Here is a 48,839-nt window from a genome sequence, read left to right on the forward strand (position 1 = left end):
CCCCCCACCATCGACTGGGCTAAACGCCTGCAAATCAATGACTTGGAGCTTCAAACCACCTGTTACCCTAGGGTTAACACCAGGTGCCCTGCAGCGAAGAGACCGAACTATAGCACAGCTCTTTTATGACACGCAAGCGACCACGCCTACAATCCTGGCAAGGCCCGAGACGAAGGTGTCTCGCGCGACTCTTTTCACACTGAGTTCTTCATGATCGACTATCTGAACACCATCCGGCGGCGCGGCACCCACATGTTCCTGACCGTCGCCCGAATCATGCTTCCCGTCATGGCCATCGTCTATATCGCAGACCGTCTGGGCTGGGTACGGGCGGCCGGGGAAGCGCTGTCTCCTGTGATGGGAGTCCTGGGGCTACCGCCCGAGGTCGGGATCATCTGGGTCACCACCGCCATCACCAACATATATGGAGGCATGGCGTCGATGGCAGCGCTCTCGGAGGGCCTGAACCTGAACGTCGCCCAGGTCAGCGCGCTGGGGCTCATGATGCTGTTCGCCCACAACGTACCTACGGAGCAGTCCGTCGTCCGTCGCGCCGGGGCCAGCGCTACCGTCACGGGCATCCTGAGGTTTGGAACTGCCATCGTCTGCGGCGCCGGAGTCGCGTTGGCATGTCGCGCAATGGGCTGGCTGCAGCAGCCTGTGTCGCTGAGCTGGATGCGCCAGGAAGCCTCGCTCACTCAGGGCCCCCAGGGAGTCGGCGCCTGGCTGTTGTCTACGGCAGAGTCCATGGGGCTCATCCTGATCATCATCATTGCGCTCGTCGTGCTGCTGGACGTACTCGAGCGCCTCAAGATCACTCAGCTCGTGACGCGACTCCTGACCCCCATCCTGAAGATCTCGGGGCTGGAAGAACGCGCTGCCCCCCTGACAACGGTTGGGGTCCTGCTCGGGCTCGCCTACGGCGGAGCGCTCATCATCGAAGCGGCAGAACGCGAAAACTACAGTGCCAGGACACGGCTGCTAGCGCTTTCGTGGCTATCGTTATGCCACGCACTCATTGAAGACACACTGCTGATCCTGGCGCTGGGAGCGAACCTGTGGGTGATCCTGGTCGGCCGTGTGCTGGTGACCTTGCTGATCCTGGCCTCGATGGCGGCGCTCACCCAGCCGCACACCCGCTGGGGTCAGCGCCTGGCCCGCTCATGACGCCCGGAGCAGGGCTGAAAACCGCTTGCGAAACTTGACCATCTTGGGCGCGATGACGAACTGGCAATACCCCTGCTCGGGGTTCAGGCGGTAATACTGCTGATGGACGGTTTCAGCGGGCCAGAACGGCCCCGCTGCTTCGATCCGGGTGCAGATAGCGGCATCGAAATGCCGCTGCACCTCATCGCGCACTTCGACCGCCCGCTGACGTTGTCCATCATCCTGAAAAAAGATGACGGACGCATACTGCGGGCCCACGTCGTGGCCCTGCTGATCGGGGGTAGTGGGGTCGTGGGTGCCGAAAAAGACTTCGCACAAAGTACGATAAGACACTTGCTCGGGGTCGTACTGAATACGGACACACTCCACATGACCCGTATCCTGCCGGCAAACCTGCTCGTAGCTTGGGTGGTCAAGATGCCCGCCACAGTATCCCGCCTGCACGTCCTGCACGCCTTTCAACGCACGAAAGACAGGCTCCATGCACCAGAAGCAACCACCGCCAAAAATCGCGCTATCCATCATCGGCACCTCCTGTGTGGATGATACCGCGGCGGGGGCACTGTCATTTCATTGTGCCGGGAGCGACAGAATCCAGCGCGCGAGCAGCAATGCGTCGGCCTGCGACAGGCGCGTCTGTGCCGGCATGGGAATGGCCCCCCACTGCCCGCTGCTGCCCTGCCGCATCGCCTGCGCCAGAACTGGCGCAGCCGCAGGCTGCCTGCCAAAACGCTTCGCAATCGCCCGGAAAGGAGGTCCAACCCGGCGAGCATCGATCTCGTGACACGCCAGGCAGCGGTTTTGAGCAGCCAATGCACGGCCCTGCGCCAAGGAAGGCGGAGCCGGCAACTCAGACGCCCAGCTACAGCCCAGGCTACCCCCAAAGAGCACCCACACACCCAGAAATCTGACGAATCGGCTCGAAAATTCTTCACGCATGGCGACTCCTCGCACAAAGGTGGCCGCAGTATTATCCTTGATTCTTTTCCGGCCCTCCGTTGCCATGCTGACCTACCCCCACATTGACCCCATCGCACTGCAAATCGGCCCGCTGGCCATCCACTGGTACGGCCTCATGTACCTTGCGGGATTCGCCCTGGCGTGGCTGCTGGGGCGGTGGCGCATCAATCATCACCCTTGCGGCCTGACGCTCAATGACTTGGAAGACCTGATCTTCTATGGCGTGCTGGGGGTCGTGCTGGGCGGCCGCCTGGGCTACGTGCTGTTCTACCAGCCCACGCTATACCTGGCCCACCCACTCATGATTTTCCAGGTCTGGGACGGCGGCATGTCGTTTCACGGGGGACTGATCGGCGTGGTAATTGCCATGCTGTACTTCGGCCACCAACGCCAGCGAACTCTCCTGGAAGTGGGTGACTTTGCAGCCCCGCTCATCCCGCTGGGCCTGGCTGCAGGCCGCCTCGGGAACTTCATCAACGGGGAGCTGTGGGGTCGCCCGACCAGCCTGCCCTGGGGAATGGTGTTCCCTGGCGCCCACGACAACATCCCGCGCCACCCGTCGCAACTCTATGAAATGGGCCTGGAGGGCTTTGCGCTCTTTGCCATCCTCTGGTGGTTCGCGCGCAAGCCCCGGCCCATCGGCCAGATCAGTGCAGTCTTCCTGATGGGGTACGGCACGTTCAGGTTCCTGGTGGAATTCACCCGCGAGCCGGATTATTTCCTGGGGTTCATCTTCGACGGCTTGACCATGGGGCAACTGCTGTCGATCCCCATGATCATCATTGGGGTGTGGCTGTTTTTCTGGGCAGCAAAAAGACCGTCCCCTGAAGCGAAACACTGACACGCTCGCGCCCACCTTCCAGGGGAACGGCCACGCTGCCGGCAGAAGCCGCCATGGCCATCATGCGTGGTGAAGGTGACACCGGCGATCGGCCCGAACCATTGAGATCCAGTGTCTTGAGGCGATAGCCTTCAAAGCCCAGCGCCTTCGTCAACGCCTGGGCCCGCTGCTGAAATGCGGCGACGGCCTGCCCCAGCAGTTTCTGTTCTTCAGCCGAACGCCGGGCTTCGGACACCGAAAACGACAGGCCAGCGACGGGCATGTGGCTCGCGAGATCCGCAGCAAGCTGCGACGCCGCCGGGAAATCTTTGGATTGCAGCAGGATTTCGGCATGCCCGCGCCATTCGGACACCTTGCCATCGCGGTCCGTCGCGGGCCAAATCCGGTAGGCCCCGCTATGCGCCTCGATGCCAGCGTGCCCGCGCGCCAGCTTCATGGTGGCCTGCAGCCGCTCGTTGAGCGACTTGGACACTTGCTGTTGGGATGCTCCCACGGCTTCAGCAGCCAGGGTGATCTGAACCTCGTCCTGAGCGACGTCGGCGCTGGCTTCTGCGGACAAAGTGGCGACCGGGGGCGGCTCCGGCGACACGGATTGCGCCGAGACATTGGGCATCCAGAGAGCCACGGAGGCCGCAAAGGCCCAGCCCAGGAATCGATGAGAGAGCGCGTGATTGACCATGGAAGCTCCTGAAAGCAATGGAGAGCGAGGGCATGACCGCCCAGAAGACAAAGGCCCGTCGTTGTGATACGACGGGCCTTCAGAAAATGCCCCGCCTGTGCCGTTGAGGCCGGCATCCCGGAACCGGAGGTTCACGGTGGTCGCCATCAGCAGTGCTTCGGGCTATCCAAGTAAAGGTAGCACACCCACCCAACAATCCAGCAACCTATGCCAAATAGCATTGGTTCAAGGAATGTATGGCCAAGTCACGAACACGGCAGGGACTTATCGAGCCCGGCGCAGAGAAGCATCCGGGCAATGTTCCTAATCAGCAGCACCCAACACAGTGTCGAGCATGCCGTTGATAGAGTCGATTTTACCCTTGAAATCACCCAATGCAATATGACTCAAAGGACCATCGGGCGCTCGCATGGTGAGGAGTTCGTTGGCAATCTGGATGGCTGCCATGACGGCAATGCGCTCATTGCTGACGACCTTGCCTGCACCCTTGATGGCCAGCATGCGTTGATCGACATGCCGCACAGCCGCCAGCAGCGCAGCCTTTTCGTCAAGCGGACAGGCCAGCGAATAATCACGCCCTAGAATGGCGACATCGACTCTTTCCATGGGTCAGTTCTCCGCGCCGGGCAGGCGTTCGAGGATCAGTTCAATCTGTTGTTGGGCACCGGCCGCCGCCTGACGCAGCCGCCCGCGTTCGGCGTCGACGTGTTCGAGGCGGCGCTGCAGACTATCGGCCCGCGCCTGCTGCTCGTGCACCTGCTGCTGCAACGAATTGCGGGCTTCGAGGGATTCGTCTCGTGCAGCCTGCAGTTCCTGTTCGTGGCGAGCCATGCGTTCGGACATCTGGGTGAATTCGGATTGCTCACGCTGATGCTGGTCCTTGAGGCCCGAATACTCTTGTTCGAGCTGCCGGATGCGCGCCTGCAGCGCGCGGCGCTCGGACTGGAGATCGCCAGCAAGCTGCACAATCTGCTGAATGCGCTGCGACAACGCGTCTAGGTCTTGGAGCATGCGATCAAACCTTCGAGATTGCGGGCGCCAGGCGCCTCGAAAAGGAGTTCATCATAGTCTCTTCAATCGGGGCTCTGCTTGACCGCGTGCACCTGTGCGACCACACGGAGCGCTGCCGATGAATCGTCGTGGTGAGCGTTGCCGCGCGGACCCCGATGCCGCAGATAGCGATTTTCGCGGCTGCGGCGAAACAGCAGGGCCGATAGCTCGTTGAGCGCCAGAGTATAGACTTCACGCTTGAATTCGATGACGGCTTCAAGCGGTACCCAATATGCGTTCCAGCGCCAGGCGTCGAACTCGGGCAAATCGGTAGCCCGCAGTGTCACATCGCTGTCGCGCCCGACCATGCGCAACAAGAACCAGATCTGTTTCTGTCCGCGATAATGACCGCGCAGTTCGCGGCGCACATAGTGTTCGGGTACGTCATAGCGCAGCCATTCTCGCGTCCGTCCCAGGATGCGCACGTGCTCAGGGAGCAGGCCGACTTCTTCGTGAAGCTCACGGTACATTGCCTGCACGGGAGTTTCGCCGTGCTTGATGCCGCCCTGAGGAAACTGCCAGGCATGTTCCCGAATACGTTTACCCCAGAAAACCTCGTTTTTCTGGTTGACGAGAATGATCCCGACATTGGGACGGTAGCCTTCGCGATCCAACATGGGGCCACCTCGGTTGTGAATTCAATACAATTACCGTCGATTATACGTATCAACCGGAATCCCTACCATGTACGCCAGCAAGTACCACTTGAACACCCTGAAGGAAGCTCCTGCAGAGGCAGAAGTCGTCAGCCACCAGCTGATGACGCGGGCCGGCATGATCCGAAAAATCGCAGGCGGGATCTACACCTACATGCCCATGGGGCTGAAAGTCCTGCGCAAGATCGAGGCCATCGTGCGCGAGGAAATGAACCGTGCAGGCGCCATCGAACTGCTCATGCCGGTGGTGCAACCCGCCGAGCTGTGGCAGGAATCCGGGCGGTGGGAAAAATACGGCGCCGAGCTGCTGCGCATCAAGGACCGCCACCAGCGGGACTTCGTGCTTCAGCCTACCTCGGAAGAAGTGATCACCGACATCGTACGTAACGAAATCCACAGCTGGCGCCAGCTCCCGCTGAATTTCTACCACATCCAGACAAAGTTCCGCGACGAACGGCGGCCACGCTTCGGCCTGATGCGTGGGCGCGAGTTCACCATGAAGGACGCGTATTCGTTCGACCGGGACGAGGCAGGGGCCCTGGCCAGCTACGACATCATGTATGACGCCTACCAGCGCATCTTCACGCGCCTGGGGCTCACCTTCCGCGCCGTTGCGGCGGACACCGGCTCCATCGGCGGCTCGCGCAGCCACGAGTTCCAGGTCATCGCCGACACGGGAGAAGACTTGATCGTCTACAACCCTGACACGGACTACGCCGCCAACATTGAACTGGCTGACGCGCCCTGCCTCATCGCGCAACGCGAACCTGCCCGCGAAGCACTGACACGTCAGGCCACTCCCGACTGCCCCAAATGCGAGCTGGTTGCTCAGCACCTCGGCACAGACCTGACCCGCACCGTAAAAGCCGTCGTCCTCGCGACAGACCCCGCCAAAGGCCCGGCCCACCTCTGGTTGCTGCTGATTCGCGGCGACCACGAAACCAACGAGATCAAAATCAGCAAGCTGCCGGGATTCGAAGCGGGCTCCCGCCTGGCGACGGAGGCCGAGATCGACTCCGTGTTCCACTGCACCCCGGGCTACCTGGGACCCGTGGGTCTGGCCGCCGGCACGATCACGGTCATTGCCGACCGTACGGTGGCGCACATGGGGGATTTCATCTGCGGGGCAAATGAGCCCGGGTACCACCTGAGCGGAGTCAACTGGGGCCGTGACCTGCCCGAGCCCACCCTGGTCACCGATCTGCGCAACGTCGTCGAAGGCGACCCGACCCCAGAGGGCGGGCACCTCGCCATCCAGCGCGGCATCGAGGTCGGGCACGTGTTTTTTCTGGGCGACAAATACTCACGGGCGCTCAACGCCACCTTCCTCGAAACAGATGGCAAGCCAGCGGTATTGCAAATGGGCTGCTATGGCATTGGCATCAGCCGGATCTCAGCCGCCGCCATCGAACAGAGCCACGACGGGCGTGGCATGATCTGGCCGCGCGCCATCGCTCCGTTCGAGGTCGTGCTGTGCCCCATCGGTTTTGCCAAAAGTGAAACAGTACGCAACGCCGCTGAAGCCTTATATCAGGATCTGCAGACACAAGGGGTGGATGTCATCTTGGACGACCGCGACACGCGTCCTGGCATCATGTTCGCCGATTGGGAACTGATCGGTGTGCCCCTTCGCGTGACCATCGGAGAACGCGGCCTGAAAGAAGGTATCGTCGAAATCCAGGCTCGGCGCGAATCCGAGGCCCGTAAAATTGCACCGAGCGACGCTGTCACAACGATTCTGGACACGCTAAAATCCCTGTAGGCTGCTGTGGTGCAGCATGCCGCTTGACCGTCGGGCCCCTGCAACTGTCACACCGCCTCACTAAAAAATGATTTCTGCGTTTACACAGCCGCCCGGCGTATTGTCGATTCGCGTATATTACGAGGACACCGATACCGGTGGAGTCGTATATTACGCAAATTACCTGAAATTCTTCGAACGTGCCCGTACCGAATGGCTACGCGCGCTCGGGGTCGACCAACACGAGCTGGCAGCACGGGAACAACTGATGTTTGTGGTCAGACACGCGGACATTGCTTACCGGCAACCAGCCCGCCTCGACGACCTGATCGACATCCATACCACCGTGGAAGAACTGGGTGCCTCGACGCTGCGGTTTCACCAGCAGGCGCGGCGCACTGAGACCCTGCTTGCAACCGCCGACATTCAAATCTGCACCGTGCACGCGGTCACGTTCAAACCCATCCGTCTATCCCCCTCACTCAGGGATCTTCTGCAAAAGGCCCTTCACTAACCATGCAAGCCTCTAGCGATCTATCGCTGTTGTCCCTCATTGGCCATGCCAGCTTCCCTGTCCAGGTCATCATGCTGCTGCTGTTTTCGGCATCCGTGCTGTCCTGGACATTCATTTTCAGCAAGCGCGCAGCACTGCGGCGCGCAGCCGAGCAGACACGCCGCTTCGAAGACGATTTCTGGGCCGGTGGCGACCTGACTGTCTTGCAGCAGGCCATCGCCAGCCGCCGCAACGAACACGGTGCACTGGCGCGCATCTTCGACGCGGGCATGACCGAATTCGTCAAGGCGCGCCGCTCCTCGAGCCGGGGCGACACGCTGCTGGACGCACCGCGACGCGCCATGAACGCTGCCCTGCAGCGCGAGATGGACGGCCTGGAATCGCACCTGAACTTTCTGGCTTCGACCGGGTCGGTCAGCCCTTACGTGGGCCTGCTGGGTACGGTCTGGGGCATCATGCACGCGTTCATGGGCCTGTCGACCATGCAGCAAGCCACCTTGGCCGCGGTAGCCCCCGGGATCGCCGAGGCCTTGATCGCCACGGCCATCGGGCTGTTCGCCGCCATTCCTGCCGTGCTCGCCTACAACCGCTACACCAGCCAGATCGACCGCCTGTCGATCCGATTCGAAAGCTTCGTGGAAGAATTCCTGAACATTCTTCAACGCCAGGTGCACTGACATGCATGCTCAAAGTGGTCGTGGCCGCAAGCAACGCCGGATGAACAACGACATCAACGTTGTCCCATACATCGACGTCATGCTGGTGCTGCTGGTGATCTTCATGGTGACCGCCCCCATGATCACACCGGGTCAGATCGAACTGCCTACCGTAGGCACCGCTTCACAAGTTCCTACCCAGCCTGTCGAGGTCCAGATCGATGCACAGGGAAATCTGTCAATGCGCGTTCGCGAGGGCGGCGCTTCATTTCGACCGGTCGACAAAGCCAACCTGCTCGCTGAGGTCCGTGCAGTAGCCACGCCGGATACGCCGGTGGTGATCTCGGCCGACGGCAAGGTCCCGTACGAATCTGTCATGCACGTCATGGACGAGCTGCGCAATGGCGGCGTGGGCAAGCTGGGACTGCTGGTCAATCAAACCGCAGCCAGCGGACATTAGGTCAGTCGGGTTCACGTCAAATGACTTGGTTCCACCGCTCAAATACGATTTCTGACGACTCGCGGCCAGACGAACAGGACGACAAGCACGGCCTGATGATCTCAGTCGCAGCGCACGGGCTGCTGATTCTGCTGATGGTGTTTGGCTTCTCGTCGGCTCCCAACAACCCTGGTCCCGTCCAGGTTGAACTCTGGGCCAAAGGATCCGTGGCCTCGGCGGCAGCACCAGAAGAACAGCCCGAAGAATCCAAGCCGACCCCCGAGCCCGAGCCCAAGCCGCAAACCCCACCCCCGCAACCGGACGACAGCGCACAGAAGGCGGCTGAACAGGCCGCGCAGGCTCAAGCGGCCAAGCAGGCCCAAGCGCTTGCCCAAGCTCAGGCCCAGGCGGCAGCCGCCGTCAAAGCGCAGGCCGATGCCGAAATCGCGCTCGCCAAGGAAAAGAAGGCCCGCGAAGACGCCCAGAAGGAAGCAGCGCAGGAGGCTGAAAAGGCCAAGGCAGAAGCCGCTGCTGCTGCGCAGGCCGCAAAAGAAAAGGCCGCCAAAGAGGCAGCCCAGGAAGCCGCACAGAAAGCCGCACAGGAAAAGGCCGCACAAGCGGCCGCAGCCGAGAAGGCCGCTGAACAAAAGGCAGCCGCGCAAAAGGCTGCAGACCAGAAAGCAGCGGCGAAAGCTGCCGCTGAAAAAGCTGCCAAAGAAAAAGCCGCCAAGGCAGAGGCTGCCAAAGAAGAGGCTGCCAAAGAAGCTGCAGCCAAGGCGGCCGCTGAAAAGGCCGCTAAAGAAAAGGCGGCCAAGGATGCCGAAGCCAAGCGCAACGCCCTGAGAGCCGCCATGCGCGGCGCCGCCATGGAAGCAGCCGGCATGCCCAACGGGACGGCCGACCACAACCAGCAAGGAGGCGGTGGCAACAACGGCTATGCCGCTTTGGTTCGTGCCTGTGTCCAGCCCAAGGTGATCTTCAGCTTGCCCCCGCGCAACGGCTCCAGCAACCCCACGGCACAATTCCGGACACAACTGAGTTCCAACGGCAAGGTGCAGGACGCTACACTGACTCATTCATCCGGCAATACAAGCTTCGACGATGCGGTGCGCAGAGGGATTCTCGCCTGCTCGCCGTTCCCGAAGCCGCCCAGCGGCAAATACCCGCCGCTGATCACCGTGAATTACTCCATGTACGACTAAGGAGATCGAAACATGACCGTATTGAATGCCTCCGGCTTTATCACGCGCCTGTGGCGGCACGTGGCGGCCGCCGGGCTGGGCCTGGCCCTGGTCGCCGCAGGCGCGACCAGCGCGCACGCCCAGCTGCAAGTCGACATCTCCGGTGTCGGTGCTACCCAATACCCGATTGCCGTCGCGGATTTCGCCGGGTTGAGCGGTGCGAATTCGCCCGGTGACGTGGTGCGGGCCGATCTGACCCGCTCGGGCCAGTTCCGCATGATCAACGCCACAGGCGCCAACCTGAACGTCCAGAGCCAGATCGACTACGGCAGCTGGCAATCGCGCGGCGCCAATTATCTGGCATACGGCACGGTCAGCCAGAACGGCAGCCAGTACTCGGTCAGCTACAAGCTGGTCGACAACGTCGGCAAATCCCAGATGGACGAAGCCACGTTCAGTGGCAACGCAGCCGAGCTCCGCCGGATCGCACACAAAATTGCCGATCGGATCTACGAAAAAATCACTGGCGTGCGTGGCGTTTTCTCGACTCGGATCGCTTACGTGTTGCAGACCGGCAACACGTATGAGTTACAAATTGCTGACGCCGACGGCCAAAATCCACAGGTGATGTTACGTTCTACGCACTCAATCATCTCGCCCGCGTGGTCGCCTGACGGCAGCAAACTTGCCTACGTGAGCTTCGAATCCGGAAAATCCGTCATCTATGTGCAGACGCTGGCGACCGGCCAACGCACACCCGTGTCCAACTACAAGGGCAACAATAGCGCGCCCGCCTGGTCGCCTGACGGCAGCCATCTGGCGATCGCGCTCTCAAGAGACGGCATCTCGCAGATATACACCATCAATTCCGCCGGCTCTGACTTACGCCGCGTCATGCGCTCACCCCTGATCGACACCGAACCGTACTACACACCCGACGGCCAATCGCTGGTATTTACCAGCGACCGCGGGGGCAGCCCGCAAATCTACAAAGTGCCCGTTGCAGGAGGGGAAGCACAGCGCCTGACGTTCTCTGGAAGTTACAATGTCTCACCTAGGGTATCGCCGGATGGACAACAACTGGTGTATGTTACACGCAGTAATGGTGCTTTCAGAATTGCCAGCCAAGCCTTGAACTCGGGTTCTGTACAGACTCTGACGGATGGCCCGGATGACGAGTCCCCCAGCTACGCTCCCAACGGGATGCAGGTGCTCTATAGCGCGGTCCAGAACGGACGCAGCGTGCTGGCGGTGACATCGATCGACGGACGAGTCCGGCAGACACTGTCGGTACTCAATGGCAAGGTCCGCGAACCAGCCTGGGGCCCGTTCACAAACTGATTTTTTCGTGTGACTCTTTCTTTTAAAGGACATTAAATGAGCTCGCGCATCACCAGGACTCTGACAGTAGCTGCCTTCGCCGCCTCCCTGGCAGCATGCAGCTCCGTGCCGTTGAACCAAAATGGCAACGGAGCTGCCGGTTCGACTTCGGCGTCCGCAGGGCAAGTCATGGATCCGTTCAATCCTCAAAGCCCGCTCGCGCAACAACGCTCGGTCTATTTCGATTTCGACAGCTATGTGGTTAAAGACCAGTACCGCCCGATGATCGAAATGCATGCGAACTATCTGACCAGCCATACCAGCCAGAAAGTCCGCATCGAAGGTAACACCGACGCTCGTGGCAGTGCGGAATACAATCTGGCACTGGGCCAACGCCGTTCCGACGCCGTGGCACGCATGATGACTCTGCTGGGCGTGAACGCCAATCAGATCGAAGCCATCAGCTACGGTAAAGAGCGTCCGAAAGCTACAGGTACCACCGAAGCCGACTACGCTGAAAACCGCCGCGCCGACATCGACTACCTGCGTTGATTCGCCGAAAGGCCGCAACAGCGCCGTAGCGGCCTACGCTACGGCGTTTTTTTATGGGATGAATCTATGCATGCACTCACCAACCGACTGAGTCTGATCTCCGCAGCCACGCTGCTGGCACTGACGGTGGCCTCACCCGCCGCGCACGCCTTTGCGGACGACGACGCCCGACAAGCCATTCTTGAGCTGCGCTCGCAGGTGACCCAGCTGAAGACTCAGAGCCAGCAAGGCCAGCTGCAGCTTGCAGATCAGGTCGAAATGATGCGGCAGGAGATCGCCACCCTGCGCGGCCGCGTCGAAGAACTGAACCAGCAAGTGACCAACCTGCAGCACGGCAACGGTACGGCTCAGCCGGCCAGTGGGGCACCGGGCCAGGCCAATGGTGCACCGGGACAGGCACAGCAATCAGGCACTCAAGGAGGCGATCCACAGGAGCAGGCAGCCTACAACGCCGCAGCGGATCTCTACCGCAGCGGGAAATACAAAGAGGCCGCCTCGGCTTTCTCCACGTTTGCCTCGTCTTACCCCAACAGCAACCTGTCGGGCGACGCACGCTTCTATCTAGGCAGCAGCCAATACGCCTCCAAGGATTTCAAGGGCTCAATCCACACCATGCAAGGGTTGGTCAAAGCGCATCCGGACGACCCCAAGGCTCCAGACGCTTTGCTGGTTCTAGCGGCCGATCAGATCGAGCTCAACGACTTGAAGGGCGCAAAGGCAAGCCTGCAGCGCATCACCAAGGAATACCCGAAGAGCGGCGCTGCCGAGACGGCCAAGAGCCGCCTGAAACTGCTCTGATGCCATCGCACCCCGACCTGCCGCACTCGCAGATCTCCCTCCCCGCAGGGGATCTGCATTACACCCAGGCCGGGCAAGGGCCTGCGATTTTGTTGATTCACGGGTCTCTGTGCGACTATCGTTATTGGCGCTGGCAGATACCTGCGCTGGCCGAGGAATCTCGCGTGCTGGCACCCAGCCTGCGAGGCTGCTGGCCGCAAGTCGGTCATCACCCTCAGCCCGGTTATGCCATCGAAAGCCACGCCCGAGACCTGCAGCAGCTGGTCCACGGCCTGAATCTCACGGCCGGCGTGCACGTCGTGGGCCATTCACGCGGCGCACAGGTCGCCATGGCCTTTGCACACCTCGCCCCAGGCTTGTGCCGTTCGCTTACCCTGGCCGACCCCGGCTTCCGCTTCGAGGACGAACCTGAGGTCGTCCCCTTTTATACCGACGCCGTGAAGCAACTGAGCAAGGGGACCACAGAAGCGGCACTCGAGACCTTCGTGGACGCGGTAAATGGCCAAGGAACCTGGCATCAGATGGTAAGCTGGTTCAAAGAAATGGTGCGGGACAACGCCATGACCTTGCTATCGCAGATCCACGAGGCCAATCTTCCGGTGACGCTCGCACAGGTGCGTCAGCTCCGTTGTCCACTGCTGCTCATGGGGGGTACCCAAAGTCCCGCCAAATACGGCACGCGCCAGGACCGGCTGCAGCAGCTCGTGCCTCACGCCCAGCGTGTGCGAATTGCGCTGTCCGCCCATGGGATGAATCTCTCGAATCCCAGAGCCTTCAACCGCGCGCTACTGAATTTTGTGCAGACCAGCACCGAGATGTCCGCCTTGCACTCCTGATCAGGATGATCGGTCGTTTTCAGTGGGCGGCGTGAGCAGCGGCGGGATCAGCCGACATGGCATTGGCTGGCTCGACCTTGCACGCCGCAGAGAACTCCTCACCCGTGCTCAGTGTGAACACCATGTTGGCCACATCACCGACTTTCAGGTCGGCTCTGGGGTGCTCCAGCATCAGGTGATATCCACCGGGCGCAAACTTCAGATCGCCACTCGCAGGCACCTTGAGGTCGTGCACCATGGACATGGAGCTCATGCCGCCCGATTCAGTCGTCTGATGCATCATGACCTGCCCATAATCAGCGGACTGGACGCTTTTGAGGGTGGCAGGCTCGGCGCCTGCGTTATGAATGACCAGAAAGCCGCCCGACGGGAGCGGCGCGGGAAGTTGCCTCACCCAACACGCCGACGCGCTGAGGGACTTGGCGACGGAGGCCGAGGTGGCTGCCGGCTCAGGCATCGCATGCATGTTGTGCGCTCCCGCAGCCGCGGCCGCACACATCCCGACCATCCCTACCCAGACACGGACCGCATCAACTCGCATTGGCTACTCCACCACCTTGTTGAGCCCGATGGCAAGCGCACGATGAAATTCGGCCAAGACCATTGGGCATAAGGGGCCAGTGTACTATGGACGTTTAGACTCCATGCGCCACCATGCCCCGGACCGCCGCCTCTCAAGCAGCACCCACCCCTTGTACGACGGTCGCCGAATTCAAGGACCTGCTCAAACAGCAACACCCGTTTGCGGCAGTGCTGGGAATTGAAATCCTGGAAATCGGTTACGGCACCGCCTTGCTCCGGCTGCCCCCCAACCCATCCAACCAGCGTCTGGGCGGTATCGTGGCAGGGCCCATGTTGATGGGCCTGGCCGACCTGGCACTTTATGGTGCCATCGTGGGAGCGACCGGGAACCCCGAGGCCGTCACGGCCAGCCTGACCATCAATTTTCTGCGCAAAGCCCCTGCAGGCGGTATCCTGGCGCACGCATCACTGCTGAAGACGGGGCGACTCACCGCCGGCGAGGTCCTCCTGACCCCAGACGCCGGCGGAAGCCCGGTGGCCCAAGTGATCAGCACCTGGGCCGTCCCTAAAAGCTGAGGCCCGCGCAGGTCAGCTCTTGGGCAGTTGCCCATCCACTCCTTCGAGGAAGTAGTTCATGTTGCGGACGTCGTTGTCGCTCAAGGTGGCGCCTTGGGCCAGGACCTCTTTGCCATCCTGATTGCGCAACGGCCCCTGGAAGATCTTGTAGCCGCCCGAAATGATGGCCTGCTTCTGTTTGTCGACCAGATCAACCACGTCTTTCGGAATAGCGGGCAGCATCGGAGACAGTTGTATCCAGTCGTGGGCCAGACCATACCAGTCATCGCGAGCCTTCCAGGTGCCAGCAAGGACCTGCTTGGCGGTCTCAACGTAGAAAGGCTCCCAGTTCAGCACGATGGAAGTGAGCTGGCTCTTGGGGCCGAACTTGCGCATGTCCGAATCGTAGCCAAAGGAGTAAACCCCTTTGCTTTCAGCCACTTGAATCACGGCCGGCGAGTCGGTGTGCTTGTTGAGAATATCCGCCCCCTGGTTGATCAGGGTTTCAGCTGCAAGCCGCTCTTTACCGGGGTCGAACCAGCTGTTGATGAACACGACCTTCACGCGCGCCTTGGGATTGACCTGGCGCAGACCGATCATGAACGCATTGACGCCGCGAATGACCTCAGGGATGGGGAACGGCGTGACATAGCCAATGATGTTGCTCTTGGTCATGTGCCCGGCAATCAGGCCAGTGAGGTAGCGGCCCTGCACGAAACGAGGCATGTAGGTGCCCACGTTGTGGGCCAGCTTGTACCCCGTGCACATTTCAAAAGCCGTATCGGGAAACTGCTGCGCCACCCGCATGGTGGGGTCCATGAACCCGAACGAGGTCGTGAAAATGAGCTTGTTCCCTTTAGCAGCGAGCTCCCGGATGACGCGTTCGGAGTCTGCGCCTTCTGCGACGTTTTCCACATAGGTGGTCTTGACGGCATCGCCCAAGGCCTTGACGATGGCCTTGCGCCCCAGATCGTGCTGGTACGTCCAACCAAAATCGCCGGTGGGACCCACGTAGACGAAACCAATCTTGAGCGGCTTGTCAGTCGCAGCCAGGCTGAGCCCGGGCCAGCTTCCGGCCCCTGCGACGGCGGAAGTCGCCGCCATGGCCTTGAGTAAATCCCTGCGCTTCTTGTCCATGTCTTACCCCTGAAAACGCTGCCTGTTGAAAACACAAAACACGATAGATAGGAAGCCGCATCTGAAGGCAACCCCAACCGCACTATTTCATAACCAGCCCGACCGCCGGTCAAGCCCGCCTGCTCACGCCGTCGGGTGAAAAGCCTTGCCCAGCGACACGGGCGTATTGAGCAACACCCGGGTGCGATCCATGGAAATGAATACAAGCGCCACGATGGTGATCAGATACGGCAACATGGCGAGGAAGTCGGGTGGGATACCCAGGCCCATGGATTGCCCCTGATATTGAAAAACAGTCAGGAATCCGAACAGATACGCCCCCACCAGCACCAACCCTGGGCGCCACGTGGCGAACACTACCAGCGCCAGCGCGATCCAGCCCCGCCCCGCGACCATGCCCTCTTGCCACAGTGGCGTGTACACCAAGGACAGATAGGCTCCGCCCAGACCTGCCAAAGCGCCCCCGGTCAGGATGGCGAGGTACCGCATGCGCACCACGGGATAGCCCAAGGCATGTGCGACTTCGGGGGATTCACCCACCGCCCGCAACTTGAGGCCCGACCGGCTGTGATACAGATACCCGTAACACACCAGCACCGCCAGCCACGACAGATACACCAACGGGTCATAGGAGAACAATGCTTTACCGACAAAGGGCAGATCGCTCAGGCCTGGCAAATGCCAACTGGGGATCCCAGACAGCGAGATCCCGGTGTAGCTCTTGCCGACGAAGGCGCTCAGGCCAGTCCCAAAAATAGTGAGCGCCAACCCTGTGGCCACCTGATTGGCAATCAGATGCTGAGTGATGAACGCAAAAAGCAGTGCCATGAGTGCCCCGGCCAGCAAGGCGGCCAGCAGGCCCAGCGCTGGGCTGCCGGTGGCCACGGCGGTAATGAAGCCCGCCACCGCCCCCATGAGCATCATGCCCTCGACTCCCAGGTTGAGAACCCCTGAGCGTTCCACCGCCAGTTCACCCAGGGCCGCCAAGGCCAGGGGTGTGCCTGCCTGCACGGTGGACACGATGGTAGAAACCAGAATCCCGTCTGCCATGTCAGCCCTCCGCAGCCGCGCCCATCGGCGCATGACGCACAAACCGCACCCGATAACGGATCAGCACGTCGGTGGCCAGCACCAGGAACAGCAACAAGCCCTGGAACACACCGGCCACTGCGCTAGGCAGATGCAGTGAAATCTGAACCTGATCACCCCCCACATAGAGCAACCCCACCAGCAGGCTGGCCAGCAACACGCCGACCGGCTCCAGTTGCCCAAGAAACGCCACGATGATGGCCGTGAAGCCATATCCCGGGGAAATGACGGGCTGCAGCTTGCCGATGGTCCCCGCCACTTCGAACAGCCCCGCCAACCCCGAAAGGGCCCCCCCCAGCAGCATGGTGACCCAGACCATGCGCGCGCGGCTATACCCAGCGTAGTTGGCCGCCTGTTCGGAAAAACCCGACACCCTGACCTGGAAACCGAAAAACATTCGATGCATGAGCAGCCATGCCAGGGGGACCACCAAGATGCTGGCTACCGTGGCCACGTTGAGCATCGTGCCCTGAACGATGGGCGTGAGGGTGGCGGGCGCATCGAACAGGACTGTCTGGGGAAAGTTATACCCATGAGGATCACGCCAGGGCCCGTGCACGAGATACTGCAGCAAATGCTGGGCCACATACACCAACAACAGGCTGGTGAGGATTTCGTTGGTGTTCAGACGCGTCTTGAGGAACGCCGGGATGGCCGCCCAGAGCGCACCACCCACGGCGCCCGCCAAGGTCATCAAAGGCAGCAGCCACCAGCCGCCATGGCCATAAAACAGCAAGGCCACGCCACCCCCACAGATGGCACCCACCGTGAACTGCCCCTCTGCACCGATATTCCATACCCCGGCGCGAAACCCGACTGCCAGCCCCATGCTGATCAAAAGCAGTGGCGCCACCTTGAGCAGCCAGGTACTGACGCCATACAGGCTGTTGATGGGGCTGATGAAAAATTCATACAAGGATTCGAGCGGATCACGTCCCAGCGCGGCGAACAGCACCGCCCCGAAGATCACCGTGAGCACCCCCGCCAGCAACGGCGAGGCCACCTGCATGAGGCGGGAGCGTTGAAGACGGGGTTCAAGCGAGATGCGCACGATTTTCCTTGGTGGTCACAGTGCCTGCTGCACCGGGCAGCCCGGCCATCCAGCGGCCAATTGCGTCACGGTCGGCTTCAGGCACCGCCACGATTTCCGACAACTGCCCTTCATACAGCACGGCGATCCGGTCGCAGATCTCGAACAGCTCGTGGAGATCTTCGGACACGAGCAGGATGCCGGTCTGGCCCGCCGCAGCCAGATCCATCAAGGCCTGACGGATGGCCGTGCTGGCACCCACGTCCACTCCCCAAGTCGGATTGGCCGCAATCAGAATTTTAGGAGTCTGGAGGATTTCGCGCCCCATCACGAATTTCTGCAGATTGCCGCCCGACAGGTTACGCGCCTCGGCGTCGATGCTGCTGGCCACCACGTGAAAATCGGTACAGATGTCACCCGCCATTTTTCGTACCGCGCCACCGAGAACGAACCCACGCCGCACCAAGCCCTTCTGGTAAGCGGTCAGGCAGGTGTTGTCGGACAGGGACATTTCGGGCACCGCCCCGCGCCCAAGGCGCTCGGCAGGCGCAAACCCCAGACCTCGTGCCCGGCGCCCTGCCGAGCCCAGATGGCCGATCGCCTGACCATCGAGGCGAAGCATGTCGGAGGACAAGCCCCCGCGTTCGCCTGACAAGGCCGCCAGGAGCTCTTGCTGCCCATTGCCGGCCACCCCCGCAATACCGACGATCTCGCCGTAGTTCACCGTCAGATTCAGATGCTCGAGCGTGGTGCCGAAAGGATCTGCCGAACGACAGCTCAGGTCGTTGATCTGCAAACAGGGGCGGCTGTGATCGGGCGCTGACTGGCGGCCCTTCAAGGTGGGTGGTTCGCTCCCCATCATCATGCGCGCCAGCCCATGGGCGCTTTCGGTACGCGGGTCGCAGCGGCCCACCAGCCGCGCCGTGCGCAGCACGGTGGCAGCCGTACATAGCGCGCGCACCTCTTCAAGCTTGTGGCTGATGTACAGAATGCTGCGGCCGTCCCGGGTGAATTGCGTCAAGGTCTCGAACAGCAGATCGACCTCGCCCGGGGTCAGAACCGAAGTGGGCTCGTCCATGATCAGCAACTGCGGCCCCTGCAGCAGGCAGCGGACAATCTCGACCCGCTGACGCTCGCCGACAGACAGACTATGCACGTGCTGGTTCGGCTGCACGGCCAGATGATATTCGTGCGAAATGGCCGCGATGCGCTCGGAGAGCTGCCGCAGACTACCCGTGTGCTGCAGACTGAGCGCAATGTTTTGCGCCACCGTCAGGGTCTCGAACAGCGAAAAATGCTGGAAGACCATCCCGATTCCGAGCCGCTGAGCTTCTGACGGGCTGGTGACACTGACCGGCTTGCCCTGCCAGTGGACAGTTCCTGCGTCGGGCCGGATGACCCCGTAGATGCACTTGACGAGCGTGCTCTTGCCGGCGCCGTTTTCGCCGAGGAGCGCGTGCCGCTCACCTGGCATGATCTGCAGATCGACGGAATCATTGGCCAAGGTGCCTGGATAGCGCTTGGTGATGCCGCGCAATTCAAGCAACGGCGCCACGGAAGGCGTGGCGTCTACGGCCTGATCCATCGGATGCTGCATGTGCCCTCCCGGGGTGCAAATCCTTCGCAGTATAAGAGCCGCGCGCCTAGACACACATCAGGACATTCACGGAGTGCTCATTTCTCAAAGACCATCATGCCAGCGAATCCCAGGAAAATCAGGCCCACCAGGCCACTGCCCGTTCGCGCAAGTCCCTGGCGCTTCCGAAAGAACGCCGCCAGCCGCGCTCCCCCGAAAATGAGCACTGAAAGATACAGGATGCTGAAAGTCTGCAGAATTGCCGCCAGGATGAAGAACGATACGGCGGGATACGCGTAGTGCGGGTCTACGAACTGCACAAAGAACGACAGCAGGAACAAGATGGCTTTGGGATTGAGCAGGCTCAGCAGCAGGGCCTTGCGAAATCGGCTGTCGGTGCCCACGCTGACCACATGCGATTGGGCCGGGCCCGGACGCCACGCCGAGCGCAGCAGATTGATCCCCAGATAGCACAGATACAGCGCACCCACCGTCTTGAGCGCCAGATACAGCACCGGCAGCAAACGCAAGACGGAAGCCGCGCCCGCGGCCGTGAGCGTCATCAGGACGGAGTCACCCAGAAAGACCCCAAGGGCCGCCTTATACCCCTCCCGGACCCCGCGACTTGCGCCGGTGGCCAGCACAAACAGCGAGTTGGGTCCCGGCAGCAGAATGATGAACACCACGCCAGCCACGTAGGTCCAGAGATTCAGTACGCCGTAATGCGCAAACATGGGGCCATCCCGCAACCGAGAAAGGCCCCATTTTAGGTTCTTTTGGCTCGATGCCGGGACTGCGATCCCGGCATCGTGCTCAGGCTGCCACCGCCTCGGGGCTTTCGACCGAACTGCGGATCAGATGGTCGAAAGCAGACAGCGCAGCCTTGGCACCCTCGCCCGCAGCGATGATGATCTGCTTGTACGGCACCGTGGTCGCATCCCCGGCCGCGAACACCCCCGGGATCGAGGTCTGGCCGCGGGCGTCGACGACGATTTCACCATGCTTGCTCAGCTCTACTACCCCCTTGAGCCACTCGGTGTTGGGCACCAGGCCAATCTGGATGAAGACCCCTTCGAGTTCGACGCCGTGCGATTCACCTGTCTTGCGGTCGATGTAATCCAGGCCTGCCACCCGCTTGCCATCGCCCCGAATCTCGGTGGTCTGTGCCGACGTCAGAACGCTGACGTTGGCCAGACTGTGCAGCTTGCGCTGCAGCACGTCATCGGCCCGCAAGCTGTCGCCGAATTCCAGCAGGGTGACATGACCGACCAGGCCGGCCAGGTCGATGGCGGCTTCGACACCCGAATTGCCTCCACCCACCACCGCCACGCGCTTGCCCTTGAAAAGCGGGCCATCGCAGTGGGGGCAGTACGCCACGCCGCGATTGCGGTATTCGTCTTCGCCCGGCACATTGATATGGCGCCAGCGCGCCCCGGTAGAAAGAACGACGGTACGCGCCTTCAGGGAAGCACCGCTGGCCAGTTCCACGGCAATGGACTTGCCGGGTACCAGGCGTGTCGCCCGCTGCAGGTTCATGACCTCGACTTCGTAGGCCTTGACGTGCTGCTCCAGCGCGACGCCGAATTTGGGGCCTTCGGTCTCAAGCACCGAGATATAGTTTTCGATCGCCATGGTGTCGAGCACCTGGCCACCAAAGCGCTCGGCCACCACGCCTGTGCGGATCCCCTTGCGAGCGGCATAGACGGCGGCGGCGGCGCCGGCAGGGCCACCGCCCACCACCAATACGTCGAACTCGTCGCGGGCATTGAGCGCGTCCACCTTGGCCTGATCATCGCCCACATCCAGCTTCGCCAGCAGTTCCTCGACCCCGGCACGTCCCTGGTGGAACAGTTCACCATTGAGGAACACCGCCGGCACGGAGAGAATCTCGCGGCGCGCAACCTCGTCCTGAAACAGGGCGCCGTCGATGGCCACGTGCTGAATGTGCGGGTTGAGGACCGCCATGGCATTGAGCGCCTGCACGACATCAGGGCAATTCTGGCAAGACAGGGAAAAATAGGTTTCGAAGCGATAATCGCCCGAAATGCTGCGAATCTGCTCAACCACAGCCTCGTCGACTTTGGGTGGGTGTCCGCCCACCTGCAACAGCGCGAGCACCAGCGAAGTGAACTCATGCCCCAGCGGAATACCGGCAAAACGCACGGCAATGTCCGTCCCGGGTCGTGCAATCGCAAACGAAGGCTTGCGTGCATCGCTGGCGGAATCGCCTACCACGGTCAGCTTGTCGGAGAGACTTGCGATCTCGTCGAGCAGCGCGCGCAGTTTCTGGGACTGGGCACCACTGTCCAGGCAGGCTCGCAGCTCGACGGGTTGCGTGACCCGCTCGAGATAGGTACCCAGTTGACCTTTCAAAGTTGCATCCAGCATCGTTTCACCTCTATCAAAAGACAGCACCACCCCATGCACTCGTGCCATCTGTCAGTGCGTTGTTCGTGTCCAGGGGAAGCATGCCACCCGCCTCAAGGCTGGATGGCGGGGCTGCCATCGGAGATCGGTCGCAGCCCGCTCGGTGCAGCCAGCAGCCGCACCGGATATCAAGCGATCAGATCTTGCCGACCAGGGCCAGGGACGGGGTCAGCGTTTCGGCGCCTTCGTTCCACTTGGCCGGGCAGACTTCGCCCGGGTGGGCTGCAATGTACTGAGCCGCCTTGACCTTGCGCAGCAGTTCGGACGCATCGCGGCCGATACCGTTGTCATGGATTTCGAGGACCTTGATTTCGCCCGCAGGATTGACCACGAAGGTACCGCGCAGCGCCAGGCCTTCTTCTTCGATCAGCACGTCGAAGTTGCGCGACAGCAGGTGCGTGGGGTCGCCCACCATCGGGTAATTCACCTTTTTGATGGCGTCGGACGTGTCGTGCCAGGCCTTGTGCGCGAAGTGCGTGTCAGTGGACACCGTGTAGACTTCGACGCCCAGTTTCTGGAATTCGGCGTAGTGATCGGCCAGGTCTTCGAGTTCGGTCGGGCACACGAATGTGAAGTCGGCGGGGTAGAACACGAACACGGCCCACTTGCCGGCGACCGTCTGTTCGGTCACATCGACAAACTTGCCATTGTGGTAAGCCGTGGCTTTGAAGGGCTTGATCGTGGTGTTGATCAGGGACATTGAAGCTCCTTTTTTTGAGTGTGATGCGTGGCGAAACTGCCAACGGAATCCAGTGTAGGGGCCCCATGAAAATAAGTAAAATTGATTGTCTCAATTCAACTAATTGATTATATCTATTGCGTTGAAAAGCAAGGCAAAGCCTGTCACCGACAGGTGCGGCCAAGTCTTCAGGCCGTGCGCTGGCGGCGAAACACCTGGGGGGTGTCTTTTTCGTGGCGCACGAAGAACCGGGTGAAGTACGCCGGGTCTTCGAAACCCAGGCCATAACCCACCTCGGCCACCGTCTTGTCGGTATAGAGGAGGTCCCGTCTGGCTTCGATGAACAGGCGCCGGTGGATCACCTGTTGGGGTGACAGACCGAGTTCCTGCACACAGGCCCGGCGCAGGCTGCGTTCGGCCATGGCCAGGACCGACGCATACCGAGCCACCGACCAGTGCTCCCGGAAATGGCTCTCGACCAGGCGCCGGAAGTCACGGCATACGGCGCGGATGCTGCGCGCCTGGGGATCGTCTTCGGGCTGCACACTGAAGTGCCGCAATCGGGCAAGTTCGGCAAACAGCAAAGTGACGTTACCGGCAATGGCTGTGATGCGGCCGACTCGCTCGTGGACGTACTCATCGACCGTCGAAGCAAACAAGTCGTGCAAGCGCGTGAGGCTGCGGGCATGCAGCGCGCCCGTGATGGCGAGCAAATGCCCCAGCGAGGTCTCGATGGCGGGATCTTCGGACAGCTTGAGGATGTCGGCCACGAAGCTCTCGGCCAGCGTCAGGACCAGGCCCTCTGCACCGGGCACCCACTGGAACCCGTGCACCATCGTGGGGGGAATACTGAGCAGCACGGGCGAATGCAGGGCCAGAGTACGGTCATCCAGCACCACCGTGCCATGGCCATCGGCCACCCAGATCATCTGATGCAGGTCATGGTGCCGATGTGGCCGGATATTCCAACCATAGAGCTGATTACGGGCGTAGAGCGACTCCAGATGCAAAAAGCGCAGCTCGGCGGCGGCATCGATCTGTCCATAAAGTGCGTAGAGCGGAATGGTGGTGCCAGGGCGGGCTTCGGTTTCCATGAATAGCATGTCCGAAAAGTGCAATCAATAGTCCTTTTTAACCCTTTCTGATTCTGGCTGCACCCCCGATCATGGAGCATTAGAGGTTCCAAATCCATAAAAAATCAGGCTATTTCGCGCACATGATATGCAAATGGCTTGTCAGGAGTCAGACATGGAAGCACCCCAATTAGATCCGAAAAATCCGATCCCAGGTATCCGCATTTTCAACCTGGAAGAATCGCATCGCGGCTACCGCATCAACCGCATGTGCAATTCACTCACCAGCGAAGCCAACCGCCAGGCCTACCGCACAGACGAAAAGTCCTACCTGGACCAATACGGCCTGACCAAGTCGGAAAAGGCGCTGGTCCTGGCGCGGGACTGGGCCGGCCTGAACGAGGCGGGCGGCAATATCTATTTTCTGCTCAAGCTGGGTTTCGTCACTGGCAACGGCCTCTACCGCATGGGCGCGCAGATGCGCGGCCAGAGTTTTGACGAATTTCTTGCCTCGCGTAACGCGAAGGGAGCCCGCTGACCATGGCCAAGATCATTGCCGGTATCGGCACCTCTCATGTTCCGTCCATCGGGGGTGCCTATGATCGCAAGGCTCAGAACGAGCCCGCCTGGAAACCACTTTTCGACGCTTACATCCCCGTACGCGAGTGGCTCACCGCACTCAAGCCGGACGTCGTGATCATGGTCTACAACGATCACGGGGCCGACTTTTTCTTCAACAAATACCCAACCTTTGCGCTGGGGTGCGCCGACCACTACGCCATTGCCGACGAAGGCATGGGGGTACGACCCCTGCCGCGCATCCAGGGCGATTTCGAGTTCTCCAGACACCTGGCCGAAGAGCTCGTCTATCACGAGTTTGACCTGACGATGTGCCAGGAGATGGCGGTGGAACACGGGTTCCTGGTGCCCATGCACCTGTGCTTCGATCCCGAACCAGACCGCTGGCCGGTGGCGGCCGTGCCCCTGGCAGTCAACGTGCTGCTGCACCCCCTGCCAACGGCTCGGCGCTGCTACCGCCTTGGGCAGGCCATCCGCAAGGCCGTGGAATCCGATCCGCGCGACCTGAGAGTGATCATCATCGGGACCGGCGGCATGTCGCACCAGCTGCAGGGCCCCAATTTCGGCAAGATGGATTCACGCTTCGACCAGGACTTCCTGGAACGCATCGAACACGACCCCATCAGCCTGACCCAAATGACGCACCAGCAGCTCATGGAGCAGGCAGGCGCCGAAGGCATCGAGCTCATCATGTGGCTCATCATGCGTGGCGCCCTGTCCGAAGCGCCGCGACGCGTCCACAAGCACTACTACGCCCCCATGACGACCGGCATGGGGCTGATCACCTTCGAAGAGCCTTGAACAAGGGCTCACGCGGCACCCGACATAAGACACAGCACACACAGGAGACTCCATACCATGCAATCCGAACGCACCCAGGTGGTGATCATCGGCGCCGGGCCCGCAGGCCTGGTCCTGGGCCAATTGCTGCAAAAACACGGTATCGCCAACATCATTCTTGAACGACGCGACCCCGATTACGTGCTGGGCCGCATCCGCGCCGGCGTACTGGAAACCCCCACCGTACAGGCGCTCAAAGAAGCCGGCGTGGGCGACAGGCCCGAGCAGGTGGGTTTGCACATGAATGGCTTCAATCTGCGCTGGGGCGAGGAGCGCTGCCACATCAACTTCAACAGCATCGGAAAGCATGCCCTGGTCTACGGACAGACCCGAGTGACGCGCGACCTGATGGAGGCCCGCACAGCCTCGGGCGGAACCACTCACTACGAGGCCGAAGACGTACAACCCCACGACTTCGACTCGGACGCCCCCTGGGTCACCTACAAGAGCAAGGATGGCCAGACACACCGCGTAGACTGCGATTTCATCGCAGGATGCGATGGGTTCCATGGTATTTCCAGGGCCTCCATCCCCGCTCACAAGAAGACGGAATACGAGACTTCATTTCCATTTGGCTGGTTGGGCATCCTGGCGGATGTGACGCCCGTCTCGGAAGAAGTGTCCTGGATCAACCACGCAGAAGGGTTCCTGATGTGCAGCCTGCGCTCACGCACGCGCAGCCGCTATTACCTTCAGGTCCCCAAAGACGAAGACATCCGTGAATGGAGCCCGGACCGATTCTGGACAGAATACGAGCGCCGCCTGCCCCGTGACCTGGCCGCCAAGCTGCAGACCGGCCCCGCGCTCGAGATGAGCATTACCCCGCTGCACAGCTACGTGTGCACACCCATGCGCTTCGGACGCCTGTTCCTGGTCGGAGACGCCGCACACATCGTGCCGCCCACGGGGGCCAAGGGCCTGAATCTGGCCGTCGGAGACGCACAGGAACTGGCCCACATCCTGCGCGATTACTACCAAGGCGCTCCCGAAGCCATTACTCAGTACTCGGACCTCGCTCTGGCTCGCATCTGGAAGGCCGTGCGCTTTTCATGGTGGATGACCAATCTCACGCATCGGCTGACCGGCAACCCGTTCGAACGGCAGATCCAGCTCGCCGAACTGGAATACACCCGCGGTTCCAAGGCTGCACAGACAGCCATCGCAGAAAACTTCTGTGGCTTGGACCACTGAAGACACCCCTCAAGGAGGAGACACATGAGAATCCCGACACCACTCGTCGCTGCATGCCTGAGCCTTGTGCTCGCAGGAACCGCCTCGGCGGCCCAGGATCTGAAAATCGGCATGATCCTGCCCATGACAGGGCCCTTTGCGGGCCATGGTCAAGAGCTCGAAAACGGCGCCAAACTGTACATGCAGCAACACGGCGACACCGTCGCCGGGCGCAAGATCCGACTCATCATCAAGGACGACACCGGCATTGCACCCGCCATCAGCAAGCGGCAGGCTCAGACCCTGCTGATCCAGGACAAAGTGGACATTCTGGCGGGCTTCGGCATGACCCCTTCAGCGTTCGCGGTGGCGCCCTTGGCTTCCGAGACCAAGACGGCCATGGTCGTCATGAATGCGGCCACGTCGTCCATCACTACGCAGTCACCCTACATCATCCGCACGTCCATGACGCTGCCACAGGTCACGGCGCCCATTGCGGCATGGGCCGCCAAGAACGGCATCCGTACCGTCTACAGCATTACTGCCGACTATGGCCCCGGACACGACGCAGAAACTCAATTCATCAAAACCTTCACTGCAGCAGGCGGCAAGATGATCGGGTCCGTGCGCACACCAACGCAAAATCCGGACTTTGCTCCGTTTCTGCAAAAGGCCAAGGACCTGCACCCCGACGCCGTATTCCTCTTCGTGCCGGCTGGTGAACAAGGTGTCGCCGCCGTGAAAGCCTATAAGGAACGCGGGCTGGACAAGGCGGGAATCAAGCTCATTGCCACTGGGGACATCGACAGCGAAGACGTCATCGGAGCCATCGGCGATGCGGCGCTGGGACTCATCACGTCCTTCCATTACTCCGACGCGCACGACTCGCCGGAAAACCATCAGTTCGTGACCGCCTATGCCAAGTCCTATCCGGGTCAGCGCCCGAACTTCTGGTCCGTGGGCGGCTACGACGGCATGCACGTCATCTATGAAGCGCTGAAGAAGACAGGTGGCAACGCTAACGGTGACGCCCTATTGGAAGCATCCAAAGGAATGAAATGGATGAGTCCACGAGGCCCTGTCGAAATCGATCCGCAGACACGCGACATCATCCAGAATGTCTACATTCGCCGCGTCGAGAAAATCGATGGCGTCCTGAAGAACGTGGAGTTCGACAAGATCGAAGCGGTCAAGGATCCCGGAAAGGCCTGATCAGGATGCGGGTCAGCCCCTTGGGTTGACCCGCTCAGGCATCACACCAAAGATTACTTGCTGCCCACGTTGCCGATGATGCCGCCAACGGCCGCACCACCCAGCGTACCCAATGTACTGCCGCCGGTGAGGACAGCTCCACCCACAGCACCCACGCCCGCGCCAATGGCGGTATTGCGCCCTTGGCGCGACATGCCGCTACAGGCGCTCAGGCTCAGCAGCGCCGCCGCAATGACGGCACCCCCTGCAATTTTCCTGATGGTACTCATTTTGAAACCCCTTTTGTCGTATTGCCGCCGCGTCACCGTGGCGTCAGCCAGAGGTTTGAATGTAACACCGCCCACCTATATCGCCGCCCTCGAATACACAAAGACATACGATTGCTCGGAAATTCGTCATATCTGCCCCAAGGAAAGAGATTTCCGAAACATGTTGCAAAACAATCGACAGAAAAACAAACCACACATCAAAAAGCCGCAGCGAACCGCACACAAGAGCAGATTCCAACCCCCGCCAGGCCACGGGTACGACCACCGATCCGGAGCCAGTGCTGGAATCGACCTTGCTCAGAGAGGCCTCAGGTCAATCAACGTATATTGATAATTGCAATCAAGCCATCATTACATTGATATGCAAGAAGCCCCACTCTGCCGATCACGGGAAAATGCCACTATTCAGCACGAACTCCAATAGCATGGCTCTTGCGGAATAAAAAAGGCCCCTCGAAAGAGGAGCCAAAAGCTCTGCTGCTCAAAACGGAGATTTCAAGCCCAGCTTATTTGCTGCCCTCATGCCCGATGATCCCACCGACAGCCGCGCCCCCCAGGGTCCCGATCGTGCTGCCACCGGTGAGTATCGCACCACCAGCCGCCCCAACACCTGCTCCAATGGCTGTGTTACGGCCTTGGCGTGACATCCCGCTGCATGCGCTCAATCCTACCAGCGCGATTATCACGACAGCCCCACTGGCCAATTTCTTGAATGTGCGCATAACAATACCCCCAATAAGAAAGTTGAATGGATTTCCATGGCGTGTGTTCAGCCATGAAAAACACGCGCCAAAATTACGGCGTCACTACCAGGTTGTTGTGGACATCCTTCACCCCTTCCACCGTGCGCGCAATCTCGCCGGCACGAATACGTTCTTTGTCCGTCTTTGCAAAGCCTGACAACTGAACGATCCCCCCTTGGATGGTTTTGACGCTGATGCCAGCAGCATCCGCCGCCCCTAATTCATCCGCTATCTTCGCCTTGACCTTGGTCGTGACCACCGAGCCATCTATGTACTGCCCCACCGATTCCTGGTGATTGGCCACGGAGCAACCCGCAAGCGTCAGCGTTCCTAAGCCGATCACAACTGCAAAAGCCATTTTTTGAACGGTCTGCATCAATTTTCTCCTTTCAGGTTCATGCCACGCAATCTCAGCACGTCATTTTCTCGTCAGTGGCGCCCTCGGCCAAATATCAGCGAGATCACGAACAGCACGATAAACACCACAAACAGAATCTTGGCAATCCCCGCAGCCAATCCGGCAATACCGAAAAAGCCAAGAAATCCGGCAATGAGTGCAATGATCAAAAACACAACGGCGTAGTGCAACATAGGCCCTCCATCATCATTTTCTTTTGTGACGGTCTTTTTTCACCTTAACACCAGCCATTGCCATTTCTGCCATCCAACCTGTAACAAAAATCAAAATACCCTGCCGTCACGAGCCGCTACCGAACGATGCCTTATTCATATCGGTCGGTATGCTGATTGTCAAACCAACTCACAACTGGAGAAAAAACCGGCCGTCTGACCAATACCCACGTATCGTCGTTTGCGCAATAATGAGTCAATCGGGGGCGTTCGCGTTGATGACCCCTGAACACAGGAGCTTCTCATGAACATGCGTCTGATCCATTCAAAATCTTCCCTGTCCATTCTCGCCAGTGGCGCGCTGATTGCAGGGTTGAGCCTGAGCTGTGGCGTTGCACAAGCCGCCCAGAGCAAGGTCATGCTCAGTGGCGCCCACGAAGTCCCGGCCGTCACGACCTCGGCCAAGGGTGAAGGCACCATCACCGTCAACAAGGACATGTCGGTCAGTGGCAGCGTCACCACCTCGGGCATCGATGCCACCATGGCGCATATTCACGAAGCAGCCGCCGGCAAAAACGGCCCTGTGATCATCCCGCTGGAAAAGAAAGGCAGCCACGAATGGGTGGTGCCGGCCCACGCCAAGCTCACGGACGCACAATACAAGGCCTACAAAGAAGGGGACCTGTACGTGAACGTGCATAGCGAGGCACACAAGGCCGGGGAAATCCGCGCACAGATCAAACCGTAAATGCACGTCGGAATTTGATCGGGCCCACTGCCCTGGCAGGGTGGGCCCGGATGGACTCTAGCGCGCGTAGGCGCTGCTTTCCGGATTGTCGATCGTCGAGTGTTGACGGTTGTCGTGCATGGCACGTACTGCCAGAAGCCCCAGCACGGCCACCACCACCATATACAAGGGGAACACATCGCCAATGCCCTTGTTCTTCATGAACAAGGCCACGTACTCTGCAGACCCGCCAAACAGCGAGTTGCCAATGGCGTACGTGAAACCCACACCCAGACCGCGCACGTGAGTCGGGAACATCTCGGCCTTCACAATCCCCGAAATCGAGGTGTAGAAGCTCAGGAAGAACATGGCAAGCAGAATGAGCATCCCCACCAGAAAAGGAGACTGTTGCGTGCCGATGGCGGCCAGCAGCGGCACCGGCAGCAGGATCATGGACACCGCGAAAATGGTCATAGAGTTCTTGCGGCCGATTTTGTCCGAGATCATGCCCACCAGCGGCTGCAGCAACATGAACACGAAGAGACAGACCGTCATGATCTCGGCCACCAGTCCCTTGTTCAGGCCGCCTGTATTGATCAGATACTTCTGCATGTAGGTCGTGAAGACGTAGAACGCGAGCGACCCGATGCAGGTAATGCCCAGCACTACCCAGAATGCGCGCGGATACTTGAGCACCTCGCGAAACTTGCCGGAACCTGCGTGCGTGCGGTCTCGTGCCGAAGTGGTCTCGTCCAGCCCGGCGCGCAGCCACAGCGATACAAGGGCCGCCACCGCGCCAACCACGAACGGCAGGCGCCACCACCCTGCGGCAATCTGCTCGCTGCCCCAGACGTGCGTCATGATCACGGCCAGAAGGCTGGCCAGGAGCTGTCCGCCAATCAGCGTCACGTACTGAAAGGACGAGAAAAATCCGCGCTGCCCGCGCCGGGCAATTTCCGACATATAGGTTGCGGTGGAACCGTACTCGCCCCCCACCGAGATCCCCTGGATGCAGCGCATGAGGATCAGCAAGGCCGGCGCCCAGGCACCGACGGTATCGGTCGTGGGCAACACGGCGACCCCCAGGGACCCCAGGCCCATCATCAGGATGGACACGACCATCGCACGTTTACGGCCATACCGGTCCGACATGCGCCCAAACACATATCCACCCACCGGCCGCATCAGGAAACCAATGAAAAACACGCCGGCCGCCTGCATGAAGGCCACGGTCTGACTCACGCCGGAAAAGAACGCGTGAGCAAAATACACGCTGAAGAAGGCGTAAGTGTAGAAATCGAACCATTCGACCAAATTGCCACTGGAAGCGGCAAAGATGGCCTTCACGATCTGCCCCGTAGTCAGGGATTCCAGGCGCTGGCGGTCTGGCTGCGCGTCCGTGCTGACGGCTGATGCAGCTGCATTCATAGATCAGGTCTCCTGCGAAATCGCCGCGCGCAGAAAAGCGCACAGTCGTCTCGTCGTGGTTGTGAGTGCCCCGGCGTGGCTGCCGGGCGTAAATGCGGCAGTCTGACCGAATCGAAGGCACGGCACATCCGGAGAACCCACGGGCTCAATCTCCGTAAAAATACGTAGATGCTCGGCGGGTCAGCCCAATTCCCTTGATCGTGATATCGTCTTTCCGGAACCATCTTCATGAAGACAACCTGGCCCCAAAGACTGCGTATCTTTCGCCACTGGCGCTGGGCGCTGGCGATCATCGCATGCCTGCCACTGATTCTGGCAGCAGGCCGATGGTCATGGGATCAGGAAGTGCAGGCTACCGAAGCACGCGTACGCCAGTCTTCGGAAGCCTATGTGCTGGCGCTGCGAGGCATCGTCGAACGCTACAGCGACCTGCCCTACGTGGCCGACCAGCAGCCGGAAGTCAAGGCGCTGCTGCTCACTCCAACTGCGCAACGCGCAAGCGCCGTCAATCATTACCTCGGGGACCTGCAACGGCGCACCGGTGCACAGGCCCTCTACGTCACGGACACGCACGGCCTCACCCTGGCCGCCAGCAATTGGAATACGAGCGATAGCTTCATAGACCATTCCTACCACCAGCGGCCCTACATTGAGGCCGCATTACGCGGGCAACGAGGGCTGTTCTACGGCGTGGGACTCACGACCGGCAAGCCCGGCCTGTTCATTGCAGAGCCTGTGCAAGACGATGGCCGCATCATTGGTGTCAGCGTAGTCAAGCTCGCGCTTACGCCCCTTGAGCAGGCATGGTCCGGTGACAGGGATCCCGTGGTTCTGCAGGACCACCGAGGCATCGTATTCCTGAGCTCAGTACCAGCATGGCTCTACCACAGCAGCAAGCCCATCGCACTGGCAGACGTCCAGGAGATGAACGCACAAGGCCAATACGGGGCGAAATCACATTTCAACCGCCTTCCTTGGGTGCTGACGCAGGAAAGCGACGTTCCGGGATTATCGCTGCGTACAAGGCTGGGAGGGCAGCGCAAGGACTTTCTGGCCATGCAAACGGCACTGCCCGAATTAGGCTGGACGCTGACTGTGACCGGCGATCTGAACAAGGCTGAACAAGCCCAGCAAAAAGCCCAGGTCATCACCGCGTTGTTCGCTGCGGTGCTGCTGTTGGCCATTCTCTACTGGCGCCAGCGCAAGCGCAGGCGCGCACTGCAGCAACAGGCTCTACTCGAGCAGGAACAGCGGGAACAGGAGCGGCAGCTGCAAGTCAGCGTGCGTCTGGCCAGCGTGGGCGAAATGGCGTCCACGTTGGCCCACGAACTCAACCAGCCGCTGATGGCCTTGTCCAATTTTGCCGTGGCGGCACGATCCATGATGGAACAGGACCGCACCGAACTTTTGGGTGCCGCGCTGGACGGCATTGTGGAGCAATCCACACGCGCCAGCGAAATCGTGGGCCGCGCGCGCGCCTTCATCAATCCCGCGCGGGCTCAGTATGGCCCTCAGGACATCCACGCCTGCATCGTCCACGTGCTCGACATGCTGCGCGCCGAACTGCAGCGCAACGAAATCCACATCCGCCTGAGGTTCGCGCCGGGCCTCGCTCCTGTACGCGGTGACCGGGTTCTGTTGGAGCAGGTGCTGGTCAACCTGATTCAGAACGCTGTACAGATCATGCAAAGTACGGAACCCGCACAACGGGAAATCACGCTGGCGACGCGGATGACAGACACTCTCGCGGAAATCCTGGTCGCCGATTGCGGCCCCGGCATTCCAAGCGCCAAGGCAGACCAGATCTTCACCCCGTTTTTCACAACCCGCAGCGACGGGCTGGGCTTGGGCTTGAATATTTGCCGTACCATCATCGAAGCGCATGGCGGCCAGCTCACCGCCCGCAACCGCCCCGAGGGCGGCGCTGCATTCATCTTTACCTTGCCGTTCGACACATGATGGAAACACCAATCACGCTCTACGTCGTGGATGACGATGAAGCACTGCGAAAATCATCCCTGATGCTGCTGTTCTCGCAAGGGCTGCCGGTTCAGGCCTTCGGCAGCGGGGAAGCTTTCCTGGCCGGCACCGACCTGCAAAAGCCCGGCTGTGTCATCCTGGATCTACGCATGGAAGGCATGAGCGGCCTCACGGTGTTTGACACCCTGCGCCAGGTCCACAGCCCGCTGGTGACGTTGTTTCTTTCGGGCCACGGCGACATCCCCACCGCGGTGGAAGCCATTCAGCAAGGGGCCTTCGACTGGGTGGTGAAGCCCGATACGCAAGCCCTGCTGCACAAGCTCCCCGCCGCCATCGCTGAAGCGCGTGCCCGCGCGGCGGCACAACAGCTATGGAGCGAACTGACTCCACGCGAGCGCGAAGTGGCGCGGCTGGTGGCATCCGGCCAGCCCAACAAGGAAATCGCCCGACTGGTCGACCCACCTTGCAGCCCGCGTTCGGTCGAGACCCATCGGGCCAGCGTATTTGCCAAGCTGCACATGGCCAATGCCAATGAGCTCGGCCGCTGGCTGGCCGGCAACGCGTGGATGGGCTAGCAGCGCAGAGACCACACCACAACCCAATACACTAAAGCCATGACATTCATCTACCTCGCAGGCCCCGACGTTTTCCGGCCTGACGCCGAAGCCTACGGCGAATCTCTGAAGACCGCCTGCCGGCTGCATGGCTTCGAAGGCCTGTATCCGCTGGACAATGCCGTCCCCGGCGGACTGTCGCAGCAAGACGCTGCAGCGTGGATCTGCCGGGCCAACCTTGGGCTCATCCAACGCGCAGACCTCGTCATGGCCAACCTCAACCCGTTCCGCGGAGCGGAACCGGATTCAGGCACGGTGTTCGAAGTGGGATATGCCATCGCCCTGGGCAAGCCTGTTTGGGGCTATGTGGACGACGCCCGCGCCATCGCACAGCGCGTAGCCCACACCACTCAAGCAGGCGGGCATCTGGTGGATGAACAAGGTCTTCTGGTGGAAGACTTCGGCCTTCCACTGAATCTGATGCTGGCCTGCAGCATTCACGTGGTGCGGGGAGGACCCGGCACTTGCCTCGCCGAACTGTCACGCGCCAACCTTTTTTCCAACCGATAGCGGGCGTAGGGGTTGCCGCCGTACGGTGGGATGACCAATCCACCCGAGAGGGTGCGACCAAGCTGAATCTGGATCTCCCAGGAGGCACTAGGATGGCATATCGCTCTGGAAATCGATGTCGGTGACACAGCCAAAGTCGCTCACATCGATGGCAAGCAAGGCTGTCGCGTGCCTCTGAATCAGGGCTCGCGCGCCGTCTTGCCCCCGCACAAGCAGCAATTCGTCTTTCAAGGCCACACTAAAGCCCACAGGATGACCCGGGCGCCCCTGATAAAAAGGTCTTGCAATCATCGCACCGGATTTCAGCGCACGGCAAACGGCCTGAACCGTTGACGTCTGCACAAAGGGCATATCGCCCAACGCAATCAGCCACCCCGTGGCTGGCGCGGTCGCCCCTACACCACAACGGATCGACCCCGACATGCCTTCGGATTGCTCGACACCCTGCAATAACGGCAAGTCATACGGGAAAATGGCCTGCCTGATAGCCTCCCGGTTCGGACCGGTCACGATCACAACCTCGTCCACACTATCCAGGTAGCACTCGCAGGTCGCGCATATGACACTGCGGCCATTCGGCAGCAGTTCCACCAACTTGAATCGCCTTCCCGACGGGTCGAAGCGCCGCCCTTCTCCTGCTGCCAGGATGAGCGCACTCACGTGTGGGCAATTTGTCGCCTCAGCCAGCATGACTCAGCTTGTCTTTGGCGCCAGTCACGCTGGCTGTTTCTGCCAGGATCACGCCATTTTTCAGTGCAATGATTTCCGCCATAATGCTGACGGCAATTTCCGGAGGCGTCTTGCTCCCTATGTATAGGCCTATCGGGCCGCGTAAGTGGGAAACAGTCTCGGCGGACTGATCGAGATATTCGATCATGCGAGTTCTGCGAGCTTCGTTATTCCGTCGAGAACCGATCGCCCCGACATAGAAGCAATCGGTATTCAAAGCTTCCAGCAGAGCCAGATCATCGAGCTTCGGATCGTGCGTCAAGGCGATCACGCAGGTACGCCGGTCTGGTTTGATCGCCACCACCGCATCGTCGGGCATGCTGGTCAGCAGCGTCGTATTGGGCACAGCCCAGTTCCGCGCATATCCCTCGCGGGGGTCGCACACGATGACTGAAAACCCACTGAACAAAGCCATGGTAGCCAGACATTCGGTCATCTGTCCTGCACCAATGATCAGCATGCGGTATTCCGGCCCGAACGTATTGACAATGGTGTCGGCGTCTTGCGTCAGGGCTGCCGGTATTTGCGCTTCAGCAAGGTGAATATGCCCGTCCCTAAGTCGCACCGTACGCGACATCAGCTTGCCGCCTTCCAGAGCATCAACCAATTGCCCCAGTGCGGAGCCATCCGGATTGTATTCAATGAGAAGCTCTAATGAACCCCCGCAAGGCAGGCCAAATCTGTGGGCCTCATCGGCAGTCACCCCGTACCTGATGAACTCCGGAGCGCGGTCGGGGATCAGCAAGCTACCACCAGGGGTTGCGTTACGGTATATCAGGTCATCTTCAATGCAACCGCCCGACACAGACCCCACGATCCTGCCATCTTCGCACAGGGCCATCACGGAACCGACTGGGCGCGGAGACGACCCCCATGTATGAACCACAGTGACAAACAAGGCGCGCTTATCGTTCAGGCGCCAATCGCGCAAAGCGCGCAACACCACAACGTCAAGATTCTCCATGTCACCTTCGCGCTATGAATCACATCAAATCTCTTATGCTGCGAGTACGGCCTTGACACGCTCAGTGGTGAACGGCACCGTACGGATGTGCTTGCCAGTGGCGTCGAAGATTGCGTTGGCAACGGCGGGGGCGATCACTGCACAGGTCGGCTCTCCCGCGCCCCAGGCGGGCTGGTCGGGTCGGTTGATGAGCACAATCTCGATCTTGGGCACGTCGGGAAACGTGAGGATGGGATAGCTGCCCCAGTCGAGGCTGGTCACGTGCGAACTGTCCCACTTGACCTCCTCAAGCAAGGTACGTGACAGCGTCTGGACGATGTTGCCCTCGACCTGCGCCTTGACGCCATCGGGATTGATCATGAGGCCGCAATCATGTGCCACCACGAAGCGCGTGACGCGCACCTCGCTGGTGGCACGGTTTATCTCGAGTTCGCATATTGCTGCGACATACGTTCGACTATTGTCGTAGAACACGTAAGCAAACCCGCGCCCCTTGAGCATGTCGCCGCCCGTGTCCTTTTGGGGCGACACTCGACTAAGCCAATTTGCCTGCTTGACGCAGGCCTGAATGCACTGCGCGCCGCGATCATCCTTCAGATGGTTGAGCCGGAAGGCAACCGGGTCTACACCCGCCGCCACTGCAAGCTCGTTCATGAAACACTCATTAGCGTAGGTATTCTGAAGGCGACCGGGACCACGCAACCAAGCGGGTCGAAAAGGGGTGGTTTCCAACCGGTGAATCGTGGCGAGCACATTCGGGAAGTCATAGGGAGGCTCGGCATCGTTCTCCATCGAACCTGCGTTCATGGTGTCGGCAGTCTGGTATCCCGCATCCCCATGCTCCAGACTGTCTGCCAGCAACGGCACATCGGCCATCCCGCCAATACGGGCAGGGAGCCAAGTGACGAAATTCCAGGCACGGACATGACCCGTATCGTCCAGCGTTCCTTCCAGATCGGCGACATAGGGCGGGGCCTTTGGGTCCCATCCATGTTCGTCAGCGCGCATCCATTGCACTCGTACCGGTTTGCCCAGTGCCTGCGACAGTAGAACGGCATCAGCCGTGGCGTCCTCATGGCCATTCCGCCCATAACAGCCCGCACCTTCGAGATAGACAATGTGCACTTGCTCGTTTTTGAAGCCGAGCATCTTGGCGATCTGGCGCTGCAACCAGTGCGTGCTTTGTGAGGCCGACCATATCTGCGCAAAATCTTTACTGACGTTTGCAACTGAGCAGGAAGGGCCGATCGAGCCATGCGTCTGTATGGGATATTCGTAAGTGGCTTTCAGCGATTTTGCCGCAGACTTAATGATGCCGGGAGCATCACCCACATTCTTCGCAGTGACGGTTTGTTTGATAGCTGTCTTTTTCACGTCTTCGTAGACCTGCGACATCGCAGGCAGACCAGCCCAATCAGACCATTTGCATTTGACTGCTTGAGAAGCCTTGATCGCGCCCCATTCGGTTTCTGCCACGACGCCAACGAAATTGCCCCTGACCACGGTCGTGATGAAACCAGGCATCTTGCGTGCGGCACTGTCATCCATCGACTCAAGCTTGGCTGCTATTGCCGCCGGACGGATGACGCGCGCATGCAACATCCCGGGCAGCTTGAAGTCCTGCATATAAGTGAACTCGCCAGTGACCTTGCCTGGAATGTCAACGCGTGCAACCGACTTGCCGACAATCTGATAAGCGTCCGGCCGCTTGACCTGCACCGTGTCGTCAAAGGCGACATCCAGCATGTTGTCCTGGGCGAGATCTTGGAACTTGAGGCGTTTTCCACCCCCCACAATCACGCCATTTTCAATTTTGAGTGCGTGTTCCGCCACGCCGATCTTTTTGGCGGCAAGACTCAGGATGGCGCGGCGTGCACACGCGGCTGCTTTACGCATTTGTGCGCCACCAGCCTGTATGCTGAGGCTGCCCCATGTTGGCCCCTGGTCGGGAGTGAGCTGCGTATCGCCCTGGACAATAGTGACGGAATTGAACGGTACATCGAGCTCATCCGCGACGATCTGTGCCAGAGCAGTCTCGATACCGGTGCCCAAGTCGACCTTGCCAGTGTAGGCGGTGACATTCCCGCTGCGATCAATCGCAAGCCAGGCGTCGACCATCTTGAAATTTTTCGGTTTCGCTACGCCTTGGGTGGCGGCCAGCGCTTGCGCAATGGGACCAGCAAAAGCGAAACCTACCGCTAGCCAGCTGCCGGTCTTGAGAAGCTGCCGGCGAGTAAGCGTGACGTTGAGAGGGTTGCCCATATCATGCCTCCTTGGCCGCGCGCATGACGGCATCGACGATGCGCACATGGGTGCCGCAACGGCATAGGTTATAGGCCAGGGCTTGGCGCACGTCGTCAGCCGTCGGGTTCGGATGTTTATCCAGGAACGCCTTGGCCGTCATGATCATGCCGTTGATGCAGTATCCACACTGCGCGGCCTGTGCGTCGATAAACGCTTGCTGGATTTTATCTGGGTGCTGGCTGGAACCGAGACCTTCGAGGGTGGTCACTGTCTTGCCAACGGCCACGGACACTGGCGTGATACAGGAGCGGACCGCGTTACCGTCCATGATGACGGTACAGGCCCCGCATTGCCCTAGGCCACAACCAAAACGTGGACCCTTGAGGTTGAGATCGTTGCGCAACACATAGAGCAGTGGAGAATCTGCTTCCGCTTTGATTTTCTGCTCATGACCGTTGACTATCAGAGTGAAATCTTGCATGGCGTGTTAGCTCCGGTGGCGTGTCAGTTCCAAGCTCTCAGAGGCTGCCAAGGGCAAATTTTCAGCTGCGGACGATCTGCTGCCCACCAGGGATTTACATATATAAGATGCTGGTCTGCCACGTGCTCATGCCTAGCGCAACAGCCCTCGGACGTACAATACGTCACAATTGTCGTTGCTTTCTTATATAAACATTTGGTTAACAAGAAACGTCGATGGGGGAGCCCGTGGGAGTGTCGATTGAAGGCGCCTTTGCCGAGAAGCTTGGACTCGTCTCGCATCAGAACGCCGTACCACTGATCCGTTCATTAACAATTACGAACGACGGAGACGAAGATTTTGCAGATCTGACTCTGGAGCTGGAGGCAACGCTACCGTTTGCTGCGATGAAGACCTGGCCTGTGGACCGGCTGGAGACGGGCGCAGTGCTCGATCTCCCCGACCGCGACATCAAGCTTGCCGAAGGATATCTCGCCGATCTCACGGAAAACGTCAGAGCCGGGATCAATGTGCGTCTGCGATCAGCCACCGTTATCCTCGCGGAGCAGCATTGCCCGGTCGAGTTGCTGGCACCCAATGAGTGGGGCGGGGCCGGCAGTATGGCGGAGCTTTTGCCGGCGTTCTGCACGCCCAACGATCCTGCAGTGGACAAGGTTCTCAAGCTGGCTTCGGACGCCCTGCGGCGGGCGGGTCGCCCTGATGGCATTGACGGCTACGAGGCAAAGTCCAGGGGCCGCGCCTGGGAGCTGGCATCGGCCATCTATTCGGCAATATGTGGTCTGCGGCTGAGCTATGCCATACCGCCAGCGAGCTTCGAGGAACGAGGACAGAAAATCCGCACACCCTCGCAGATCCTGGCAGGTGGCGTCGCCACTTGCCTGGATACAGCGCTACTGTTCGCTGCGGCTATCGAGCAAGCTGGATTGAACCCTATCCTCGTGCTCGTCGAGGGGCACGCATTCTGCGGTGCCTGGCTGCAGCCGCAGCAGTTTGCACAGGTACTGGTTGACGACAGTTCGACGGTACGTAAACGGGTGGATTTGAATGAGCTAGTGGTCTTCGAAACGACCTTCGCGACTCAGGCACAGTCACCAGCCTTCAGCCAGGCCGTCAGAGATGCGACGCGCAGGCTGGCTGATGACAGGAAGTTCGTGGCAGCCGTGGATGTGCGCCGTGCACGCATGCAGAAGCTGCGCCCGTTGAGTGTGTCGGCAGGAGCAGCGGAATCATCAGGGAGTGAGAGCGAGGCGCAGCTCTATGTTGCGCTCGAGGCAGCTCCGCCGTTGCCCAGCTTCGATGTCGAGGCTAAAGAACAGGAACAGCCGGCAACGCCGGCCGACAAACTAGATGCTTGGCAACGCAAGCTTTTAGACCTGACGACGCGGAATCGCCTGCTGCACCTGCCACGCACGGCCAAGGCCATCTGGCTGGTATGTCCGCAACCGGGACGAGTCGAGGATTTGCTCGCAGCACACAAAACCCTGCGCATTGCGGCGATGCCGCGCAGGGATATCGGTGGTCGGGATAACGAGATCTATGCAGCGCGGCACGGCCAGTCTCTCGATGAGGAGTATGCGCGCCAGGCGCTGGAGCGTATGGAACTGCTGTCGGTGATGGATCAGGCGAAGCTGGACAGCTATATCATCGACTTGTACAGAAAATCCCGTGCCGATCTGGAAGAAGGGGGGTCGAACACTCTATTCCTGGCCATAGGGTTCCTGCGCTGGAAAAAAAGCGAAAAAGATCCCAAACCTTACGACGCGCCGCTGATCTTGCTGCCTGTCAGGCTTGATCGGTCAAGCGTTCGCCATCCGGTCAGGTTGACGATGTTAGACGACGAACCGCAATTCAACCAGACCTTGCTGGAGCTACTGCGTCACGACTTCAATCTGGAGGTACCCGAGCTGCAGAGCGAGTTGCCCTCCGATGACAGTGGCATCGACATCACGGAAATCCTAACGACGATGAGGCGTGCAGTGCGCGACATGCCGGGGTTCGAAGTCGTCCCGGACGTCGCACTCAGCACTTTCTCCTTCGCCAAGTACCTCATGTGGCGCGATTTGCGCGATCGCACTGCTGAACTCATGCAACACGGCATTGTTCAGCATCTGTTGCAGCACAAATTCGGCGAAGCCGGGCCGTACGCAAAGGACGAGTTTTTGCGCGAATCGGAATTGGATCAAAGACTCGACCCAGTCAATCTGTTTCTGCCACTTCCAGTGGATTCTTCGCAATTGGCTGCCGTGATCGCCTCAGCCAGCGGCAAGAGCTTCGTCCTCGACGGACCGCCTGGAACCGGGAAGTCACAGACGATTGCGAACATGATTGCACACAATCTGGCGCTGGGTCGGCGCGTTTTGTTCGTGGCCGAAAAGCGCGCAGCGCTCGACGTCGTCAAGCGCCGCCTGGAGCAAAAGGGGCTTGGCGAATTCTGCCTGGAGCTCCATTCCAACAAGGCATCGAAAGTAGAGGTGCTGCAGCAGCTCGATCGCACATGGGGCGCGCAGCGCGAGGCATCCGCTTCAGCCTGGCAAGCTACCGCCGGCCGGGTACGCAGTCTGCGGGATGAATTGAATGCACTGGTAGTTGTGCTGCACCGGAGGCACCCGAACGGCTGGTCGCTGTTCGAAGCCATGGCCGAGGTCATACGCAACCGCCACGCCTGGACGCCGGAACTCTCCTGGCCGGCCGGAATACAACATTCACAGGACCAAATACAGCGGTTGCGTGAAGTATCGACGCGGCTTGATCTGACCCGAGCAACGGTCGAACGCGTCGGGGCCCAATTCAAACTGCTCCGACACTCGGATTGGTCGAACGCTTGGCAAGATGGCGTGGTCGCTGCTGCGCGCAATCTGCTGGATACGTTGTCGTCCTGCTCTGCGGCCTGTGAGGCGTTCAGCCGCTGCACCAGCCTGGGTATCGCGCCTTCGATGCACAATGCCGGAAACCTGTGTCTAGTCGGCAAGATGCTGGCCCAAGCGTACGGCGTCGATCTGCGGTTTGCATTCGAGCCGTCAGCGAGCCGTGTCGCGTCTACGCTCGATGAGGCGGCGGTGCTTCTGCACGACTACGAAGACGCGAAGACACGCCTGTCCCGCTTCTATGCGGCGGATTCAATCGCGCGCATCGACGTGGCCGCTGCCAGGAGGGCTTGGCAGGAGGCATCAGGCAAGCTCTGGCCCTTTGCCTTGATGGAGAAAAGGCGCATCGCAAAAGCCTTGGACTCTTCTACAACGAGGACAAAGCCTTCCGCTGTCGAGGCGGACCTCCAGCAGATCGAGACCTTGCAAACGTTGCTGGCTGGGGTTAACGCGCTTACGCCCGTATTGGACGGCGTGCCAGGCTGGGCCGGCATCGATACGGACATGGCGCATGCCAAAGCGGTTGCGTGTATTGCCGAAGGGTTGCGATCTGCGCTTGTGGCGCTGGCTGAGACGCCGGAGCACTTCGCACGGCTCTGCAGTGAGGCCCGCCGCCTAGTGTGCGATACGAATGAACTACTGGCCGCGGGCAGCCCCGTGATGCAAGCGGCCGATCAACTGAAACAATGCCACGAACAGTTGCTAGCGTCGCTGGATCATTTTGACGAAGTCACCGGCCGCGCAACTGATTCAAATGTAACAGACGGAACTCTTCAGGCCGGCGCACAGGCGATCATCGACCATACTGCCGTGCTGCATGACTGGTGTAGTTGGCAGAAGGTACGTAGTGAGGCCATCGAGCTGGGCCTGGCGCCACTCGTTGACGCGATTGAAAGCGGCGCTGTCCCACAGGACAACGTCAAAGATACGTTCAAGACGGCCTATGCATACTGGTTTGCCCGAGCAGCAATGGACGCGGAGCCCCTGTTGCGGGCGTTCGTCCCCACTGTCCAGCAGAATGCAATTCAGAGCTACCGGGTAGCCATCGATGAACTCTCAGCGCTGACTTCGGCGTACATTCGTGCACAGTTGATGGGCGAAATTCCCTCAAAACAGGCAGGGACGCTTCACGCGGGATTCCAGATCCTGCGTCATGAACTGCAAAAGAAGCGACGGCACAAGCCTGTGCGGCAACTGCTGCAAGAAATGGGGGACGATTTCATGGTCCTCGCCCCGTGCATGTTAATGAGCCCATTATCGATCGCTCAGTACCTGCCGACGGACCACACGGCATTCGATGTCGTCATCTTCGATGAGGCCTCCCAAGTAACGCCATGGGATGCCATTGGAGCAATCGGACGCGCCAAGCAAGTGATCGTCGCCGGTGATCCAAAGCAGATGCCACCCACCAATTTTTTCAATCGCGGGGTCGGCGTCGAGGACGATGTTGAGGAAGACATGGAGAGCATCCTCAACGAATGCCTGGCGGCCGGCCTGCCGGAATATCGGCTCACGTGGCACTACAGAAGCCGACACGAGAGTCTGATCGCCTTCTCCAACCACGCTTATTATGATGACAGCCTTGTCACCTTTCCTGCACCGGATACACGGCCAAGCGCTGTTTCGTGGCGCCGCGTTGCGGGCGTCTACGCCCGCGGTACCGGACGCTACAACCAGATTGAGGCCAAGGCCGTCGTGGCTGAGTTGGTCGGGCGTCTGACCGATCCGGCATTCGTGGCGTCCGGCCAGAGTGTCGGCGTCATTACCCTAAATGCCGAACAGCAGCAGCTGATCAGCGATCTGCTGGACCAGGCACGGCGAGAGGCGCCCCAAATCGAGCCCTTCTTCTCCGAGAACCAGCCAGAACCGTTGATCGTCAAAAATCTGGAGACTGTGCAGGGCGACGAACGTGATCTGGTCGTCCTCTCCATCGGCTTTGGTCCCAGCGAACCCGGCGCTGTGACCATGCTGATGAATTTCGGGCCGCTCAACAAGACTGGCGGAGAGCGGCGCCTGAACGTGGCCGTGACCCGCGCTCGTCGAGAAATGATGGTATTCACCTCGTTTGATCCAACCATGATCGATCTCAGTCGTACCTCGGCGCGAGCAGTGAGCGATTTGCGCCAGTTCGTGGAATTTGCGGATCATGGACCTGCTGCCATTGCGGCAGCCGTCAAGGGGTCATTGGGTGGCTACGAATCACCTTTTGAGCAGTATGTCGCCGAGGCGATGCGGGAAAGAGGCTGGCAAATTCATACACAGATCGGTGTTTCTCGCTTCCGTATCGACCTGGCGGTGGTGCACCCGGATCGGCCGGGTGATTATCTCGTGGGCATCGAGTGTGATGGCGCAACATACCATAGCGCCGCGACCGCGCGCGACCGGGACAAAGTCCGGGCTGACATCCTGCGTGACTACGGGTGGCGCCTGCTGCGCGTATGGTCCACAGCGTGGTGGGTCGATCGGGAAACGGAGATCGGACGCTTGCATCAGGCGATCACTAACCTGCTGGTGGAATCGAGAGCCGAGGATGCGAAATGCAACGAGAAAGCATTGGTGGCGGACGAGAGATCGGTTGAGGCGACCGCTGATGCCAGTAACTCCGCAGTGACAGTCGACACGGCAGCCGACCTTGAAGACGTCGATTGGGGGCAAGCCCACGCGATAGAGGAGGCTGATGAGGAGGAGCGACAGACCGAATCCAGGGATCGTGAACCCCTGGTGGCGAACAGTTCCGAGGCACTGGCCTTGCGCCAAGGCCAACAGGTTTACCGTCAGGCCGACCTTTCCGCCTACGAGACCATGATTGATCCCGACCGTTTCTATCTTCCCGAATACGATACAACCCTCTCCAACCTGATTACCGCCATCCTAGAAAGCGAGGCGCCTATCCTCGATGAGTTGCTAGTGAAGCGTGTTGCACGCCTGCACGGCTTCAAACGCGCTGGTAGCCGTATTCGTGAACGTGTCCTGGATCTGGCGCGCCATGCGTATTTTTTCCAGACCGATATCGTCGCAGAAAACGCCCGGTTCGTCTGGCTGTCGGAGGATGATATAGAGCACTGGGCGTCGTATCGGACGCCAGAATCAGAAGAGGCAGCGCGTTCCGCGGAAGAGATCCCCCGTGAGGAATTGCTCGCCGCTGCGTACCATGTCGTAGAGGGCGACATCGCGCTGGGCGTCGCCCGGACACTCGGCATTCGCAGGCTCTCGCAGAGTGCCAGACGACGCATCGAGGATGCCTTGCGGGGGTGAGGCTCGCCGTAGCGGCCACAACTTCCTTGTCAGAGGCGTCTGGCGCAGTGACAAACTACCGAAGCTTGATCAAGCAGGCCAGACAGCTGCCACGGGAGCTCTATAAGTCGCTCACCTGGGATCGAGGTAAGGTGCTGGCCGACCGCAAACGATTCACTCTGGCTACGGATATCAAGGTGTATTTCTGCGATCCGCAGAATCCCTGGTAACGGGGGACGAATGAGAACACCAACGGTCTTCTACGGCAGTATCTGCCAAAGGGAATTGATCTATCGGATTACTCGCGGACCAAGCTCGACGCCATCGCGAGGCGCTTGAATGAGCGTCCGAGAAAAACCTTAAACTACAAAACACCCGCGCAACGGTTTAGCCAGACCGTTGCATCCACCGGTTGAATCTGCACACCTAGAAACCAGCAGTACGTACAGGCTGGCACTCACATGTGCTTCAGGCAGGGCGAGGCACGAAAACACCCTGGTTTCGGATCTCACCTCAACGTCATTTTTTGTCTGAAACCCTCGCCGACACTTGGTTTACGCGTTTTTGAGAGTTCAAAACTCAGCGGTGGAAGTTCAAAACTCAGTGGCGTTCGACATCAGTGAACAAAGTTTCAAACTCAGAGGAAATCGACAGGTGAGAAGCGCTTTCACCCACCCCCTTGAAATCCCTCAGATCATCCTTATAATTAGCACTCGATGGTGGTGAGTGCTAACAACGCCTCTCCCCACACTTTATCCAATCCCTCTTAGTACAGGAGTTCCTCCATGGCACTGCGTCCTTTGCATGATCGCGTGATCATCAAGCGTCTGGACAACGAGCGCACCACCGCCTCGGGTATCGTGATTCCCGACAGCGCGGCCGAGAAGCCCGATCAAGGCGAGGTCCTGGCCGTTGGCCCAGGCAAGAAAACGGAAGACGGCAAGCTGATCCCGATGGATCTGAAGGTCGGCGACAAGGTCCTGTTCGGCAAGTATGCCGGCCAGGCGGTCAAGGTCGACGGCGACGAAGTCCTGGTCATCCGCGAAGAAGAAATCTTCGCCGTGGTCCAGTAATCCACTGCTCCGTTCAACACCCTAAGGAATTTCAACATGGCTGCAAAGCAAGTCTATTTTGGTGATGACGCACGCTCCCGCATCGTGCGCGGCGTCAACATCCTGGCCAACGCCGTCAAGACCACCATGGGCCCCAAGGGCCGTAACGTGGTGCTGGACCGTTCGTTCGGCGCCCCCACGGTGACCAAAGACGGTGTGTCCGTCGCCAAAGAAATCGAACTGAAAGACAAGTTCGAAAACATCGGCGCGCAACTCGTGAAGGAAGTCGCGTCCAAGACCTCTGACAACGCCGGTGACGGCACCACGACAGCCACCGTGCTGGCCCAAGCAATCGTCGAAGAAGGCCTGAAGTACGTGGCCGCCGGCATCAGCCCCATGGACCTCAAACGCGGTATCGACAAGGCCGTGGCTGTTGCTGTGGACGAGTTGCACAAGCTCTCCAAGCCTTGCACCACCAGCAAGGCCATCGCTCAAGTCGGTTCCATTTCCGCCAACAGCGACGTGTCTGTGGGTGAAATCATCGCCAACGCGATGGACAAGGTCGGCAAGGAAGGCGTCATCACCGTCGAAGACGGTTCGGGCCTGGAAAACGAGCTCGACGTCGTCGAAGGCATGCAGTTCGACCGCGGCTACCTGTCGCCGTACTTCATCAACAACCAGCAGTCGATGCAGTGCGAGTTGGAAGACCCGTACATTCTCTTGCACGACAAGAAGATCTCCAACGTGCGTGATCTTCTCCCCGTGCTGGAAGGCGTCGCCAAGTCGGGCAAGCCGCTGCTGATCGTGGCGGAAGAGGTCGAAGGCGAAGCGCTGGCCACCCTGGTGGTCAACACCATCCGCGGCATCGTCAAGGTGTGTGCGGTGAAGGCGCCGGGCTTCGGTGACCGCCGCAAAGCGATGCTGGAGGACATGGCCATCCTGACCAAGGGCACCGTGATTTCCGAGGAAGTCGGCCTGCAGCTTGAGAAGGCTACCGTCAAGGATCTGGGCCGCGCCAAGAAGGTCATCATCACCAAGGAAAACACCACCCTCATCGACGGTGCCGGTGACAACAAGACCATCCAGGGCCGCATCAACCAGATCAAGGCCCAGATCGAGGAAACCACCTCCGACTACGACCGCGAGAAGCTGCAGGAACGCGTCGCCAAGCTGTCCGGCGGTGTGGCGGTGGTCAAGGTTGGCGCCGCGACCGAAGTCGAGATGAAGGAAAAGAAGGCCCGCGTTGAAGACGCCCTGCACGCCACGCGTGCGGCGGTGGAAGAAGGCGTGGTGCCCGGCGGCGGCGTGGCGCTGGTGCGTGCGGTGCACTCCATCAAGAACATCAAGAGCGACAACGAGGACCAGGAACACGGCATCGTGCTGGCCCGTCGCGCCATGGAAGCCCCGCTGCGCGAGATCGTTTCGAACGCTGGTGAAGAGCCGTCCGTCGTGTTGAACAAGGTTGCCGAAGGCAAGGGCAACTTTGGCTACAACGCCGCAACTGGTGAGTATGGCGACATGATCGAAATGGGCATCCTCGATCCGACCAAGGTCACGCGTTCGGCGCTGCAGAACGCGGCTTCGATCGCGGGCTTGATGATCACGACGGAAGCCATGATCGGCGAAGCGCCCAAGAAGGAAGAGCACAACCACGCTGCGCCCGGCGGTGACATGGGCGGCATGGGTGGTATGGGCGGCATGGGCGGTTTCTGAGCCCAGTGACATCCTTCTCCCTGCGGGAGAAGGTGCCGCGCAGCGCCGGATGAGGGTTCGATTCCGACCTGCGCCGCGTGTTTCACGCAAAGCCCCGCGAGCAATCGCGGGGCTTTTTTCCGCGACGAGCGCGACCGTAACGCTTCCTCTACCGCGCTGGGTATAGCTTTGACCCATTGCGCGGGCGCGCGCGTTGCGGTGCTGCCGCGGGCTGATGTCGACCGTTTCTGCCGCTGCCAACTGGGAATACGGAGCCGATGGCGAGGTGCGGCTGACGGGCGCGTGGACGTTGTTGCTGGAGCCCGAACGGCGCTGGCGCCTCATGCGCGAATTGGCCGGCATCGCGTCAACGCAGTTGCGCTGGAATCTCGATGGCGTCGTGGCGCTCGACAGTGCGGGCGCCCGCCTGTTGTGGGAAGTCTGGGGCCGCCGGTTACCCGAACGCCTTGCGTGCCGCGCCGACCACATGCACTGGTTCCGCTGGCTGGCGACGCTGCAGATCCCCGAACCGCTGCCGCCGTTGCGGTTGGCTGACCGCTGGGTGCGCGCCGGCAGCCACGTGCTGCGTTTCGTGCGCGGTGTCGGCGGCGTGCTGCTGTTGATCGGACAGTTGCTGCTGGATGTCGGTTACTGCGTGCGCCATCCGCGCGTGATCCCGTGGAAGGAAATCACCGCGACGATCCACCATGTGGGTGCGATGTCGATGTTGCTGCTGGGTTGCGTCGGTTTCCTGATCGGCGTCGTGATGACGATCCAGCTTGGCATGGCGCTGTCGCAGTTCGGCGCCGCGATGATGATCGTCGGTACGATGGGTCTCGCGGTGCTGCGTGAACTCGGACCGGTCGTGTGCGGCCTGATCCTTGCGGGGCGTTCGGGGTCGGCGATGACCTCGGGCATCGCCGCGATGCACCTCACCGGCGAATACGACGCGCTGCGCGCGTTCGGCCCGAAGCCGAGCCTGCGCCTCGCGCTGCCGCGCGTGGTCGGCGCGCTCATCAGCGTACCGCTGCTGGTGGTATGGACCGACTTCACGGCGCTCCTCGGCGGCGCGGTGACAGCGCAGGCAGATCTCGGCGTCGGCTGGCGCCTGTTCCTTGCTGAACTGCCGGCGCAGGTACAGATCGTCAATTTCTGGATCGGCCTCGCCAAGGGCGCGTTGTTCGGCCTCACCATCGCGGTGGTCGGGTGCTATTTCGGCATGACGGCATCGCCCGATACCGACGGCCTTTCCCGCAACACGACGCTGTCGGTGGTGACGAGCCTGACCCTGATCCTCGTGTTCGATGCGAGCTCGGGCGCACTGCTCACCCATGTGGGGCTGCTGTAATGAGCCCGACGCCTGCCGCCGGCGCTGCCGTCATCGAGGTCGAGAACCTGTACAAGCGGCTCGGCGGACAGCCGATTCACGCTGCCTTGAATCTCGAAGTGCGGCGCGGCG

The 48,839-nt window shown here is 60.3% G+C and carries 48 protein-coding genes, 1 other RNA gene and 1 pseudogene; 25 read left to right on the forward strand and 25 right to left on the reverse strand.

Going from position 1 to position 48,839, the window contains the following annotated elements:
* Nucleotides 1–210: 210 nt before the first annotated feature.
* The gene (locus VF285_RS03160; protein ID WP_346951169.1) at nucleotides 211–1,167 is read left to right on the forward strand and encodes a nucleoside recognition domain-containing protein; all 957 of its coding nucleotides are present in this window, start codon (nucleotides 211–213) and stop codon (nucleotides 1,165–1,167) included.
* Here VF285_RS03160 and msrA read toward each other — a convergent pair.
* Both msrA and VF285_RS03170 read right to left on the reverse strand, forming a co-directional pair.
* The gene (msrA, locus tag VF285_RS03165) at nucleotides 1,162–1,692 is read right to left on the reverse strand and encodes a peptide-methionine (S)-S-oxide reductase MsrA (RefSeq protein WP_346951170.1); all 531 of its coding nucleotides are present in this window, start codon (nucleotides 1,690–1,692) and stop codon (nucleotides 1,162–1,164) included. The genes VF285_RS03160 and msrA overlap by 6 nt on opposite strands.
* 45 nt (nucleotides 1,693–1,737) lie before the next feature.
* Nucleotides 1,738–2,106: a c-type cytochrome gene (locus VF285_RS03170; RefSeq protein WP_346951171.1), complete on the reverse strand. Its 369-nt coding sequence runs from the start codon at nucleotides 2,104–2,106 to the stop codon at nucleotides 1,738–1,740.
* A 64-nt stretch (nucleotides 2,107–2,170) separates the two neighbouring features.
* Between VF285_RS03170 and lgt the strand changes: the two genes are divergently transcribed.
* Nucleotides 2,171–2,968 carry a prolipoprotein diacylglyceryl transferase gene (lgt, locus tag VF285_RS03175; RefSeq protein WP_346951172.1) on the forward strand — a complete coding sequence of 266 codons (798 nt, stop codon included), beginning with the start codon at nucleotides 2,171–2,173 and terminating at the stop codon, nucleotides 2,966–2,968.
* On the opposite strand, the gene VF285_RS03180 is transcribed toward lgt, so the two are convergent.
* From VF285_RS03180 to VF285_RS03200, 5 genes are all read right to left on the reverse strand, one after another.
* Nucleotides 2,907–3,647 (reverse strand): SIMPL domain-containing protein, encoded by a 741-nt coding sequence (locus VF285_RS03180; RefSeq protein ID WP_346951173.1) that lies wholly within the window; start codon nucleotides 3,645–3,647, stop codon nucleotides 2,907–2,909. The two genes, lgt and VF285_RS03180, sit on opposite strands and share 62 nt — an antisense overlap.
* 84 nt (nucleotides 3,648–3,731) lie before the next feature.
* Nucleotides 3,732–3,913, reverse strand: a non-coding RNA gene (gene ssrS, locus VF285_RS03185) — 6S RNA.
* A gap of 37 nt (nucleotides 3,914–3,950) precedes the next feature.
* On the reverse strand, nucleotides 3,951–4,253 hold the full coding sequence (locus VF285_RS03190; RefSeq protein WP_346951174.1) for a cell division protein ZapA: 303 nt from the start codon (nucleotides 4,251–4,253) through the stop codon (nucleotides 3,951–3,953).
* Nucleotides 4,254–4,256: 3 nt separating this feature from the next.
* On the reverse strand, nucleotides 4,257–4,658 hold the full coding sequence (locus VF285_RS03195) for a hypothetical protein (protein WP_346951175.1): 402 nt from the start codon (nucleotides 4,656–4,658) through the stop codon (nucleotides 4,257–4,259).
* A gap of 62 nt (nucleotides 4,659–4,720) precedes the next feature.
* Nucleotides 4,721–5,314 carry an RNA pyrophosphohydrolase gene (locus VF285_RS03200; RefSeq protein WP_346951176.1) on the reverse strand — a complete coding sequence of 198 codons (594 nt, stop codon included), beginning with the start codon at nucleotides 5,312–5,314 and terminating at the stop codon, nucleotides 4,721–4,723.
* Between the two features lie 67 nt (nucleotides 5,315–5,381).
* Here VF285_RS03200 and VF285_RS03205 point away from each other — a divergent pair, with 67 nt between their 5' ends.
* From VF285_RS03205 to VF285_RS03245, 9 genes are all read left to right on the forward strand, one after another.
* Nucleotides 5,382–7,115, forward strand: coding sequence for a proline--tRNA ligase (locus VF285_RS03205; RefSeq protein WP_346951177.1), 1,734 nt, complete (start codon nucleotides 5,382–5,384; stop codon nucleotides 7,113–7,115).
* A 67-nt stretch (nucleotides 7,116–7,182) separates the two neighbouring features.
* On the forward strand, nucleotides 7,183–7,608 hold the full coding sequence (gene ybgC / locus VF285_RS03210; protein WP_346951178.1) for a tol-pal system-associated acyl-CoA thioesterase: 426 nt from the start codon (nucleotides 7,183–7,185) through the stop codon (nucleotides 7,606–7,608).
* Nucleotides 7,609–7,610: 2 nt separating this feature from the next.
* On the forward strand, nucleotides 7,611–8,285 hold the full coding sequence (tolQ, locus tag VF285_RS03215) for a protein TolQ (protein WP_346951179.1): 675 nt from the start codon (nucleotides 7,611–7,613) through the stop codon (nucleotides 8,283–8,285).
* 1 nt (nucleotide 8,286) lies between these two features.
* Nucleotides 8,287–8,724, forward strand: coding sequence for an ExbD/TolR family protein (locus VF285_RS03220; protein ID WP_346951180.1), 438 nt, complete (start codon nucleotides 8,287–8,289; stop codon nucleotides 8,722–8,724).
* 20 nt (nucleotides 8,725–8,744) lie between these two features.
* Complete coding sequence (gene tolA, locus VF285_RS03225; protein ID WP_346951181.1) at nucleotides 8,745–9,905, forward strand: cell envelope integrity protein TolA; 1,161 nt, start codon at nucleotides 8,745–8,747, stop codon at nucleotides 9,903–9,905.
* Between the two features lie 12 nt (nucleotides 9,906–9,917).
* Nucleotides 9,918–11,225 carry a Tol-Pal system beta propeller repeat protein TolB gene (gene tolB / locus VF285_RS03230; RefSeq protein ID WP_346951182.1) on the forward strand — a complete coding sequence of 436 codons (1,308 nt, stop codon included), beginning with the start codon at nucleotides 9,918–9,920 and terminating at the stop codon, nucleotides 11,223–11,225.
* Nucleotides 11,226–11,261: 36 nt separating this feature from the next.
* Entirely contained in the window at nucleotides 11,262–11,756 is a 495-nt protein-coding gene (pal, locus tag VF285_RS03235; RefSeq protein WP_346951183.1) for a peptidoglycan-associated lipoprotein Pal, read from the forward strand.
* A gap of 66 nt (nucleotides 11,757–11,822) precedes the next feature.
* Nucleotides 11,823–12,554: a tol-pal system protein YbgF gene (gene ybgF / locus VF285_RS03240; protein ID WP_346951184.1), complete on the forward strand. Its 732-nt coding sequence runs from the start codon at nucleotides 11,823–11,825 to the stop codon at nucleotides 12,552–12,554.
* Nucleotides 12,554–13,390, forward strand: coding sequence for an alpha/beta hydrolase (locus VF285_RS03245; RefSeq protein ID WP_346951185.1), 837 nt, complete (start codon nucleotides 12,554–12,556; stop codon nucleotides 13,388–13,390). The genes ybgF and VF285_RS03245 overlap by 1 nt, the downstream gene beginning before the upstream one ends.
* Before the next feature lie 19 nt (nucleotides 13,391–13,409).
* Here the strand turns inward: VF285_RS03245 and VF285_RS03250 are convergent, their stop codons facing one another.
* Nucleotides 13,410–13,931 (reverse strand): copper chaperone PCu(A)C, encoded by a 522-nt coding sequence (locus tag VF285_RS03250; RefSeq protein ID WP_346951186.1) that lies wholly within the window; start codon nucleotides 13,929–13,931, stop codon nucleotides 13,410–13,412.
* A 113-nt stretch (nucleotides 13,932–14,044) separates the two neighbouring features.
* Here VF285_RS03250 and VF285_RS03255 point away from each other — a divergent pair, with 113 nt between their 5' ends.
* On the forward strand, nucleotides 14,045–14,488 hold the full coding sequence (locus VF285_RS03255; RefSeq protein ID WP_346951187.1) for a PaaI family thioesterase: 444 nt from the start codon (nucleotides 14,045–14,047) through the stop codon (nucleotides 14,486–14,488).
* A gap of 12 nt (nucleotides 14,489–14,500) precedes the next feature.
* Here the strand turns inward: VF285_RS03255 and VF285_RS03260 are convergent, their stop codons facing one another.
* From VF285_RS03260 to VF285_RS03295, 8 genes are all read right to left on the reverse strand, one after another.
* A complete protein-coding gene (locus VF285_RS03260) occupies nucleotides 14,501–15,604 on the reverse strand; it encodes a BMP family ABC transporter substrate-binding protein (RefSeq protein WP_346951188.1) in 1,104 nt (367 codons plus the stop codon).
* Nucleotides 15,605–15,727: 123 nt separating this feature from the next.
* Complete coding sequence (locus VF285_RS03265; protein WP_346951189.1) at nucleotides 15,728–16,654, reverse strand: ABC transporter permease; 927 nt, start codon at nucleotides 16,652–16,654, stop codon at nucleotides 15,728–15,730.
* Nucleotide 16,655: 1 nt separating this feature from the next.
* Nucleotides 16,656–17,702 carry an ABC transporter permease gene (locus tag VF285_RS03270; RefSeq protein WP_346951216.1) on the reverse strand — a complete coding sequence of 349 codons (1,047 nt, stop codon included), beginning with the start codon at nucleotides 17,700–17,702 and terminating at the stop codon, nucleotides 16,656–16,658.
* A gap of 25 nt (nucleotides 17,703–17,727) precedes the next feature.
* Entirely contained in the window at nucleotides 17,728–19,320 is a 1,593-nt protein-coding gene (locus VF285_RS03275) for an ABC transporter ATP-binding protein (RefSeq protein WP_346951190.1), read from the reverse strand.
* Nucleotides 19,321–19,397: 77 nt separating this feature from the next.
* Entirely contained in the window at nucleotides 19,398–20,033 is a 636-nt protein-coding gene (gene leuE, locus VF285_RS03280) for a leucine efflux protein LeuE (RefSeq protein WP_346951191.1), read from the reverse strand.
* Nucleotides 20,034–20,112: 79 nt separating this feature from the next.
* A complete protein-coding gene (gene ahpF / locus VF285_RS03285) occupies nucleotides 20,113–21,687 on the reverse strand; it encodes an alkyl hydroperoxide reductase subunit F (protein ID WP_346951192.1) in 1,575 nt (524 codons plus the stop codon).
* Nucleotides 21,688–21,862: 175 nt separating this feature from the next.
* Nucleotides 21,863–22,426, reverse strand: a complete 564-nt coding sequence (ahpC, locus tag VF285_RS03290; protein ID WP_346951193.1) for an alkyl hydroperoxide reductase subunit C — start codon at nucleotides 22,424–22,426, stop codon at nucleotides 21,863–21,865.
* Nucleotides 22,427–22,593: 167 nt separating this feature from the next.
* Nucleotides 22,594–23,499 (reverse strand): helix-turn-helix domain-containing protein, encoded by a 906-nt coding sequence (locus VF285_RS03295; RefSeq protein WP_346951194.1) that lies wholly within the window; start codon nucleotides 23,497–23,499, stop codon nucleotides 22,594–22,596.
* 154 nt (nucleotides 23,500–23,653) lie between these two features.
* Here VF285_RS03295 and VF285_RS03300 point away from each other — a divergent pair, with 154 nt between their 5' ends.
* Genes VF285_RS03300 through VF285_RS03315 form a run of 4 tightly spaced genes read left to right on the forward strand, consistent with a single transcriptional unit; the run spans nucleotide 23,654 to nucleotide 27,279 of the window.
* Nucleotides 23,654–24,016, forward strand: a complete 363-nt coding sequence (locus VF285_RS03300) for a protocatechuate 3,4-dioxygenase (RefSeq protein ID WP_346951195.1) — start codon at nucleotides 23,654–23,656, stop codon at nucleotides 24,014–24,016.
* A gap of 2 nt (nucleotides 24,017–24,018) precedes the next feature.
* Nucleotides 24,019–24,858: a class III extradiol dioxygenase family protein gene (locus tag VF285_RS03305; protein WP_346951196.1), complete on the forward strand. Its 840-nt coding sequence runs from the start codon at nucleotides 24,019–24,021 to the stop codon at nucleotides 24,856–24,858.
* Nucleotides 24,859–24,915: 57 nt separating this feature from the next.
* A complete protein-coding gene (pobA, locus tag VF285_RS03310; protein WP_346951197.1) occupies nucleotides 24,916–26,088 on the forward strand; it encodes a 4-hydroxybenzoate 3-monooxygenase in 1,173 nt (390 codons plus the stop codon).
* A 24-nt stretch (nucleotides 26,089–26,112) separates the two neighbouring features.
* Nucleotides 26,113–27,279: an ABC transporter substrate-binding protein gene (locus VF285_RS03315; protein WP_346951198.1), complete on the forward strand. Its 1,167-nt coding sequence runs from the start codon at nucleotides 26,113–26,115 to the stop codon at nucleotides 27,277–27,279.
* A 53-nt stretch (nucleotides 27,280–27,332) separates the two neighbouring features.
* On the opposite strand, the gene VF285_RS03320 is transcribed toward VF285_RS03315, so the two are convergent.
* The 4 genes from VF285_RS03320 to VF285_RS03335 form a co-directional block, all read right to left on the reverse strand.
* Complete coding sequence (locus VF285_RS03320; protein WP_346951199.1) at nucleotides 27,333–27,548, reverse strand: prenyltransferase; 216 nt, start codon at nucleotides 27,546–27,548, stop codon at nucleotides 27,333–27,335.
* Nucleotides 27,549–28,054: 506 nt separating this feature from the next.
* The gene (locus VF285_RS03325) at nucleotides 28,055–28,270 is read right to left on the reverse strand and encodes a hypothetical protein (protein ID WP_346951200.1); all 216 of its coding nucleotides are present in this window, start codon (nucleotides 28,268–28,270) and stop codon (nucleotides 28,055–28,057) included.
* 73 nt (nucleotides 28,271–28,343) lie between these two features.
* The gene (locus VF285_RS03330) at nucleotides 28,344–28,667 is read right to left on the reverse strand and encodes a BON domain-containing protein (protein ID WP_346951201.1); all 324 of its coding nucleotides are present in this window, start codon (nucleotides 28,665–28,667) and stop codon (nucleotides 28,344–28,346) included.
* Between the two features lie 53 nt (nucleotides 28,668–28,720).
* The gene (locus VF285_RS03335; RefSeq protein WP_346951202.1) at nucleotides 28,721–28,882 is read right to left on the reverse strand and encodes a DUF1328 domain-containing protein; all 162 of its coding nucleotides are present in this window, start codon (nucleotides 28,880–28,882) and stop codon (nucleotides 28,721–28,723) included.
* Nucleotides 28,883–29,165: 283 nt separating this feature from the next.
* Between VF285_RS03335 and VF285_RS03340 the strand changes: the two genes are divergently transcribed.
* A complete protein-coding gene (locus VF285_RS03340; protein ID WP_346951203.1) occupies nucleotides 29,166–29,609 on the forward strand; it encodes a CHRD domain-containing protein in 444 nt (147 codons plus the stop codon).
* Between the two features lie 57 nt (nucleotides 29,610–29,666).
* Here the strand turns inward: VF285_RS03340 and VF285_RS03345 are convergent, their stop codons facing one another.
* Entirely contained in the window at nucleotides 29,667–31,016 is a 1,350-nt protein-coding gene (locus tag VF285_RS03345) for an MFS transporter (RefSeq protein ID WP_346951204.1), read from the reverse strand.
* 228 nt (nucleotides 31,017–31,244) lie between these two features.
* Here VF285_RS03345 and VF285_RS03350 point away from each other — a divergent pair, with 228 nt between their 5' ends.
* From VF285_RS03350 to VF285_RS03360, 3 genes are read left to right on the forward strand one after another with little or no spacing between them, the layout of a single operon-like run.
* On the forward strand, nucleotides 31,245–32,975 hold the full coding sequence (locus tag VF285_RS03350; protein ID WP_346951205.1) for an ATP-binding protein: 1,731 nt from the start codon (nucleotides 31,245–31,247) through the stop codon (nucleotides 32,973–32,975).
* Nucleotides 32,972–33,571 (forward strand): response regulator transcription factor, encoded by a 600-nt coding sequence (locus tag VF285_RS03355; RefSeq protein ID WP_346951206.1) that lies wholly within the window; start codon nucleotides 32,972–32,974, stop codon nucleotides 33,569–33,571. Before VF285_RS03350 ends, VF285_RS03355 begins: the two co-directional genes overlap by 4 nt.
* Nucleotides 33,572–33,610: 39 nt before the next feature.
* A complete protein-coding gene (locus VF285_RS03360) occupies nucleotides 33,611–34,120 on the forward strand; it encodes a nucleoside 2-deoxyribosyltransferase (RefSeq protein ID WP_346951207.1) in 510 nt (169 codons plus the stop codon).
* Between the two features lie 87 nt (nucleotides 34,121–34,207).
* Here the strand turns inward: VF285_RS03360 and VF285_RS03365 are convergent, their stop codons facing one another.
* Genes VF285_RS03365 through VF285_RS03380 form a run of 4 tightly spaced genes read right to left on the reverse strand, consistent with a single transcriptional unit; the run spans nucleotide 34,208 to nucleotide 38,538 of the window.
* Complete coding sequence (locus tag VF285_RS03365; RefSeq protein ID WP_346951208.1) at nucleotides 34,208–34,780, reverse strand: nucleotidyltransferase family protein; 573 nt, start codon at nucleotides 34,778–34,780, stop codon at nucleotides 34,208–34,210.
* A 19-nt stretch (nucleotides 34,781–34,799) separates the two neighbouring features.
* A complete protein-coding gene (locus VF285_RS03370; protein ID WP_346951209.1) occupies nucleotides 34,800–35,813 on the reverse strand; it encodes an XdhC family protein in 1,014 nt (337 codons plus the stop codon).
* Nucleotides 35,814–35,846: 33 nt separating this feature from the next.
* Nucleotides 35,847–38,075 (reverse strand): xanthine dehydrogenase family protein molybdopterin-binding subunit, encoded by a 2,229-nt coding sequence (locus VF285_RS03375; protein WP_346951210.1) that lies wholly within the window; start codon nucleotides 38,073–38,075, stop codon nucleotides 35,847–35,849.
* Between the two features lies 1 nt (nucleotide 38,076).
* Complete coding sequence (locus tag VF285_RS03380) at nucleotides 38,077–38,538, reverse strand: (2Fe-2S)-binding protein (protein WP_346951211.1); 462 nt, start codon at nucleotides 38,536–38,538, stop codon at nucleotides 38,077–38,079.
* Between the two features lie 233 nt (nucleotides 38,539–38,771).
* Between VF285_RS03380 and VF285_RS03385 the strand changes: the two genes are divergently transcribed.
* From VF285_RS03385 to VF285_RS03405, 5 genes and pseudogenes are all read left to right on the forward strand, one after another.
* The gene (locus tag VF285_RS03385) at nucleotides 38,772–44,657 is read left to right on the forward strand and encodes a DUF3320 domain-containing protein (protein WP_346951212.1); all 5,886 of its coding nucleotides are present in this window, start codon (nucleotides 38,772–38,774) and stop codon (nucleotides 44,655–44,657) included.
* A 50-nt stretch (nucleotides 44,658–44,707) separates the two neighbouring features.
* A pseudogene (locus tag VF285_RS03390) lies at nucleotides 44,708–45,052 on the forward strand (IS30 family transposase); the annotation flags it as partial.
* Between the two features lie 369 nt (nucleotides 45,053–45,421).
* Nucleotides 45,422–45,709 (forward strand): co-chaperone GroES, encoded by a 288-nt coding sequence (locus VF285_RS03395; RefSeq protein ID WP_346951213.1) that lies wholly within the window; start codon nucleotides 45,422–45,424, stop codon nucleotides 45,707–45,709.
* A 36-nt stretch (nucleotides 45,710–45,745) separates the two neighbouring features.
* Nucleotides 45,746–47,401: a chaperonin GroEL gene (gene groL / locus VF285_RS03400; RefSeq protein WP_346951214.1), complete on the forward strand. Its 1,656-nt coding sequence runs from the start codon at nucleotides 45,746–45,748 to the stop codon at nucleotides 47,399–47,401.
* A gap of 214 nt (nucleotides 47,402–47,615) precedes the next feature.
* Nucleotides 47,616–48,728 carry an ABC transporter permease gene (locus tag VF285_RS03405; RefSeq protein ID WP_346951215.1) on the forward strand — a complete coding sequence of 371 codons (1,113 nt, stop codon included), beginning with the start codon at nucleotides 47,616–47,618 and terminating at the stop codon, nucleotides 48,726–48,728.
* Nucleotides 48,729–48,839 lie beyond the last annotated feature (111 nt).

This window comes from Castellaniella sp., from assembly GCF_036379515.1.
Classification (GTDB): domain Bacteria; phylum Pseudomonadota; class Gammaproteobacteria; order Burkholderiales; family Burkholderiaceae_B; genus Castellaniella.

Excerpts from the sequence above, each read along its gene's own strand:
- VF285_RS03265 (WP_346951189.1), bottom strand. The coding sequence starts at position 16,654 with ATGGCAGACGGGATTCTGGTTTCTACCATCGTGTCCACCGTGCAGGCA.
- VF285_RS03160 (WP_346951169.1), top strand. The coding sequence starts at position 211 with ATGATCGACTATCTGAACACCATCCGGCGGCGCGGCACCCACATGTTC.
- tolA (WP_346951181.1), top strand. The coding sequence starts at position 8,745 with ATGACTTGGTTCCACCGCTCAAATACGATTTCTGACGACTCGCGGCCA.
- VF285_RS03295 (WP_346951194.1), bottom strand. The coding sequence starts at position 23,499 with ATGGAAACCGAAGCCCGCCCTGGCACCACCATTCCGCTCTACGCACTT.
- VF285_RS03195 (WP_346951175.1), bottom strand. The coding sequence starts at position 4,658 with ATGCTCCAAGACCTAGACGCGTTGTCGCAGCGCATTCAGCAGATTGTG.
- VF285_RS03270 (WP_346951216.1), bottom strand. The coding sequence starts at position 17,702 with ATGCAGGTGGCCTCGCCGTTGCTGGCGGGGGTGCTCACGGTGATCTTC.
- VF285_RS03305 (WP_346951196.1), top strand. The coding sequence starts at position 24,019 with ATGGCCAAGATCATTGCCGGTATCGGCACCTCTCATGTTCCGTCCATC.
- VF285_RS03250 (WP_346951186.1), bottom strand. The coding sequence starts at position 13,931 with ATGCGAGTTGATGCGGTCCGTGTCTGGGTAGGGATGGTCGGGATGTGT.
- VF285_RS03380 (WP_346951211.1), bottom strand. The coding sequence starts at position 38,538 with ATGCAAGATTTCACTCTGATAGTCAACGGTCATGAGCAGAAAATCAAA.
- VF285_RS03405 (WP_346951215.1), top strand. The coding sequence starts at position 47,616 with ATGTCGACCGTTTCTGCCGCTGCCAACTGGGAATACGGAGCCGATGGC.
- ybgF (WP_346951184.1), top strand. The coding sequence starts at position 11,823 with ATGCATGCACTCACCAACCGACTGAGTCTGATCTCCGCAGCCACGCTG.
- VF285_RS03330 (WP_346951201.1), bottom strand. The coding sequence starts at position 28,667 with ATGCAGACCGTTCAAAAAATGGCTTTTGCAGTTGTGATCGGCTTAGGA.
- tolB (WP_346951182.1), top strand. The coding sequence starts at position 9,918 with ATGACCGTATTGAATGCCTCCGGCTTTATCACGCGCCTGTGGCGGCAC.
- VF285_RS03345 (WP_346951204.1), bottom strand. The coding sequence starts at position 31,016 with ATGAATGCAGCTGCATCAGCCGTCAGCACGGACGCGCAGCCAGACCGC.
- VF285_RS03370 (WP_346951209.1), bottom strand. The coding sequence starts at position 35,813 with ATGGAGAATCTTGACGTTGTGGTGTTGCGCGCTTTGCGCGATTGGCGC.
- VF285_RS03325 (WP_346951200.1), bottom strand. The coding sequence starts at position 28,270 with ATGCGCACATTCAAGAAATTGGCCAGTGGGGCTGTCGTGATAATCGCG.
- VF285_RS03170 (WP_346951171.1), bottom strand. The coding sequence starts at position 2,106 with ATGCGTGAAGAATTTTCGAGCCGATTCGTCAGATTTCTGGGTGTGTGG.
- VF285_RS03255 (WP_346951187.1), top strand. The coding sequence starts at position 14,045 with ATGCCCCGGACCGCCGCCTCTCAAGCAGCACCCACCCCTTGTACGACG.
- VF285_RS03205 (WP_346951177.1), top strand. The coding sequence starts at position 5,382 with ATGTACGCCAGCAAGTACCACTTGAACACCCTGAAGGAAGCTCCTGCA.
- VF285_RS03375 (WP_346951210.1), bottom strand. The coding sequence starts at position 38,075 with ATGGGCAACCCTCTCAACGTCACGCTTACTCGCCGGCAGCTTCTCAAG.
- VF285_RS03315 (WP_346951198.1), top strand. The coding sequence starts at position 26,113 with ATGAGAATCCCGACACCACTCGTCGCTGCATGCCTGAGCCTTGTGCTC.
- VF285_RS03395 (WP_346951213.1), top strand. The coding sequence starts at position 45,422 with ATGGCACTGCGTCCTTTGCATGATCGCGTGATCATCAAGCGTCTGGAC.
- lgt (WP_346951172.1), top strand. The coding sequence starts at position 2,171 with ATGCTGACCTACCCCCACATTGACCCCATCGCACTGCAAATCGGCCCG.
- VF285_RS03190 (WP_346951174.1), bottom strand. The coding sequence starts at position 4,253 with ATGGAAAGAGTCGATGTCGCCATTCTAGGGCGTGATTATTCGCTGGCC.
- VF285_RS03335 (WP_346951202.1), bottom strand. The coding sequence starts at position 28,882 with ATGTTGCACTACGCCGTTGTGTTTTTGATCATTGCACTCATTGCCGGA.
- VF285_RS03360 (WP_346951207.1), top strand. The coding sequence starts at position 33,611 with ATGACATTCATCTACCTCGCAGGCCCCGACGTTTTCCGGCCTGACGCC.
- ahpF (WP_346951192.1), bottom strand. The coding sequence starts at position 21,687 with ATGCTGGATGCAACTTTGAAAGGTCAACTGGGTACCTATCTCGAGCGG.
- VF285_RS03355 (WP_346951206.1), top strand. The coding sequence starts at position 32,972 with ATGATGGAAACACCAATCACGCTCTACGTCGTGGATGACGATGAAGCA.
- VF285_RS03350 (WP_346951205.1), top strand. The coding sequence starts at position 31,245 with ATGAAGACAACCTGGCCCCAAAGACTGCGTATCTTTCGCCACTGGCGC.
- msrA (WP_346951170.1), bottom strand. The coding sequence starts at position 1,692 with ATGATGGATAGCGCGATTTTTGGCGGTGGTTGCTTCTGGTGCATGGAG.
- VF285_RS03220 (WP_346951180.1), top strand. The coding sequence starts at position 8,287 with ATGCATGCTCAAAGTGGTCGTGGCCGCAAGCAACGCCGGATGAACAAC.
- groL (WP_346951214.1), top strand. The coding sequence starts at position 45,746 with ATGGCTGCAAAGCAAGTCTATTTTGGTGATGACGCACGCTCCCGCATC.
- VF285_RS03320 (WP_346951199.1), bottom strand. The coding sequence starts at position 27,548 with ATGAGTACCATCAGGAAAATTGCAGGGGGTGCCGTCATTGCGGCGGCG.
- VF285_RS03245 (WP_346951185.1), top strand. The coding sequence starts at position 12,554 with ATGCCATCGCACCCCGACCTGCCGCACTCGCAGATCTCCCTCCCCGCA.
- pobA (WP_346951197.1), top strand. The coding sequence starts at position 24,916 with ATGCAATCCGAACGCACCCAGGTGGTGATCATCGGCGCCGGGCCCGCA.
- leuE (WP_346951191.1), bottom strand. The coding sequence starts at position 20,033 with ATGTTTGCGCATTACGGCGTACTGAATCTCTGGACCTACGTGGCTGGC.
- VF285_RS03180 (WP_346951173.1), bottom strand. The coding sequence starts at position 3,647 with ATGGTCAATCACGCGCTCTCTCATCGATTCCTGGGCTGGGCCTTTGCG.
- VF285_RS03260 (WP_346951188.1), bottom strand. The coding sequence starts at position 15,604 with ATGGACAAGAAGCGCAGGGATTTACTCAAGGCCATGGCGGCGACTTCC.
- pal (WP_346951183.1), top strand. The coding sequence starts at position 11,262 with ATGAGCTCGCGCATCACCAGGACTCTGACAGTAGCTGCCTTCGCCGCC.
- VF285_RS03300 (WP_346951195.1), top strand. The coding sequence starts at position 23,654 with ATGGAAGCACCCCAATTAGATCCGAAAAATCCGATCCCAGGTATCCGC.
- VF285_RS03200 (WP_346951176.1), bottom strand. The coding sequence starts at position 5,314 with ATGTTGGATCGCGAAGGCTACCGTCCCAATGTCGGGATCATTCTCGTC.
- ahpC (WP_346951193.1), bottom strand. The coding sequence starts at position 22,426 with ATGTCCCTGATCAACACCACGATCAAGCCCTTCAAAGCCACGGCTTAC.
- tolQ (WP_346951179.1), top strand. The coding sequence starts at position 7,611 with ATGCAAGCCTCTAGCGATCTATCGCTGTTGTCCCTCATTGGCCATGCC.
- ybgC (WP_346951178.1), top strand. The coding sequence starts at position 7,183 with ATGATTTCTGCGTTTACACAGCCGCCCGGCGTATTGTCGATTCGCGTA.
- VF285_RS03275 (WP_346951190.1), bottom strand. The coding sequence starts at position 19,320 with ATGCAGCATCCGATGGATCAGGCCGTAGACGCCACGCCTTCCGTGGCG.
- VF285_RS03340 (WP_346951203.1), top strand. The coding sequence starts at position 29,166 with ATGAACATGCGTCTGATCCATTCAAAATCTTCCCTGTCCATTCTCGCC.